This is a genomic window from Azospirillum thermophilum, assembly GCF_003130795.1.
Lineage (GTDB): Bacteria > Pseudomonadota > Alphaproteobacteria > Azospirillales > Azospirillaceae > Azospirillum > Azospirillum thermophilum.
In genome coordinates, this window is sequence record NZ_CP029354.1 from 512,353 (window position 1) to 570,023 (window position 57,671).

General features: G+C 70.6%; 47 protein-coding genes (2 of these 47 only partly in view). 15 read left to right on the forward strand and 32 right to left on the reverse strand.

Annotated elements, in window-relative coordinates; translation table 11 throughout:
• From DEW08_RS20515 to DEW08_RS20565, 11 genes are all read right to left on the reverse strand, one after another.
• On the reverse strand, nt 1-394 hold the 5' end (the start) of the coding sequence (locus tag DEW08_RS20515; protein ID WP_109330746.1) for a carbohydrate ABC transporter permease. Its footprint begins 530 nt before the window's first position; only the first 394 of its 924 coding nucleotides appear in the window; it begins with the start codon at nt 392-394; the stop codon falls past the left edge of the window.
• Nucleotides 391-1,614, reverse strand: coding sequence for an ABC transporter substrate-binding protein (locus DEW08_RS20520; protein ID WP_245986726.1), 1,224 nt, complete (start codon nt 1,612-1,614; stop codon nt 391-393). Before DEW08_RS20520 ends, DEW08_RS20515 begins: the two co-directional genes overlap by 4 nt.
• A 260-nt stretch (nt 1,615-1,874) precedes the next feature.
• Nucleotides 1,875-2,606, reverse strand: coding sequence for a 6-phosphogluconolactonase (gene pgl / locus DEW08_RS20525; protein WP_211107250.1), 732 nt, complete (start codon nt 2,604-2,606; stop codon nt 1,875-1,877).
• Nucleotides 2,606-4,069 (reverse strand): glucose-6-phosphate dehydrogenase, encoded by a 1,464-nt coding sequence (gene zwf / locus DEW08_RS20530; protein WP_109330748.1) that lies wholly within the window; start codon nt 4,067-4,069, stop codon nt 2,606-2,608. Before zwf ends, pgl begins: the two co-directional genes overlap by 1 nt.
• A gap of 63 nt (nt 4,070-4,132) precedes the next feature.
• A complete protein-coding gene (locus DEW08_RS20535) occupies nt 4,133-5,218 on the reverse strand; it encodes an ATP-dependent 6-phosphofructokinase (protein WP_109330750.1) in 1,086 nt (361 codons plus the stop codon).
• Nucleotides 5,219-5,317: 99 nt separating this feature from the next.
• A complete protein-coding gene (locus tag DEW08_RS20540) occupies nt 5,318-5,683 on the reverse strand; it encodes a PTS sugar transporter subunit IIB (RefSeq protein WP_109330752.1) in 366 nt (121 codons plus the stop codon).
• Between the two features lie 25 nt (nt 5,684-5,708).
• Entirely contained in the window at nt 5,709-7,205 is a 1,497-nt protein-coding gene (gene ptsG, locus DEW08_RS20545; RefSeq protein WP_109330754.1) for a PTS glucose transporter subunit IIBC, read from the reverse strand.
• Nucleotides 7,206-7,309: 104 nt separating this feature from the next.
• A complete protein-coding gene (ptsP, locus tag DEW08_RS20550; protein ID WP_109330756.1) occupies nt 7,310-9,889 on the reverse strand; it encodes a phosphoenolpyruvate--protein phosphotransferase in 2,580 nt (859 codons plus the stop codon).
• 551 nt (nt 9,890-10,440) lie between these two features.
• Nucleotides 10,441-11,892, reverse strand: coding sequence for an ATP-binding response regulator (locus DEW08_RS20555; RefSeq protein ID WP_168220447.1), 1,452 nt, complete (start codon nt 11,890-11,892; stop codon nt 10,441-10,443).
• Nucleotides 11,889-13,037, reverse strand: a complete 1,149-nt coding sequence (locus DEW08_RS20560; RefSeq protein ID WP_146214740.1) for a cache domain-containing protein — start codon at nt 13,035-13,037, stop codon at nt 11,889-11,891. Before DEW08_RS20560 ends, DEW08_RS20555 begins: the two co-directional genes overlap by 4 nt.
• Before the next feature lie 299 nt (nt 13,038-13,336).
• A complete protein-coding gene (locus DEW08_RS20565) occupies nt 13,337-14,785 on the reverse strand; it encodes a catalase (RefSeq protein ID WP_109330761.1) in 1,449 nt (482 codons plus the stop codon).
• A 110-nt stretch (nt 14,786-14,895) separates the two neighbouring features.
• Here DEW08_RS20565 and DEW08_RS20570 point away from each other — a divergent pair, with 110 nt between their 5' ends.
• The 3 genes from DEW08_RS20570 (at nt 14,896) to DEW08_RS20580 (ending at nt 18,312) form a co-directional block, all read left to right on the forward strand.
• A complete protein-coding gene (locus tag DEW08_RS20570) occupies nt 14,896-15,873 on the forward strand; it encodes a LysR substrate-binding domain-containing protein (RefSeq protein ID WP_109330763.1) in 978 nt (325 codons plus the stop codon).
• Nucleotides 15,874-15,982: 109 nt separating this feature from the next.
• On the forward strand, nt 15,983-16,969 hold the full coding sequence (locus DEW08_RS20575) for an aldo/keto reductase (RefSeq protein WP_109330765.1): 987 nt from the start codon (nt 15,983-15,985) through the stop codon (nt 16,967-16,969).
• A 425-nt stretch (nt 16,970-17,394) separates the two neighbouring features.
• Nucleotides 17,395-18,312, forward strand: coding sequence for a LysR family transcriptional regulator (locus DEW08_RS20580; protein WP_109330767.1), 918 nt, complete (start codon nt 17,395-17,397; stop codon nt 18,310-18,312).
• Nucleotides 18,313-18,322: 10 nt separating this feature from the next.
• Here DEW08_RS20580 and DEW08_RS20585 read toward each other — a convergent pair whose 3' ends face one another.
• The 8 genes from DEW08_RS20585 to DEW08_RS20620 form a co-directional block, all read right to left on the reverse strand.
• Nucleotides 18,323-19,669: an O-antigen ligase family protein gene (locus DEW08_RS20585; protein ID WP_168220448.1), complete on the reverse strand. Its 1,347-nt coding sequence runs from the start codon at nt 19,667-19,669 to the stop codon at nt 18,323-18,325.
• Nucleotides 19,670-19,686: 17 nt separating this feature from the next.
• Nucleotides 19,687-21,888 carry a nucleotide-binding protein gene (locus DEW08_RS20590; RefSeq protein WP_146214741.1) on the reverse strand — a complete coding sequence of 734 codons (2,202 nt, stop codon included), beginning with the start codon at nt 21,886-21,888 and terminating at the stop codon, nt 19,687-19,689.
• A 65-nt stretch (nt 21,889-21,953) separates the two neighbouring features.
• A complete protein-coding gene (locus tag DEW08_RS20595; RefSeq protein ID WP_109330773.1) occupies nt 21,954-22,160 on the reverse strand; it encodes a hypothetical protein in 207 nt (68 codons plus the stop codon).
• A gap of 38 nt (nt 22,161-22,198) precedes the next feature.
• Complete coding sequence (locus tag DEW08_RS20600) at nt 22,199-22,600, reverse strand: hypothetical protein (RefSeq protein WP_109330775.1); 402 nt, start codon at nt 22,598-22,600, stop codon at nt 22,199-22,201.
• Between the two features lie 175 nt (nt 22,601-22,775).
• Complete coding sequence (locus DEW08_RS20605) at nt 22,776-23,954, reverse strand: outer membrane beta-barrel protein (RefSeq protein ID WP_168220449.1); 1,179 nt, start codon at nt 23,952-23,954, stop codon at nt 22,776-22,778.
• A 55-nt stretch (nt 23,955-24,009) separates the two neighbouring features.
• Nucleotides 24,010-24,495 (reverse strand): polysaccharide biosynthesis/export family protein, encoded by a 486-nt coding sequence (locus DEW08_RS20610; RefSeq protein WP_109330780.1) that lies wholly within the window; start codon nt 24,493-24,495, stop codon nt 24,010-24,012.
• A gap of 132 nt (nt 24,496-24,627) precedes the next feature.
• Nucleotides 24,628-25,899, reverse strand: a complete 1,272-nt coding sequence (locus tag DEW08_RS20615) for a right-handed parallel beta-helix repeat-containing protein (RefSeq protein WP_109330782.1) — start codon at nt 25,897-25,899, stop codon at nt 24,628-24,630.
• 44 nt (nt 25,900-25,943) lie between these two features.
• Nucleotides 25,944-26,591 (reverse strand): FkbM family methyltransferase, encoded by a 648-nt coding sequence (locus DEW08_RS20620; protein ID WP_168220451.1) that lies wholly within the window; start codon nt 26,589-26,591, stop codon nt 25,944-25,946.
• Nucleotides 26,592-26,951: 360 nt separating this feature from the next.
• On the opposite strand from DEW08_RS20620, the gene DEW08_RS20625 reads away from it, so the two are divergent.
• The 6 genes from DEW08_RS20625 to DEW08_RS20650 all read left to right on the forward strand — a co-directional run bounded on the left by DEW08_RS20625 (nt 26,952) and on the right by DEW08_RS20650 (nt 33,605).
• Nucleotides 26,952-28,238: a lipopolysaccharide biosynthesis protein gene (locus tag DEW08_RS20625; RefSeq protein ID WP_109330786.1), complete on the forward strand. Its 1,287-nt coding sequence runs from the start codon at nt 26,952-26,954 to the stop codon at nt 28,236-28,238.
• A gap of 5 nt (nt 28,239-28,243) precedes the next feature.
• Nucleotides 28,244-28,867 carry a phosphatase PAP2 family protein gene (locus DEW08_RS20630; RefSeq protein ID WP_109330788.1) on the forward strand — a complete coding sequence of 208 codons (624 nt, stop codon included), beginning with the start codon at nt 28,244-28,246 and terminating at the stop codon, nt 28,865-28,867.
• Complete coding sequence (locus DEW08_RS20635) at nt 28,864-30,006, forward strand: FG-GAP repeat domain-containing protein (RefSeq protein ID WP_109330790.1); 1,143 nt, start codon at nt 28,864-28,866, stop codon at nt 30,004-30,006. The genes DEW08_RS20630 and DEW08_RS20635 overlap by 4 nt, the downstream gene beginning before the upstream one ends.
• 17 nt (nt 30,007-30,023) lie before the next feature.
• On the forward strand, nt 30,024-30,869 hold the full coding sequence (locus tag DEW08_RS20640) for a PIG-L deacetylase family protein (protein WP_109330792.1): 846 nt from the start codon (nt 30,024-30,026) through the stop codon (nt 30,867-30,869).
• Nucleotides 30,860-32,101, forward strand: coding sequence for a glycosyltransferase (locus DEW08_RS20645; RefSeq protein WP_109330794.1), 1,242 nt, complete (start codon nt 30,860-30,862; stop codon nt 32,099-32,101). Before DEW08_RS20640 ends, DEW08_RS20645 begins: the two co-directional genes overlap by 10 nt.
• A 205-nt stretch (nt 32,102-32,306) precedes the next feature.
• Nucleotides 32,307-33,605, forward strand: coding sequence for a sugar phosphate nucleotidyltransferase (locus DEW08_RS20650; RefSeq protein WP_109330796.1), 1,299 nt, complete (start codon nt 32,307-32,309; stop codon nt 33,603-33,605).
• 75 nt (nt 33,606-33,680) lie between these two features.
• On the opposite strand, the gene DEW08_RS20655 is transcribed toward DEW08_RS20650, so the two are convergent.
• From DEW08_RS20655 to DEW08_RS20665, 3 genes are all read right to left on the reverse strand, one after another.
• Entirely contained in the window at nt 33,681-34,940 is a 1,260-nt protein-coding gene (locus DEW08_RS20655) for a glycosyltransferase family 4 protein (protein WP_109330798.1), read from the reverse strand.
• Between the two features lie 84 nt (nt 34,941-35,024).
• Nucleotides 35,025-36,038 carry a class I SAM-dependent methyltransferase gene (locus tag DEW08_RS20660; protein WP_109330800.1) on the reverse strand — a complete coding sequence of 338 codons (1,014 nt, stop codon included), beginning with the start codon at nt 36,036-36,038 and terminating at the stop codon, nt 35,025-35,027.
• A 42-nt stretch (nt 36,039-36,080) separates the two neighbouring features.
• Nucleotides 36,081-37,109, reverse strand: a complete 1,029-nt coding sequence (locus tag DEW08_RS20665) for an NAD-dependent epimerase/dehydratase family protein (RefSeq protein ID WP_109330803.1) — start codon at nt 37,107-37,109, stop codon at nt 36,081-36,083.
• A gap of 326 nt (nt 37,110-37,435) precedes the next feature.
• Between DEW08_RS20665 and DEW08_RS20670 the strand changes: the two genes are divergently transcribed.
• Nucleotides 37,436-38,395, forward strand: coding sequence for a glycosyltransferase family 2 protein (locus tag DEW08_RS20670; RefSeq protein WP_168220452.1), 960 nt, complete (start codon nt 37,436-37,438; stop codon nt 38,393-38,395).
• A 34-nt stretch (nt 38,396-38,429) separates the two neighbouring features.
• Here the strand turns inward: DEW08_RS20670 and DEW08_RS20675 are convergent, their stop codons facing one another.
• The 7 genes from DEW08_RS20675 to DEW08_RS20705 are packed head-to-tail and all read right to left on the reverse strand — an operon-like array spanning nt 38,430 to nt 46,050.
• The gene (locus DEW08_RS20675; protein ID WP_109330969.1) at nt 38,430-39,215 is read right to left on the reverse strand and encodes a WecB/TagA/CpsF family glycosyltransferase; all 786 of its coding nucleotides are present in this window, start codon (nt 39,213-39,215) and stop codon (nt 38,430-38,432) included.
• An 8-nt stretch (nt 39,216-39,223) separates the two neighbouring features.
• A complete protein-coding gene (locus tag DEW08_RS20680) occupies nt 39,224-40,408 on the reverse strand; it encodes a glycosyltransferase (protein ID WP_109330807.1) in 1,185 nt (394 codons plus the stop codon).
• Nucleotides 40,409-40,436: 28 nt separating this feature from the next.
• Entirely contained in the window at nt 40,437-41,246 is an 810-nt protein-coding gene (locus tag DEW08_RS20685) for a class I SAM-dependent methyltransferase (protein ID WP_168220453.1), read from the reverse strand.
• Nucleotides 41,182-42,516: a glycosyltransferase family 4 protein gene (locus DEW08_RS20690; RefSeq protein ID WP_146214742.1), complete on the reverse strand. Its 1,335-nt coding sequence runs from the start codon at nt 42,514-42,516 to the stop codon at nt 41,182-41,184. The genes DEW08_RS20685 and DEW08_RS20690 overlap by 65 nt, the downstream gene beginning before the upstream one ends.
• Nucleotides 42,517-42,542: 26 nt before the next feature.
• A complete protein-coding gene (locus tag DEW08_RS20695; protein ID WP_109330814.1) occupies nt 42,543-43,748 on the reverse strand; it encodes a class I SAM-dependent methyltransferase in 1,206 nt (401 codons plus the stop codon).
• Entirely contained in the window at nt 43,748-44,971 is a 1,224-nt protein-coding gene (locus DEW08_RS20700) for a class I SAM-dependent methyltransferase (RefSeq protein WP_109330816.1), read from the reverse strand. Before DEW08_RS20700 ends, DEW08_RS20695 begins: the two co-directional genes overlap by 1 nt.
• 14 nt (nt 44,972-44,985) lie before the next feature.
• Nucleotides 44,986-46,050: an NAD-dependent epimerase/dehydratase family protein gene (locus DEW08_RS20705; protein ID WP_109330971.1), complete on the reverse strand. Its 1,065-nt coding sequence runs from the start codon at nt 46,048-46,050 to the stop codon at nt 44,986-44,988.
• A gap of 842 nt (nt 46,051-46,892) precedes the next feature.
• On the opposite strand from DEW08_RS20705, the gene DEW08_RS20710 reads away from it, so the two are divergent.
• From DEW08_RS20710 to DEW08_RS20730, 5 genes are all read left to right on the forward strand, one after another.
• On the forward strand, nt 46,893-48,368 hold the full coding sequence (locus DEW08_RS20710) for an undecaprenyl-phosphate glucose phosphotransferase (RefSeq protein WP_109330818.1): 1,476 nt from the start codon (nt 46,893-46,895) through the stop codon (nt 48,366-48,368).
• Nucleotides 48,369-48,414: 46 nt separating this feature from the next.
• The gene (gene rfbF, locus DEW08_RS20715) at nt 48,415-49,185 is read left to right on the forward strand and encodes a glucose-1-phosphate cytidylyltransferase (protein ID WP_109330820.1); all 771 of its coding nucleotides are present in this window, start codon (nt 48,415-48,417) and stop codon (nt 49,183-49,185) included.
• Nucleotides 49,182-50,405: a class I SAM-dependent methyltransferase gene (locus DEW08_RS20720; protein WP_168220454.1), complete on the forward strand. Its 1,224-nt coding sequence runs from the start codon at nt 49,182-49,184 to the stop codon at nt 50,403-50,405. Before rfbF ends, DEW08_RS20720 begins: the two co-directional genes overlap by 4 nt.
• Nucleotides 50,395-52,710 (forward strand): GumC family protein, encoded by a 2,316-nt coding sequence (locus DEW08_RS20725; RefSeq protein ID WP_109330824.1) that lies wholly within the window; start codon nt 50,395-50,397, stop codon nt 52,708-52,710. Before DEW08_RS20720 ends, DEW08_RS20725 begins: the two co-directional genes overlap by 11 nt.
• Before the next feature lie 65 nt (nt 52,711-52,775).
• Nucleotides 52,776-53,819: a jacalin family lectin gene (locus tag DEW08_RS20730; protein ID WP_109330826.1), complete on the forward strand. Its 1,044-nt coding sequence runs from the start codon at nt 52,776-52,778 to the stop codon at nt 53,817-53,819.
• A 55-nt stretch (nt 53,820-53,874) separates the two neighbouring features.
• Here DEW08_RS20730 and DEW08_RS20735 read toward each other — a convergent pair whose 3' ends face one another.
• The 3 genes from DEW08_RS20735 to DEW08_RS20745 all read right to left on the reverse strand — a co-directional run.
• Nucleotides 53,875-56,115: a xanthine dehydrogenase family protein molybdopterin-binding subunit gene (locus DEW08_RS20735; RefSeq protein ID WP_245986728.1), complete on the reverse strand. Its 2,241-nt coding sequence runs from the start codon at nt 56,113-56,115 to the stop codon at nt 53,875-53,877.
• 3 nt (nt 56,116-56,118) lie between these two features.
• Complete coding sequence (locus tag DEW08_RS20740) at nt 56,119-56,580, reverse strand: (2Fe-2S)-binding protein (RefSeq protein WP_109330828.1); 462 nt, start codon at nt 56,578-56,580, stop codon at nt 56,119-56,121.
• Between the two features lie 313 nt (nt 56,581-56,893).
• Nucleotides 56,894-57,671, reverse strand: partial view of a pirin family protein gene (locus DEW08_RS20745; RefSeq protein ID WP_342760782.1) — the 3' portion only. Its footprint extends 137 nt past the window's final position; only the last 778 of its 915 coding nucleotides appear in the window; its start codon lies beyond the right edge, outside the window; the stop codon is at nt 56,894-56,896.

A 57,671-nucleotide genomic window follows, 5' to 3' on the forward strand; every position in this document is an offset into this window, starting at 1 on the left:
CGATGAAGCTGAGCGCCATGGGATAGAGGTAGATGGTGCGCAGCAGCCCCTCCGCCCGGATGCGCTGGTCGATCAGCGCCGCCAGCAGCACCCCCACCGCCAGCGAGACCAGCACGAACAGCCCGCCGAACAGGATCAGGTTGGTCATGGCGATGTGCCAGCGCCCCATCTGCCACAGCCGCACATAGGCGTCGAAGCCGGCGAACTCGTAGACCGGCAGCAGACGCGAGGGCGTGACGCTGATCCAGGTCGTCCACAGCACGAATCCGTAGACGAACAGAAGGATGGCGGCGCAGGACGGCGCCAGCACGATCTTCGACATGTGCCGCTGCAGCAGCATCCGCCAGCGGGTCCGCCGGACGTCCGGCGCCGGGTCTGCCGTCGGCCCCGTCATCGCGCCAGCCCGATCGTCGCGACGAGGCGGTCCACCGCCTGGGCCGAGGTCATGCCGGTGTTGAAGTGCTCCGTCACCACGTCCAGGATCGCGCCGCGCACCGCGCCGGGCACGGCGATCTCGTGGGCCATGCTCGGCACCAGCGACCGGTCCTCCATGCTGCTCTTCAGATCCTCCATGGCCTGCTGCGCGCAGACGTCGAAGCGGTCGCGCGGCGTGTCCAGCCGGGCGGGGATCGACCCCTTGTAGAGGTTGAAGGTCTCCTGGAACTTCGGCCCGAAGACCAGCCGCGCCAGCAGCGTCTGCCCCGCCGCCTGGTCCGGCGTCCTGCCCTTGAACATCACGAAGCTGTCGCTGTTCAGGATGAAGCCCGGCGCCCCCGGCGCATGGGCGCACAGGAAGTCGCGGCCCGGCTGCCTGCCGGCCGCCAGGAACTCCCCCTTCGCCCAGTCGCCCATGATCTGCATCGCCGCCTCGCCGTTCATCACCATGGCGGTGGCGAGGTTCCAGTCGCGGCCGGAAAAGCCGGGATCGACATAGCCGCGCAGCCGCCGCATCTGGTCGAACACCCGGATCATGGTGTCGGAGCGCAGCGCCGCCTCGTCCAGCCCGACCAGCGCCCGGCGGAAGAAGTCGGCGCCGCCAATCCCCAGCACCACCGTCTCGAACAGGGTGGCGTCCTGCCAGGGCTGGCCGCCGTGGGCGAGCGGGACGATGCCCGCCGCCTTCAGCCGGTCGGCGGTGGCGTTGAACTCCTCCCAGCTCTGCGGCACGCGGGCGCCGACCCTGGCGAGCACCGCCGGGTTCGCCCAGATCCAGTTGACCTTGTGGATGTTCACCGGCACCGCGACGTAGTGCCCCTGGTACTTCACCACCTCCTGCAGGGCGGCCGGCTGCAGCGCGTCCCAGTGCTCCGCCGCGGCGACGTCGTCCAGCGTCACCAGCACCCCTTCGGAAGCCCAGTCCTTGATGTTCGGCCCCTTGAGCTGCACCACGGTCGGCGGCACCCCGGCCAGCGCGCGCGAGCGCAGCACCGTCGCCGCCGCGTCGCCGCCGCCGCCCGCCACCGGGGCGTCCTTCCAGGTGCCGCCCGCCGCCTCGAAATCCTGCTTCAGCACGGCGACCGCCCGCGATTCCCCGCCCGAGGTCCAGTAATGCAGCACCTCGACCCGCGGCTCGGCGGCGGCCGGCCCCGCCGACAGGGCGGCGGCGGACATCATGGCCGCGGACATCATTGCCGCGGACAGGGCGGCGGAGGCGGACATCATGGCCGCCCGCGGGCGGGATCGGTGGGACCGGTGCATGGCTTTCCTTCCGTCCACCGCCCGGCGGCCGGGCGTCTGGAGATGGGGAAAGGTGACCGCTTGCTCTGCCATGCGCCTTGATCTGCCACAGTGCCCCGGACGACGTCCCGCCCTTTTACCAGACCGCCCCCGAAGTACCAGCCTCCTTGCGCCCGCGCGCCCGCGGCCCGGACCGCTCAGTCCGCGTACCACACCGTCGTGCGGCCCGGACGGTCGAGCACGACGCGCACCGGCGCCTCCGCGACGCTGCGGCTGGCGAGCGCGCGGTCCAGCGCCTCGCGCTTGGCCGTCCCCTGGATCAGCAGATGGACATGCCCGGCGGCGCGCAGGCAGGGGGCGGTCAGGGTGATGCGCCGCTCGCCGTCCGCCGGCGCCCGGACCGGCAGCAGCGGATGCTCGCCCGCCGGGTCCAGCGCCGCCGCCAGCCCGGCGGCCCCGGGGAACAGCGAGGCGGTGTGCAGGTCGTCCCCCATGCCGAGCACGCAGACGTCGAGCGGCAGCACCGCCCGCGCCAGCTCCGCCGACCAGACGGCCAGCGACTCCTCCGGCGGCAGCGCCGGGTCGTAGAGCGGCACGAGGCGCGCGGCCCGCGCCGGCCCCGCCAGCAGCGTGGCGGCGACCAGCCGGTAGTTGGAGCGCGGATGGTCGGCGGGCACGCAGCGCTCGTCGCTGAGCGTCACCGTCACCCGCTCCCACGGCAGGGGTTCGGCACCCAGCCGTTCCAGGAAGGGGCCGGGCGTGGTGCCGCCGGGCACCGCGAGCGAGGCCCGCCCGTGGGTGTCCAGGGCGTGGCGCAGCTCCCCGGCGACCTCGGCCGCCAGCCGGGCGGCCAGCGCCCCGCGGCTCTCGGCGACGATCATGTCCATCGGCATCACCTGGGTCATCACGTGCGGCATGAGGTTCGGCATCACTCGATCTCCCTCCAGCGGCGGCGGTCGCGATGCAGCAGCATCAGCGCGTCCTCCGGCCCCGAGGAGCCGGGATCATAGGGGTGCGGCCGGTCCTTGCGGTCCTCCCAGTCGGCGATGATGGGATCGACCCAGGCCCAGGCGGCCTCCACCTCGTCACCGCGCATGAACAGCGTCTGGTCGCCGCGCATCACGTCCATCACCAGCCGCTCGTAGGCGTCGGGCATGCGCAGGCCGTGCTCGCGCAGCGTGGCGTCGAAGGTCATGTCCAGCTCGGCCGGGGCCAGCCGCATGCCGCCGGGACCCGGATCCTTGATCGTCAGCCCCAGCTTGATGCCCTCGTTGGGCTGCAGGCGGATGCACAGCACGTTGGGGCCGGGATGGCGGCTGCGGCTGCGGAAGATCGAATGCGGCGCCTCCTTGAACTGGACGACGATCTCCGACATGCGGCTGCGCAGCCGCTTGCCGGTGCGCAGGTAGAAGGGAACGCCGGCCCAGCGCCAGTTCGACACCTCGGCGCGCAGCGCGACGAAGCTCTCGGTCCGGCTGTCCGGCCGCTCCGCCTCGTCGTGGTAGGACGGGGTGCGGCTGCCGCAGCGGTACTGGCCGCGCACGACGTGCAGCGGATCGGTGACGGGCGCGAGCGAGCGCAGCACCTTCAGCTTCTCGTCGCGCACCGCGTCGGGGTCGAAGCGGGCCGGCGGCTCCATCGCCACCAGGCAGAGGAGCTGCAGCAGGTGGTTCTGCACCATGTCCCGCATGGCGCCGACGCCGTCGTAATACTGGCCGCGCCCGGTGATGCCCACCGTCTCGGCGACGGTGATCTGCACATGGTCGATGTGATGGCCGTTCCACAGCGGCTCGAACAGCGTGTTGGCGAAGCGCAGCGCCATCAGGTTCTGGACCGTCTCCTTCCCGAGATAATGGTCGATCCGGTAGATCTGCGTCTCGGGGAAGCGGGCCGACAGGCTGCGGTTCAGCGCGCGGGCGGTGGCGAGGTCGTGGCCGAAGGGCTTCTCCACCACCAGCCGGAACCGCTCGTCGGCGATGCCCAGCGCATGGGTGCGGGCGGCGATCGGCTCGAACAGGTGCGGCGCCACCGACAGGTAGAAGGCGCGCACCGGCCGGTCGGAGGCGTCGAGCCGCGTCTTCAGCATCTCCCAGCCCAGCTCGCCGCCGGCATCGATCTGCTGGTAGCCCATGCAGGAGAGGAAGCGGCGGCGCGTCTCGGGGTCGAGCCGCTCGGGCTCGACGAACTCCGTCAGGGCGGAGTCCACCGTGCGCAGATACTCCTCCTCGCCCATGTCGGAGCGGGCGACGCCGACCACCCGCGCCCCGTCCGGCATCTGGCCGTCGCGGAAGCGGTGGTAGAGCGCCGGGATCAGCTTGCGCCGCGCAAGGTCTCCGGTGGCGCCGAAGACGATCAGGTCGAAGGGATCAACGGGAACGACATGGGCCACCATCGGCACTCTCCTGTCGGTATGGGTCTCTGGTCGGATGGGGACGGGGGATGCCGCCGGTGGGGGTCAGTCGCCGAGGCTGATGCCCAGGCCGCGGGCCGTGGTGATCAGCGGGTCGTCGGGCAGCACGCGCGCGTTGCGGGCGATGGCCTCGGCCAGCGGCACGCTGTGGACGCCGCGGTTGGACCAGGCGACCATGCGGTCGAACTGCCCCTCGGCGATCAGGTCCACGGCATGGACGCCGAAGGCCGAGGCGATCAGCCGGTCGCGCGGGCTGGGCGGGCTGCCGCGCTGGACGTGGCCCAGCACGGTGACGCGCGTCTCGGCCCCCGTCGCCTCGCTGATGCGGTCGCCGATGTAGCTGCCGATCCCGCCATAGCGGGTCTCGCCGCCATGGTAGGCGCGGGTGACGCCGGATCCGTCGAGCGTCTTCACCGCCTCCGACACCACGACCAGCGCGAAGTTGCGGCCGGTGGAGCGGACTTGGCGGATCTTGGCGGCGACCGCCTCGATGGAATAGGCGATCTCCGGGATCAGGATGACGTCGGCGCCGCCGGCGATGCCGGCCGCCAGCGCGATGTGCCCGGCGTCGCGGCCCATCACCTCCAGCACCATCACGCGCTGGTGGCTGGCCGCGGTGGGCTGCAGCCGGTCCAGCGCCTCGACCGCCACGCCGACCGCCGTGTCGAAGCCGACCGACACCTCGGTCAGGCCGAGGTCGTTGTCGATGGTCTTGGGCACGCCGACGAAGGGGATCTCCGCCTTCTGCGCCAGCCGGCGCAGGATGGCGAAGCTGCCGTCGCCGCCGATGCCGATCAGCGCGTCGAGGCCGAGCTCGCGGAAGCCGCCGATGACCTCGTCGGAGCGGTCGCGGACCGTGCCGTCGCCCATGGGATAGGCGAAGGGCTCGCCGCGGTTGGTGGTGCCGAGGACGGTGCCGCCGAGCCGCAGCATGGCGCCGTCCACCATGCCCAGCGACATGACCTGGTAATCGACGGGCCGCCGCAGCAGGCCCTGGGTGCCTTCCCGCAGCCCGATCACCGACCAGCCGTAGGTCAGCTCCGCCCGGTGGACCGCGGCGCGGATGACCGCGTTCAATCCGGCGCAGTCGCCGCCGCTGGTGAGGATGCCGATACGCTTCTGAGTGCTCATAACCGCCTCTTCGACGCCGTCCCGCTGAGGGGAGCGGGGGCCCGCCCCTTCCCCCGGCTTCCTGCCGGGGTCGGGGGCGGGAGTGGGACGTGGATCCGGTCAGGCCGCCTGCCGCTGCTCGGCCGGCAACCCGACGATCAGGTGCAGGGTTCCGGCAGCCAGGGTCGCGACGGCGAGGACGCCGGCACGGCCGAGGGCCTCCTGATCGACCAGCCCGCCGTCCAGCAGCTCGACGCGCAGCCGGGTCAGGGCGATCGGCTCGATCGCCTTGATGTTGGCCTCGCCGCCGAGCGCCTTGCGGAGCGCCGGCGAACCGGCGGCCCGCCGCAGGGCGGCACCATCGTCGTCCGTCGCCGGGGCTGCGGCCTCGGGCTGGGCCGCAGCCGGGGCCGCAGCCGGGGCCGGAGCGGACTCCGGAGCCGCCAGGGAGAGGCCGATCTTCTTCAGGAACGAGAATGCGGACATGTGCGGATCTCCTGCTCGGGTGCCGTCAGCCTGCCGTCACGGCCGCCTGGGACCGCGTCCCGTCGGCCGAGCCGGCGGTGGCCTTCAGGTACTCCTGCATTTCGGTCTTCAGGTTCTCCGACAGCGGGCCGAAGATCGCCTGGATGCCGCTGCCGACCACGAGGACGCCGGCAGCACCCATCGCCTTCAGCTTGGCCTGGTCGACCTGCTTCGGGTCACGCACCGCGACGCGCAGCCGGGTGATGCAGGCGTCGAGGCTGGCGATGTTGGCCCGGCCGCCGAAGGCGCGCACCAGGTCGCCGGCCCGGCCGCCGGCCTCGTCGCCGGACACCGCAAGGGCGGCGGTCTCGGCGGCCTCCACCTCGCGGCCCGGGGTCTTCAGGTCGAACATGCGGATGGCGGCCCGGAACACGGTGTAGTAGATGCCGGCATAGATCGGGCCGAGGATCAGCACCAGCCACCAGCGCTGCGCGTTCACGCCGAGCGCGTTGAACAGCACGAAGTCGATGCCGCCCTGCGAGAAGGTGAAGCCCATGTGCATGTCCAGCGTGTTGGCCAGGAACTGCGTCGTGGCGGCCAGCACGGCATGGATCAGGTAGAGGACCGGGGCGACGAACAGGAAGGAGAACTCGATCGGCTCGGTGATGCCGGTGAGGAAGGAGGCCAGCGCCGCCGACAGCATCATGCCGCCGACCTTGACGCGCTGCTCGGGACGGGCCTCGTGCCAGATGGCGATGGCCGCGGCCGGCAGGCCGAACATCTTGAACAGGAAGGCACCGGCCAGGATGCCGGCGGTGCGGTCACCCGCGAAGAAGCGGTTGATGTCGCCGTGGACCACCTTGCCGGCGGCGTCGGTGAAGCTGCCGATCTCGAAGAAGAAGGGCACGTTCCAGATGTGGTGCAGGCCGAAGGGGATCAGCAGACGCTCGACGAAGCCGTAGACGGTCGCCGCCAGACGCGGGTCGCTCTCGGCGGCCCAGTGCGAGAAGACGTCGATGCCCGACTGGACCGGCGGCCACACCACCGACAGGGCGGCGCCCAGCAGGATCGCCGACAGGCCGGTGATGATCGGAACGAAGCGCTTGCCGGCGAAGAAGCCGAGATAGGCCGGCAATGCGATCTTGTAATAGCGGTTGAACATGAAGGCGGCGAGCGCGCCGGCCAGGATGCCGCCGAACACGCCCGTCTCCATGGACGGGATGCCCATGATGACCTTGGGCGTCAGGCCCCAGACGCCGGCCATCACGCCGAGTGTCGCGAGCATCACCATGTAGCCGATGGCCGCCGCGATGGCCGCGACGCCGTCATTCTCGGTGAAGCCCAGCGCCACGCCGATGGCGAAGATCAGCGGCAGGTTGCCGAAGATCACGTCGCCGGAATGCTTCATCAGGCTCGACATCAGTTCGGGCATCCACCCGAAGTCCGCCGCGCCGATACCCAGAAGCAGGCCCGCCACCGGCAGAACCGCGACCGGCAGCATCAGCGATTTGCCGATTTTCTGCAGAAATGCGAATGGAGACATTTCCACCCTCCAGTTGGGCAAAGGTCTTGCGCATCCCGACCGGGCGGATTGCCCGGCCGGGTCCCTCATTCAAAAAACTCGGTCCTGGGAGGCGCCCCGGCCGGTCAGCCGCCGTAGGGGGCCAGCCTCGCCCGCACCTCGGCGGCCGTCGCCATGCCCAGCACCTCGCGCGCCAGTTCCTGGCACTCGGCGCGGGTGACGCGGCCGATGATGGCCTTGACCGCCCCGATGGCCGGCACGCCCACCGACAGCTCGTCGACGCCGAGACCGATCAGCACCGGCACCGCCATGACGTCCGACGCGATGCCGCCGCACACGCCGACCCACTTGCCGTGGGCGTGCGCCCCCTCGACGGTCATGGCGATCATGCGCAGCACCGCCGGGTGCAGGCCGTCCGCCTGCTTGGCGAGCTGCGGGTGCCCGCGGTCCATCGCCAGCGTGTACTGGGTCAGGTCGTTGGTGCCGATCGAGAAGAAGTCGACCTCGCGGGCCAGCACCTCGGAGAGCACCGCCGCCGACGGCACCTCCACCATGATGCCGACCTTGGCGGTGACGCCCAGCGCGGCCTGCTCCTCCTCCAGGATGGCGCGGGCGCGCCGCAGCTCGTCGATGCCGGCGACCATCGGGAACATGATGTGCAGGTTGGCGAGCGGTGCCGCCCGCAGGATCGCCCGGAGCTGGACGCGCAGCAGATCCTGCCGGTCCAGGCTGACGCGGATCCCGCGCATGCCGAGGAAGGGGTTGTCCTCGCGCGGCAGCGGCATGTAGGCGAGCGGCTTGTCGCCGCCGGCATCCAGCGTGCGGATCACCAGCGGCCGTTCGCGGCCCAGCGCCTCGGCGACCTCGCGGTAGGCGGCGGCCTGCTCCTCCTCGCTCGGCGCATCGGGCCGCTCGTCGAACAGGAACTCGGACCGCAGCAGCCCGACCCCCTCGGCGCCGCCGGCGACCGCGGCGCGGGCGTCCTCGCCGCCGCTGACGTTGGCGACCACCTCGACGCGGTGGCCGTCGCGGGTCACCGCCGGGGCGTGGGCGGCCTGCTGCTCCAGCCGGTGGCGCTCCACCTGCTCGGCCAGCCGGCGCTTCGCCTCGGCCAGCTCCGCCTCGTCCAGATCGCGCTTCAGCGTGCCGCGGCTGCCGTCGAGCAGGACCGGGGTACCGTCGGCGAGGTCGAGGACCCGGTCGTCGGCGCCGACCACCGCCGGCAGTCCGAAGGAGCGCGCGATGATCGCCAGATGGCTGGTGGCGCCGCCGCCGACGGTGCAGATGCCGCGCACGCGGCTGCGGTCGAGCCCGGCGAGTTCCGAGGGCGACAGCTCCTCCGCCACCAGGACGGCGTCCTCCGGCAGGACGACCTCGTTGCTGCGGGCGCCGACGAGCTGGACCAGCACCCGGCGGCCGACGTCGCGGACGTCGGCGGCGCGCTCGCGCAGCAGCGGGTTGTCCAGCATCTCCAGCCTGGCGGCGCAGCCGGCGAAGGCCTGCTGCCAGGCATAGGCGGCGCTGTTGCCCTCGCCGATGCGCCGGCGCACCTCGTCCAGCAGGTCGGGGTCCTGCAGCAGCTCCTTGTGGGCGTCGAGGATGCGCGCCTTGTGCGGCGTCGCCATGTGGATCTTCAGCCCGTCGAGCTGCTCGGCCGCGATGGCGAGCGCCGCCTCGAAGGCTGCGAGCTCCTCGGCGGCCGGGCCGCCGGTCTGCTCCACGGTCAGCCCGTCCTGGCGAACCTGGAAGATGCGCCCCAGCGCCAGGCCGGGCGAGGCGGACACGCCGGTGAAGGTGCGCCCGTCGCCGGCCGCGACGCGCGGCCTGGCGGCCTGCGGTGCGGCGGCGGCGGGGGAAGAAACGGGTGCGGCAGGCGCCTGCCCCGGCGCCTCGCCGCACCCCTCGGCGAGCAGCATGGCGAGGGCTTGCACGGCCGCTTCGGCGTCCGGCCCGCTTGCCCTCACCCGCAGCCGGTCGCCGAACCGGGTGGCGAGCCCCATGATGGCGACGACCGACTTGCCGTTGACGGCGGTGTCGTCGCGCAGCAGGGCGATGTCGGATGCGAAGCTCTTGGCCTTCGCGGCGAAGACGGCGGCCGGGCGGGCGTGCAGCCCGGAGGGATTGGGCAGAGCCACCTCCGGCGACAGCAGCGGCTCCGCGCCCGCGGCGGCCGGACCCTGCCCCGCCCCGCCCTGATTGGCAGGGGCCGCGTCGCTTCCCGCGAGGCGCAGGCGCAGGATCGGGGTCTTGCCCGCCTCCACCAGCCCGCTGGCCGGCGCCATCTCCAGCACGCGCTCGCCTTCGGTGATGACGATCTGGGTCAGCAGGCTGCGCGCGCTGCGGCCGACCTGGTCGAGGTCGAAGACGATCAGCGGCTGCCCGGCATGGACGCGGTCGCCCTCCTGCACCAGTGGGGCGAAGCCCTCGCCGCGCAGCATCACGGTGTCGATGCCGATGTGCAGCAGCACGTCGAGCCCGTCGTCCGTGTGGATGGTCACGGCGTGGTGGGCCTTGTGGAGCTGGGTGACGACGCCGTCGACCGGGGCGAGCAGGTTGTCGGAGGTGGGATCGAGCGACACGCCGTCGCCGACCATCTTGTTGGCGAAGACGGGGTCGGGAACGGTTTCCAGCGGGACCAGGATGCCGGAAAGCGGTGCGGTGATCTCGCGCACGGTGTGCTCGCGCAGGGACGACGCAGACGTCATGGGTGCTGTCCTATGGGCAGGCGGGACTGGCCGGGGTCCGGGCGGAGGCACGCACCTGCCCGCCGCCGGAACGATCATGGTCCCGGCGTGGAGGCCGTGCCGGGCGCACCGCGGCGCGCCGGCCTCTTCATGTCCCGTGAGGGGTGTCGCTCGATTGGGTGCCGGTGATGCGGCGCCGCCGGAGAGGCCGAGGGAGGAAGCGGGCCGCCCGATCGTAGCGCTGCGAAGGCCGGCCCGGCTTAAGGCGCGGGGACGGCCGCCGGCAAGGGCGGTCGCAGGCGCTTCTTCGGGCTCGCACTGCCGGTGATCCGGCGTGCCGGACCTGCCCCGTCAAGGGAACGCAGGAGCCCCGGTCGCGAGTCTTCCATGGTGTTCCTCCAGCTCTCGGAGCCGGCCCAGGACCGGCACCCTTTCTTGATTTCCCTTATATCTGCCGGAGTTTACCCACGGCCGGCCGTTGGCGGGCGAACAATGTTGTATCAGTCGGGTAACAAGCCCGGCGGGCTGATACAAAAAGTTACAAAGCCGCCCGCCACGCGGCGGCGGGCCCGTCAGGCGACGCCGAAGTGCCGTTCCATTTCACGGCGCAGCACGCCGGGCGGCACCGGCTTGTGCAGCACGGGCAGCCGCTGCGCCGCCGCGTCGTGCAGCGCCTCGCCGCCGGTCTCCCCGGTGATGATCAGCGCCGGAACGTCGGCGCCGACGATCTCGCGGATCGAGCGGACGGCCTCGGTCCCGACCCTGCCCTCGCGCAGCCGGTAGTCGCACAGGATCAGATCCGGCTGCCGGCCGAGGCGCCGCAGCCCGTCCACGGCGTCCGCCGAGGACTGGGCCGCCAGCACCTCCAGCCCCCAGGAGCGCAGCATGGCCTCCAGCGCCCTCAGCACGACGACGTCGTCATCCACCAGGACGACGAAGCGGCCGGACGGGCCCGCCGGCACCTCCTCGCCGGCCGCTCCGCCGGCCGCCCCGTGGTTGTCGTTGGCCCGCACGGAGTCGAAGGCGATGGGCAGCAGGATGACGAACTCGGTGCCGATGCCGGGCTGCGAGCGGACCTCGACCGGATGATCGAGCAGGATGGACAGGCGGCGGACGATCGCCAGCCCGAGGCCCAGGCCCTTGGTCCGGTCGCGCTCGGGATTGTCGACCTGATGGAACTCCTCGAAAACCAGTCCCAGATGGTCTTCCGGAATGCCGATCCCGGTGTCGCGCACGGTGATCCGGACGCGGTCCCCCGCTTCCTGGCAGTCGATGGAGATCTCGCCGCTGCGGGTGTATTTGACCGCGTTGTCGATGAGGTTGCGCAGCATCTGCGACAGCAGCACGGGGTCCGTCCGGACGGGAAGGGGGCAGCCCGCCGCCCGCCATCCGATCCCCTTGGCCGCCGCCGCCGCGGCATAGCCGGCCTCGATGTCGGCCAGCACGTCGTTGAGGACGGTCGGCTGCATCAGGGGATGCACGGCCCCGGCGTCCAGCCGCGACACGTCGAGCAGGCGGTTGAGCAGCTCGGTCAGGACGTTCAGGCCCTGCTGGACATGGTCCAGCGCGTCGAGGCCGTCGTTCGACACGTGGCGGCGCAGGATTTCCATGAACAGGTACGTCGCCTGGAGCGGCTGGCGCAGGTCGTGGCTGGCCGCCGCCAGGAACTTCGATTTCGACAGGTTCGCGCGCTCGGCCTCGGACTTCGCGCGGTGGAGGCTGTCCTCGGCCTGGCGGCGGCTGGTGATGTCCCGCATGATGCCGGTGAAGCGGCGCTCGCCCGCGACCGTCCATTCGGCGATCGAGAGTTCCAGCGGGAACACCGATCCGTCCTTGCGCCGGCCCAGGACCTCCCGCCCGATGCCGATGATCCGCCGCTCGCCCGTCCTCAGGTAATGGCCGAGATACTCGTCGTGCCGGGACCGGTCCGGGTCCGGCATCAGCATGCGGACGTTGCGGCCGGCCATCTCCTCGACGGTATAGCCGAACAGCCGCTCCGCCGCCGGATTGACCGCCTGGATCACCCCCGGTCGTTGATGATCACGAAGGCGTCCACCGCGGTATCGACGATGGAGCGCAGGCGCGCCTCGCTCAGCCGCAGGGCGGTCTCGGCCTCCTTGCGGATGCGCGCCTCGGTCTCCAGATCCTCGGCCAGGGCGTCGAAGGCCTGGCCGACGGCGATCATCTCCGTGCTGCCGCCGGTCAGGCCGGCCCGCGCCGAATGGTCGCCGCGGCGCCATCTTGCGGTCGCGGCCACCAGGGCGGCCACCGGTTCGGCGATCTGGCGCTGCATGTCCCGCCAGACCAGCAGGAGGCCGGCGACGGCCAAGATGGCCGTCAGCACCGCAAAGCGGATGGCGGCCTCGTCGACCGGAGCCAGCACCGCCTCCTCGTCGAGGCCGACGGCCACGAACAGCCCCTCCGCGCCACTGGCCAGCGGGACGTATCCGAACAGCCGCCTCACCCCGTCGAGGCCGGCCAGCTCCGTGGTCCCGGCCTCCGCCGCGCGGATCATCGCGATGTAGTGGTCGGGAAGGCGGGTTCCGACCAGCCCCGGGCTCTCCGGCAGGCGGGCGAGCAGGACCCCGTCGCCGTCCGCGATGTCGACCACCGCGTCGTTGGGCAGGGGACGGGTTCTCAGGAACTCGGACAGCCACCCCAGCGAGAGATAGGCGGTCACCAGCCCCGGGCGCCCGTCCGTTCCCTCATAGCGGATGGCGAACGGCAGGGCGGGCTCTCCGGTCGTCCGCACCCGGATGTAGGCCCCGACCGTGAAGTCGCCCGACTGCAGGGCCGCCCGCACATGAGGACGGTCCGCGATGCTGATCCCCACCGAAGCGGCGTCCGTCGCGCACCGGATGACGCCGTCAGCGTCGGTCGCCTGGATCTGCAGATAGCCGGGGAATCCCCGCTTGGCCTGCGTCAGGACCGTCTGGCATGCCGCGAAGTTGCCGCTGCGGATGATCGGCAGGGTCCTCAGGATGCCGAGCGCCTGCTCGGCTCCCTGGATGATCTGATCCTGCGCGGCGTCGATCAGAGTGGCCAGGTTCAGGACCTGCTGCCGCACCTCCTTCACCCGGATCTGGCGGATGGAAACCTGGTTGTAGGTTTCCATGGCGGCGATCGGCACCATGGCCAGGATCACGAACAGCATAAGACGCCGCGTCAAGCTCATGCCGCCCACCGCCATTCTCCCGCACCGAAAGGGGGAGCTTCCAAGCCAACAATGGTGTCCTCTTACTAGGCTTTAGTCTAGAGAGATGAGCAGCACCATACAAAATAGTTGCGCCGATGGAGACGATTTCAAAGATCTAGGCCCGCTCCGCTTCATGCCCGCGGCTATGGACTTTCCCGGAAAGGCGGACGGCTCTGCCGCCGGGGGCAAATGCGGAGGGCGGGAGCGTCCTCCGTCCGCTCCCGCCCCCGCTTCCGTCTCCCGTGCCTTTTCCGGCCGCCCCGCGGCCGCCGCTACCCGGCGGCGACCGCCGCCACGCCCAGCCGCCGGGCGACGCCGGCGCCGTAGCGCTCGTCGGCCGCATGGAAATGCGCGAGCTGGCGCTGCCGGATGGCCGCCGGCGCGTTGCGCAGGGAGCCTGCGATGTTGTCCATCAGCCGCTCCTGCGCCTCGGTCCCGATCAGGCGGAACAGGGCGCCGGCCTGGGCATAGTCGTCGTTGCCCGCGCGGTGGTCGTAGCGGGCGGCGTCGCCGCCGATGCGCAGCGGGGGTTCCGCCGCCGCCGGGGTCTCGGTCGGCCCGCCGAAGCTGTTGGGCTCGTAGTTCGGCCCGCCGCCGCCGTTGCCGTCGAAGCGCATCGCCCCGTCGCGCTGGTAGGTGTGGACCGGGCAGCCGTGCGGCCGGTTGACCGGCAGCAGGCCGTAGTTGCCGCCCAGCCGGTAGCGGTGCGCGTCGGCATAGGCGAACAGGCGGCCCTGCAGCATCTTGTCCGGGCTGAAGGAGATGCCGGGCACCACGCTGGCCGGGCTGAAGGCGGCCTGCTCCACCTCGGCGAAGAAGTTCTCCGGGTTGCGGTTCAGCATCATCTCGCCGATCTCGATCAGCGGATAGTCGCCGTGCGGCCACACCTTGGTCAGGTCGAAAGGGTTCAGGTGGTAGGCGTCGGCCTCCAGCTCCGGCATGATCTGGACGGAGACGGTCCAGGCCGGGAAATCGCCGTCGGCGATCGCGGCGTAGAGGTCGCGGGTGGCGTGGTCCGGGTCGATGCCGGCCATCCGCACCGCCTGCTCCGCCGTGAAGTTCCCGATCCCCTGGCGGGTCTTGAAGTGGTACTTGACCCAGAAGCGCTCGCCGGCCGCGTTGATCCACGAGAAGGTGTGGCTGCCGAACCCGTCCATGTGGCGGTAGCTGCGCGGCGTGCCGCGGTCGCTGAACAGGATGGTCAGCTGGTGCATCGTCTCCGGCGACAGCGAGAAGAAGTCCCACATGGCGGTGGGGTCCTTCAGGTTGGTCGCGGGATTGCGCTTCTGCGTGTGGATGAAGTCGGGGAACTTCAGCGGGTCGCGCAGGAAGAACACCGGCGTGTTGTTGCCGACGAGGTCGTAGTTGCCCTCCTCCGTGTAGAACTTGACGGCGAAGCCGCGCGGGTCGCGCTCGGCGTCGGCCGAGCCCTTCTCGCCGCCGACGGTGGAGAAGCGGACGAACACCTCGGTCTCCTTGCCGACCGCCGACAGGAAGGCGGCGCGGGTGTAGGGCGTGACGTCGCGGGTGACGCGGAACACGCCGTAGGCCCCGGCCCCCTTGGCATGGACCACCCGCTCCGGGATCCGCTCGCGGTTGAAGTGGGCCAGCTTCTCGATCAGATGGAAGTCCTGCAGGAGGACGGGGCCGCGCGGCCCGGCGGTCAGGGAGTTCTGGTTGTCGGCGACGGGCTGGCCGAAACTGGTCGTCAGGCCGGTCATGGGGCTCTCCTTGTCTTCGATCTGCTGTCGTTGTTCGCTGCCCCTGGTTATCCGCCGGCGATGGCGATATATCAAAGACATGGTTCCACATGATCCGATAGACGATCCCTATGAATCTGGCCGGCCTTTCCCTGCGTGACCTGGACTATGTCGTGGCGGTGGCGGATCTGCGCCATTTCGGCAAGGCGGCGGAGCGCTGCGCCGTCAGCCAGCCCTCGCTCAGCGCCCAGGTGCGCAAGCTGGAGGACCAGCTCGGCCTCACCCTGTTCGAGCGGACGAGCCGCCGCGTCCTGCTGACGGCGGAGGGGGAACCGGTGATCCGTCAGGCCCGCGTGGTGCTGGAGGAGGCGCGGCGCCTGCTGACGCTCGCCCGCGGCGGCGGCTGTCCGCTCGGCGGGCGGCTGACGCTGGCGGCCATCCAGACCCTCGGCCCCTACCTGTTCCCGCATTCCCTGCCGCCGCTGCGCGCCGCCTATCCCGACCTCGCCCTCACCCTGGCGGAGGGGCGCACCGAAGGGCTGCTGGAGGAGCTGCGGGAGGGCCGGGTGGATGCGGTGCTGCTCTCCCTGCCGGTCGTCGGGGACGGTCTGGCGGCCGAGCCGCTGTTCACCGAGCCCTTCCTGCTCGCCCACCCCGCCGGCCACCGGCTGGCGGCGGTGCCGTCGCTGGGGGTGGAGGACCTCGACCCGGCCGACCTGATCCTGCTGGAGGAAGGCCACTGCCTGCGCGATCAGGCGCTCGCCGCCTGCGGCCTGCAGGCCCGCGGCGGGCGTCACGCCACCGGGCTGGAGACGCTGCGCCACATGGTGGCGGCGGGGGCCGGCTGCACGCTGATGCCGCTGCTGGCGACCGGCGACGCCCAGCGCTTCGGCGGCCTGCTCGGCTACCGCCCCTTCGACCGCGGCGAGCCCGGCCGCGTCGTCGGCCTCGTCTGGCGGGCGAGCGACCCGCGCTCGGACGAGTTGCGCCGGATGGCGGCGCTGCTCCGCCGGCATGCGCCTCCCGGAACACGGATGGCCACAGCGGAAGCGGCCGAAGCGGAGATGACCGAAGCGGAGATGACCGGCCCCCGTCCGGCCGGCGCCTGATGGCCGGGTTTTCCATTTCTGGAAAACCCTCTTGCGGGGTTCTCGCTTTTTGCCGCCATTTCCGGGGGATAGATCTGGCGCCACGGAATTCGGCAAACGGAGGACCATCATGGCGCGGAAACGGCAACTCGGCCCGTCGCTCGGCGTATCGCCCATCGGGTTCGGCTGCATGGGCATGTCCGACTTCTACGGCAACCACGACGACGGCCAGTCGGCCGCGGTGCTGGAGATGGCGGTGGAACATGGGGTGGACCTGTTCGACACCGCCGACACCTACGGCTTCGGCCACAACGAGACCCTGCTCGCCCCGCTGCTCGCCCGGCACCGCGGCCTCAAGGTCTCGACCAAGTTCGGCATCGTCCGGCAGCCGGGCGCCTACGAGCGGCGGATCGACAACAGCCCGGCCTATATCCGGCAGGCCTGCGAGGCGTCGCTGCGCCGGCTGGGCGTCGAGGCCATCGACCTCTACCTCGTCCACCGGCTGGAGGCGGAGCGCCCGGTGGAGGAGACGGTCGGCACGCTCGCCGAACTGGTGCGCGAGGGGAAGATCCGGACCATCGGCCTGTGCGAAGCCTCTGCCGCCACCATCCGGCGCGCCCATGCCGTGCATCCGCTGGCGGCGGTGCAGAGCGAATATTCGCTGTGGACCCGCGATCCGGAGGCCGACGGCGTGCTCGACGCCTGCCGGGAGCTCGGCATCGGCTTCATGGCCTATTCGCCGATCGGCCGCGGCTTCCTGTCCGGCGCGCTGACCGACGGCGGCCAACTGGAGGAAGGCGACATGCGCCGCGCCCTGCCCCGCTTCTCCGGCGACAATCTGGCGCGCAACCGGGCGCTGGTCGAGCGGCTCGCCGCCTTCGCCGCGCGCAAGGGCTGCACGCCGGCCCAGCTCTCGCTGGCCTGGCTGCTGCACCGCGAGCCCTTCGTCGTGCCGATCCCCGGCATGCGCCGCGCCCCGCACCTCGTCGAGAATCTGGCGGCGGCCGGGGTCACCCTGACGGCGGCGGACATGGCGTGGCTGGACGAGACGCTGCCCGTGGGGGCGGCGGCCGGCGAGCGCTACACGGCGGAGGGCATGAAGGGCGTCGGCATCTGACGGCGGCGGCGGGGGTCGAAGGGAGCGGAGGGGGCCGGCGGGGCTGTTGGATTTTTCCAACGCTGTTGCCGTGGCCCCGCCCCGCGGTTAGGCTGGAACGGTCGCCGGCCGAACCATGCCTGCCGCCGGTCGATCGCCTCCCTGCCCTTCACCCTCCCAGCCCTTCATTGTGCATCCCCCGCACAACGGCAGCCTGCGAACGGTCGCGGCAACCCGTTGAACCGAAAGGACAAATCGCAGACTCACCCATTGTGCGGCGGAAACACGCTGCACAACGCGCACAAGGATGCCCGGAAGAACGCCCGGCAGCAGGTCCCGGCGGGCAGGTCCCGATCCCGGGTCCGGCGCGGCGCAGGCTTCCCTGGCGCCGGGGAAAGCAGGATGATGGACGCGGAGTCCCCGAACGGAAGACGGCGCCGCCCGGCATGCTCGACTGGAACGATCTGCGCTATTTCCTCAGCATCGCCCGGACCGGCAGCCTGACCGCCGCGGCGGCGGAGCTGCGGGTCAGCCCCTCCACCGCCGGCCGGCGGATCGAAAGCCTGGAGCAGGCGCTGGCCGTCACCCTCTTCGCCCGCCACCAGACCGGCTACTTCCTGACCGACGCCGGCCGGGCGCTGCTGACGCGGGCGGAGGCGGTGGCGGACGGGGTGGCGGCCCTGCAGCGCAGCGCCACCGGGCTCGACGGCGACCTCGCCGGGACGGTGCGGCTGGCGACCGCCGAGACGCTGGCCAACAGCATCCTCGTTCCCGCCCTGCCCGCCTTCCGGGCGGAGCACCCGCGGCTGGCCCTGGAGCTGGTGACGGGGATCACGACCATCGGGCTGTCGCGGCGCGAGGCCGACCTCGCCCTGCGGCTCGTCCGGCCGGAGGAGCAGACCCTGCACCTGCGCCGGCTCTGCCGGCAGGGCTACGGGCTCTACGGGGCGGCCGGCTATCTGGAGGCGCGGCCCTGGCGCGGCGTCGAGCGGCTGGCCGACCATGCGCTGGTCGGCTGGGAGGAGCGCTTCTCCCACCTGCCGGCCGCCCGCTGGCTGGCCGGCGCGATGGCGGGCGGAATGGCGGGCGGACCGCAGGACGGGGCACCCTGGCTGCGCACCACCAGCCTGTCGGCGCAGGCCGCCGCCGCGGCGGCCGGGCTGGGGCTGGCGGTGCTGCCCTGCTTCCTCGGCGACGGGGAGCCGGGGCTGCGCCGCCTCCTGGGACCGCGGGAGGTCTTCGCCGAGGATCTCTGGCTCGTCCTGCATGGCGACCTCGCCCACTCCGCCCGCGTGCGGACGGTGGCGGAGTTCGTCGCCGACACGGTGCTGTCCCGGCGCGCCCTGCTGGAAGGCGACGGCTGACCGGCGGGCGTCAGCGGCGGCGGCCGGCCCCGGCGATGCGGCCGGGCGGCGGCGCGGCCTCCTGCCGATTCTGGGATGGCCGATCCGGCACGGGCCGCTCCGGCAGGGACCGGCCCGGCAGAGGTCCCAGCACCGGGGCCATCGCCATCCCCATCACCAGATAGAAGGGGATGGACTGGAAGGGCGTCTCGAAATAGTTGCTGAAGAAGGAGATCGCGATCCCCGCCACCCAGTACAGCATCCCGAAGGGCTGGCCCGACCGCCGGTAGGACCGCCATTGCAGGGCGAGGATGGAGAGCTGGAAGAAGGCGAACAGCAGGACGCCGACCCAGCCGGTATAGCCGAGCGCGTAATAGAAGACGTTGTGCGGCGTTCGGACATTCTCATGCTCCTGCCCGGCCCGCACGCTGGGCGGGGCGAGGCTGAACAGGTCGAAGCCGTAGCCGTGGCCGAACAGCTCGAGCTGCGGGTCGGAGTTGGCGGCGGCCCAGATCGTCTCCCACCAGGCCTGGCGCCACTTCAGCGTCCCGCCGTCCTCGGCGGCATAGGGGCTGAACTCGGAGGCCAGCTTCTCGTCGAAGGGGGCGACGGCCCGGCTGATGATGCTGGAGACCGAGACCTCGCCGCGGCCGGCGATCTGGACGCCCGACAGCTCGACGAGGCCGAGCAGCGCCAGCCCCGCCGCCCCCAGTCCCAGCACCCGGCCGATCCGGCCGGTCAGCAGCGCCCACAGCAGGATCGCCAGCCCCAGCCCCAGCCACTCCGCCCGGACCGAGTTGCCGAGCAAAACGACGATGTTGAGGAGCAGCAGATGCCAGACGCGCTCCAGCCGCGGTTCGAAGCAGACCAGGCCGAGCACCGCGGCGGCCGAGGCGTTGGCCTGGCTGAAGACGCGGACGTTCTCCGTCCCCGGCAGGAAGATCCCGACGTCCTTCAGCGCCACCAGATAGAGCAGCCCGTACACCCCGTTGACCCAGGCGATGGCGCGCAGCGTGCGGGACAGCAGGGTCGGGTCGTCCCGCCCCGCCCACAGGCCGAAATAGAGATAGAAGCTGTAGTAGTTGAAGACGAAATACTTGATGACGTCGAAGCCCGAGCCGGCGAACAGCCCGCGCACCGCCTGCAGCACGCCGCAGATCAGGAACAGGTACTGCGCCAGCGACAGCATGGCCAGCGGCGACGGGCGCAGCAGCGAGGCCGCCCACACGCCGATCGCCGCCTGCGGCTTCGCCAGGATGAAGGCGCCGAGCGCCAGTTCGCCGATGAACAGCTTGGCCTGCGGGATGCCGAGATAGGCGAAGGTCCGCCCCAGGCAGAAATAGCCGACGGTCAGGAAGCCGACGAACCGCCCCCACATCGCTCCCCCCGCATCGCTCAGGTCCGGCCGGAACCCGCGGCATCCCGCGTGCCGGCGGTGAAGGAGAGGAAGCGGCTGCCGGTGTCGTGGCCCCATTCCCAGTTGGCGAGGATGCCGACCCGGCGGATGGTCAGGCCGGGGAAGCCGGGATAGATGTCCGACAGCCGGCGGTACAGCACGGCGCGCCCGTCGACATGGACGCGGTAGCGGTCGCCGTCGCTGACCACCCGCAGGGTGACCGGCCGGCCCGGCCGGATGCCGTCGCCGACATTCGTCCAGGCGGCGTCGTAGATGTCCTCGAAGCCGTTGAGATGGAAGAAGGAGGACACGGCACCGCAGTGCTTGAAGCCGCCGCTGTGGCTGTTGTCCAGCCAGCTGTTGACCATCAGGTAGTTGTCGGGGTCCTGCCAGAAGATCAGCCCGGCCCGGCCGCGGCACTCCTCGTCGCCTTCCGCCTCGGGGGGCCGGATGACCGCGCTGAGGTCGGCCAGCTCCGGATGCGCCCAGTCGATCCCGTAGGCGAGGCGCCGGCGCACCGGTCGGTCCGGGCCCGCCATCACCCGGGCTCCGCCGGTCCCGTCGAGCGCGATGCGGTCGATGCCCGTCAGCTTGCGCCACACCAACCTGCCGCCCGCCCCGCCGCCCGCCCCGCCGCCCGCCCCGCCGGAGTCATACCCGTCGAGGTCGTCGCGCGGCGGGCCGGTGAACAGCTCCTCCACCACCTTGCGGCTGCCGGCGTCGGACCAGGGGGCGGTCAGCCGCAGGGCGGCCGGGATCGGCACGGCGCGCGGGTGGGCCTCGAACTGGCGGACGAGCGGCGGATCCCGCCCCTCCACCGCCGGCCCCTCCGCGGCCAGCCCGACGCCGCAGCCCTCGGCCAGCAGCGTCCCGTCCGTGGCAAGCTCGGACAGCTCCTCGCCGTCCAGCACGACCTGGATGCGGCAGCCGTCGTCCATCACCTGGACGTCGACCGCCCGGCCCGGCGTCAGGCCGCGGCCCTGCACCGCGCACAGCATGCGGACCGTTCCGGCGCTGCGCACCTCCAGGCTGCAGCGGCCCTCCTCCAGGCGAAGCTGCCAGCAGTTGCCGGCATCCACCGCGCGCCAGACCAGCGTCACGGCGCCGGACCGCCCGGCCGCCTCGACGACGGCGCGGATCAGGCCGGAGGGGACGAAGGGCGTCAGCAGCACCGGCCCGGTGCCGGAGGGGACGCAACCCCGGGCGGTCCGCCGGAAGGCGCCGGGGCTGCCGGTCCACAGTCCCCCGGTCTCGGCCAGCGTCCCGGCGAGGTCGCCGGCGCCGGTCAGGCCGTCGGCCGCCTGGGCGGTGCCGTACCAGACCGCGAGGTCGGCCACGTCGGCGACCCGCACGCCATGGACCTGGGTGTCGCCGCTGAAGCCGATCTCGCAGACCGCGCTCTGGTGCAGCCCGGCCCACAGTTCCTCCGCGTGGCCGGACGGATCGATGGCGACCGGCCGCATCATCGGGAAGGGGGCCGCCCCCGCGACGTCCCTGGCGGAGGACAGGTAGTAGGCCGCCCCCTGCTCCCGCAGCACGACGATGTACTGCATGGGCATGTTGGGAAAGCGGCTGTCCACCGGCACCGGCCGGCCGGCACAGCGGCACAGCAGGTGGGCGTTGTCGGGGCCGGCGCCGCGCACCACCCAGGCCCCGCCCTCCTCCGCCGGGTTGGCCGGACGCTCGGCCGCGAACCAGCCGACCGCGAGGTTGCCGCCGAGCTGCTCGGCCGTCACCGTCGTCTTCAGCGCACGGACCCAGCGCAGCAGCCGGCGCGGCAGCGGCTCGCACCGCCAGCGCCGCGGCAGCAGCGCGATCCGCCTGAGGACCGGAGTCTCGCCGCTGCCGAGCAGCCAGCGGCCGACGCGGCGGTGGAAGCTGCCGAGCCTGTAGGGGGCGGAACCGTTGTCGGCGTTGAGGACATGCACCGCCATGGCAAGGCCGGCCCGCCGCCGGAAGGGACCATAGGCGAGCGACGCCCGCCCCCAGCCGGGCTCGGCCAGCGGCCGGATGCGCAGCACGCCGTCACGCACCGTCAGCACGCCCTCGGGGTCGGCGCCCCCGCGGCGATGGCCGTCCGGGGTGGTCGTGCCGATCACGGTGCCGGGCTCGAGGTCCCGGACGAAGTCGTCCTGCAGCGCCACCGGCGCGGCGGGGACGGCCCCGGCGTCGGTGACCGGGCGGGTGAACTGGTCGGGCACGGTGCCTCCCACGGGTGGGGCCATGGATCGGGCCACGGAACGGATCGAGAAGGGGGCCGGCCGCCTCAGACGGCGCGGAACAGGTCGTAGACGTGCCGGATGTGGTCGGAGAAGGCCTTGCGCGCCGGCAGCGGCGGCACAGCCTGGTGGCGGAACAGCGCCTGCATGCGCGGCAGGCCGCAGGGATCGGCGATCAGGCCGCGGTTCCAGCCGACCAGCAGGATGCCGCCGGGCGCCAGCACCTGGTGCAGGGCGTCCAGCGTCTCGTTCATCGGCTCCTCGGCATCCACGCCGAAGCCGAAGACGCCGTTCAGCAGGACGAGGTCGAAATGGCCGGCCGGATAATGGAAATGGATGTTGCGGACGTCGCCGGTGACATGGCGGCCCCGCTCCCCCAGCGGCGGGCCGCCGGGTCGATGTCGGTGGTGTGGTACGCGCTGCCGACCGCCGTGAAGCGTTGCCCGTAATGGCGGGTGTAGCGGCGGCAGCCGACGAAGAGGACGCGCGCCGGGCGGGTCGCCGCGAGCGCCGGAAGAATCTCCGTCTCAAGATAGACACGGTCGGGCTGGGCGGGCACGGCCCGTTCCGCAAGGTAGGTACCGACCCGCCCGAGCCCGGCATACTCGGCCGCCTGTCTCAGGAAAGGCAGCCGCGCGGCAATACCACGAGACATGTCGTAGATCGGCTTCCAGGGATTGACATGCTCTTCCATTCCGCTGACCCGTTATTGGAGAAAGGCAGTATCGGTTCTTCGATATCGCGTGGATTTTAGTTACATTACCAGGAAGCCAATGCACTCGATCCCCTGCAACCGCTCTTCCGGACAGGCCGGGGGCAGGGCGACTGATCCGAAGGATTCCCCGCCTACCCCCACCGTGTAGGCAAAGTTAGAGCTGCAGGCGCAGGCCGACGGTCACCACCGTCTGGTCGAAGCCCGCGTTGGCCGCGGTGGAGGTCCGGTGCAGCGTCCCGACCTCGGTGTAGGCCGCCATGGTGCGGTTGATCAGGTAGCGCAGCCCCACCCCGGCGCCCCAGGTCTTGTCGGTGCGCGGCGTGCCGGCGAACTCGTCCTCCCGGAAGGAGACCTGCGAGCCCACCAGGACGTTGCGGTACAGCTCGTAATCGACCGCGAGCTGGACCGTGGTGTTGAGCCGGGTGGAGGCGAGCGTCTGCTGCGTCGCCTGGGTCGAGCGGCGGGCGGAGGCGGTGACCGTCAGCCGCTCGGTCGGGAACCACCGGGCGCTGCCGTTGATCGCCACGCCGGTCAGGTCCGAATAGGCCGGATCGTCGAAGGTGGCGTAGAGGCCGCCGACCGAGAGGTTGACGATCAGCAGCGAGGCGACCTCGAAGTTGACCCCGACCAGCAGGTTGTACTCCTCGCTGTCGCGGCTGACGCCGTTGCCGCCCGGCTCCTCGTAATGGCGGTCGCGGTAGACCGGGCGCAGGAACAGCGCGATGCGCGGCGAGAGCTGGTAGCCGAGCTGGACCGCCGCCGACATCTCCGTACGGTCGAGCATGCGGTCGGCCGCGTTCTCGAAGCCGTAGCGGTCGTACTCGATCTCCGCCCGCGTCAGCAGGCGGTTGAACGCCTTGTCGTAGCTGAGCTGGAGATACTGGCGGTCGAACAACGAGGGGCGCGAGTTGGCCGGCGCCTCCGGGTCGGTGCGGGCCTGCGCCCCCCGTCCGTAGGAGGCGAAGCCGCTCGCCGTCCCCATCGACGCCAGATCCAGGCTGCCGTTGAGCGAGGCGCCATACTCGTCGGTGTCGGCGACCTCGTTCTCCCAGTAGCGGGTGAAGCGCCCATAGGCGGTGGCGCCGAGGCTGTGCCGCGACCAGTTGCTGGACAGAAGAAGCTGCGGCTGCAGCACCGTGACGAAGTCGCCGCGCGTGTTCCTCTCCGTCGCGAAGACGTTGTCGTTGTAGGACTGGCTCAGCGTCACGGAGGGATAGAGCCGGAACCCGCCGAGCGGCACGCCGGTGGCGTCATAGTCGGGACGCTGCCGGTCCAGCACGCCGGCCGTCCGCCCGACGCTCTGCGCATGGCCCGGTGCCGACGCGGCAAGCACGAGGCCGACCGTCAGCAGGACGAGGCGGAGGCGGGAGCACGGACGGGAGCGGGAATCAGATGATGCGCTCGAAGACATAGATCACGTCCCCCGGCTCGATCCTGGCGCTTCGGCCGGCGCGGCGCTCCACCTTCTCGTTGTCGATCTTGCGGGTGACGGAGACATAGTCGCCCTGCGCACGATAGGTGAAGCCGCCGGCGATCGCGACGGCGGTCAGGACCGACATGTCGGGCACATAGGGATAGGCGCCGGGGCGGGCGACCTCGCCCAGGATGAAGAAGGGCCGCGCCGTGACCACCTCCACCGACACTTCCGGCGAACGGAGCTGCCCCTGCTTCAGCGCCGCCCGCAGGTCCTGTTCGAGCTGCGCGGTGGTCTTGCCGCGCGCCTCCAGCCGCTGGACGGTCGGGATGGAGATGGCGCCGGTGCCGTCCACCTTGAACTGGCCGGAAAGCTGCGGATCGTCCAGCACGATCACCCGAAGCTCGTCCCCGGAATCGAGCTGGTAGGGATGCGCCTGGCTCTCCTGAAGATCCGGCAGGGATCCGCCGGGATTGACCGCGCAGCCCCGAGCGCCAGGGCCGGCAGCAGCAACACCATCACACCGAACAGCCTCTTCATTATGAGCCCCCTTGAAATGAGCGCGCGGAGCCGCGCGGGGTTTATCCTTCGGTCACTGCGCCAGGCCTTGCGCTTCGAATCCGAATTTCCTCGTGGCCTCCGCAAGCGAGCCGGCCGTCTCGCCGATCCAGGAGAAGAGCGGACCGGCCTGCCCGCCCGCCCGCGGAACGAGGTAGCGGTTGCGGTCGATGGCGATGCCGTGCTTGGTCGCGTCGAACCCGTCCCACAGGCCGGGGCCGGTGGCGACCGCCGCGGTGGTCCACCCTCCGCACAGGTTGCCGTGGATCCGCAGATCGCCGAGAAGGGTGGCCGGCGGCTCCCCCCGCGGCATGTTGCGGAAGGCGACGCAGGCGGGATTGTCGAGCAGGACGTTGTTCTCGATCACGACGCCGCTGCTCTCCAGCAGTTCGATCCCGGCGCTGCTGTTGGCCATCACGACATTGTCGTGGACGCGGCCGCGGGCGTCCCGGTTGTACTCGATCCAGATGCCGGGTCCCTCCCAGCCCTCCGCGTTGCCCGTGTTGCGGCGGATCACGCTGTTGCGGATGACGAAGTTGCGGTTGGCGGTGTCGAGCCACAGGCCGGGGCCGACATTGTCCTCGCTGACCAGCCGCTCCACCACCAGCCCGTCGGTGCCGAGGAACTTGGTGACCGCGGAGTTGGCGACGGAGGCGATCAGCCGCTTCGTATTGATCCGGCGGATGGTGACGTCCGCGATGCGCAGGTTGCGCCCGCCCGCCCCGACGATGGCGTGGGCCGTCGGTGAATCGATGTCCTGGAACAGGCTGGCGCTGACCGTCACGTCGTTGCCGCGGATGTTGACGCCGAAGCCCACCTGTTCGAACAGGCAGGACTCGATGCGCCAGCCGGTGGCGGCCCGCACCGCCGGCCGCTCGCCGATCTGCCGGAAGACGAGGCCCTTCAGCGTGACCCAGGGATTGCCGCTGCGGGTTTCCGGGTCATGGTCGCCGACCCATTGCTGCGGCTGGAACCCGCCGGTCTCGCCGCTGATGACGACGGTTCCCGGCTCCTCCGCCTCGAACAGGATGGGCGCGTCGGGCCGGCCGTCATGCACGATCTCCACCGACTCCCGGTAGACGCCCGGACGGATCAGCACGCGGTCCCCCGCCCGCGCCCGGCGGGCCGCCTCCCCCAGGCTGCGCAGCGGAGCCGACATGCTGCCGCGGCTGCGGTCGTCGCCGTCCGGCGCCACGACATGGGTGGCGGAGGCCAGGGCCGCCGACGGCCGGACGGACGGCATGCCCAGAACCGCGAGCGCCAGCAGAGCGCCGGACAGCCGGAGAGGGAGGAGTGCGGCAATCACCGTCGCATCCTTGGGCTAGGGGCAGGGAGTGTCGGCGAAGGCGATCAGGCGGCCCCGTCATGCAGGGCGAGGCCGTGGATCACCGACCAGGGGATGCCCTGGTAGGAGCGCCCGAGACGCTCCACCCGGTAACCATGCTGTTCCAGCCGGCCGGCCAGGGCGGCATATTTGTCCTCGGCCACCGCCGGCTGTTCGTCGTCGACCTCGAAGACGACCATCGGGCGGTGGATGTCGAGCGTCCGGCGCATGCCGTCGAGCACCGCCATCTCCGTTCCTTCCACGTCGATCTTCACCATGGCCGGTACTTCGATGCGGCCGCTTTCGATCAGGTAGTCGATCGACAGGACCGACACCTCCATCGCCCGCGTCAGGTCCGGCGGCAGGTCGGCCGATGACAGGGTCGCCCCGCCGGAATGGGCGGCGAGATAGAGGATCCCGGTGCTGTCCGATGCCCCCGCCGCCAGCGGCACCACCTTGACGTTGCCGAGCCCGTTGACCCGCGCGTTGTCGTGGATGCAGGAGACGTTGCCGGGGACCGGCTCGATGGCGAAGACGTGGCCCCGCGGCCCCACCAGCCGGGCCGCGATGATCGAGAAGAAGCCGATGTTGGCGCCGATGTCGAGGAACACGTCGCCGGGCTTCAGCCGGTCGGCCAGGCACTGCTGCACCGGCAATTCACAGCTGCCGTTCATGTGCTCCCGCGTGGCATTGAGCAAGTGAATCCGCAGTCCCTGACCAACACCGGAGCGGACCGGGACGGTAATGGACACGCCACCACGATTAGCTGTCCTGATAATAAACTGGGCTATTTTCTTAGTAATGGCCATGTCATTACCCCTAAACCAATGGCGTCTTAGTATCAATTCGGCCAACACCACTGTCATGCGCCAAAAAGTAGTCTTGCACTCCTGATCACCGGATATTCCCTTTCGAGGAGCCGACCGACACGAAGGAATAGCCGGCGCTATGCGATTGCGCATAGGAACCCGGTCGATTGCCGCGTCTATCCTGGCCGGACCCGACGCGGTTCCCCAGGAAGCAGAGCAGGTGCCATGCGGTTTATCGTCCGTGCGCGGTCCCTCTCGCGCCACCCGTTGAGCTGGGCGCTCGCCGACCAGGCCGTCGCCAGCGGCGCCAACTTCCTGACCATCGTGATCCTGGCCCGCCAGCTTGGCGTGGAGGGCTTCGGGCTGTTCATGCTGGCCTGGCTGGTGCTGCTGTTCTTCCGGAGCCTGCAGGGCGGCCTGATCATCGCCCCGATGATGAGCATCGGCCCGAAACAGGAGCCGGAGCGCCGCGACGCCTATTACGGCGCTGTCCTGGCCTGCCAGCTCGCCCTGGTGGCCGGGGCTGGCGCGCTGGTGCTGGGCGGCGCATGGCTGCTGGCGCTGCTGGTCCCCGGCAGCGTGCCGGCGGGGCTGGCGCCGCCGCTCGCCGCCGCCTGCGCCGGCGACCAGATGCAGGAGTTCGCCCGCCGCCTGTTCTTCTCGCAGGACCGGCCGCGGCGCGCCTTCCTCGTCGACGTCACGACCTACGGCAGCCGTACCGTGCTGCTGCTGGCCCTCGGCGGCGATGCGGCGCAGGCGTTGTGGTTCGTCTTCCTGTCCTCTCTGCTGGGCATGGGGCTGACGGTCCATGGGCTGGCCGGGCTGCGCTTCACCCGGGCCGGCCTGCTCGAGATCCTGCCGCGGCAATGGCGCTTCGCCCGCTGGACCGTCGGATCCGCCCTGCTGGAATGGGGGTCCGGGCACCTGATCGTCCTGGCGGCCGGCGGCGTCCTGGGCACCGCGGCGGTCGGCGCCATCCGCGCCACGACCAACATCTTCGCCCCGGTCCAGGTGCTGATCCAGGCGCTGAACAACATCGTTCCGGTGCGCGCCGCCGCCCTGCTGGCCCAGGCCGGGGAGGTGGCGCTGGTCCGCTACCTGACCCGTACGACGGCGCTGGCCGGAGCGGTCGGCCTGACGGTTCTGGCGGCCGGCACCGCCTTTCCCGCGCGGATCCTGCTGCTGCTCTACGGGCCGGGCTACGAGCCCTACGCCCATCTCGTCTACTGGTGGGTCGCGATCTATGCCGCGGGCTTCCTGCAATTCCCGCTGGCCGCCGCGCTGTCGGCCATCGAGCTGACGCGCCCCTTCTTCGTCAGCATCCTGTGCGAGGCGGTCTTCGGCATCGTCAGCGCCTGGATCCTGCCGCGCTGGTTCGGCCTGGACGGCACGATGTTCGGCATCCTCGTCACGCGGGCGGCCCCGGTGCTCGTCCTCGGCCTGTTCCTGGCCGGCTGGTGGCGCCGCACCGCGCTTCCCGCGCATCCCGCGCGCATCGAAGAGGGAGCCTGAGGAAAATGGATCTGCTGCTCTCGAAAGCCGTGGACGGCGTGACCAACCTCGGCGATTCCGCAATCCTGCTGCCGCTGTCGGCCGGCATCTTCCTGTGGCTGCTGGCTTTCTGTTCGCGGCAGGCGGCCGGCGCCTGGGCGCTTGCCATGCTGGCGGCGGTGGTGCCGATCGCGCTCCTGAAGTTCGCGCTGCAGACCTGCGACCCGCTGAGCCGGCTGCGGCTGGTGACGCCGAGCGGTCATGCCGCCTTCGGCACCGCCGTCTACGGCGGGCTCGCCATGCTGGCCGCCCGGCAGAGGCCCGGCTGGGCGGTGCCGGCCTTCGCGGCTGCCGCCATCCTCGTCGCCGGCATCTGCGCCACCCGCCTGATGATCGGCGTCCATTCCGAGGGAGAGGTGCTGATCGGGCTGGCGGTAGGCGCGGCATCCCTGCCGGTGCTGTACAACCGCATCCGGCGCCTGCCCCCCTTCGCCATCGACGTCCGGCGCGTCGCGCTGGTCCTGGGACCGCTCTCGGCCGTCATCCTGGCCTGGATGCTCTATCACGACTGGGGGCTCTCGCCGAACGGCGTGATCCGGGAAGCCGCCCTCAGGCTTGGCGCCGCAACCATGCACTGCGAGGTACGATGACGACCGGGCGACAGCTCGTCCTGGCTGGCCTGCTGCTGACCGCCTTTCCGGCAGCCGCGGCCGACTTCAACCTCCGTATGGAGATCGTCGACCCGGGAACAGCCGGCGACGTCAAGATGGTCGGGGACATCGACGGCGACGGACGTCCCGACCTCGTCGTCGGCGGGTCCAGGAACGACAAGCTGAACTGGTACCGCAATCCGACCTGGCGTAAGACCGTCATCCTGGCCCCGATGACCGAATTCACCACCGACGGCGCGCTCGGCGACATGGACGGCGACGGCGACCTCGACATCGTGATCTTCGACGGCGAAGGCTCGAAGAACCTGCACTGGTACGAGAACCCCCGGCCGAACAACAATCCCATGGCCGGCTTCCGCTGGCGCCGTCACATCGTCGGCGGGACGGGAAGCTGGGGCAAGGACGTGGAACTCGGCGATTTCGACCGTGACGGACGGCTGGACATCGCGGTGCGCAACGCCGACGCGCTGTCCGTCTTCTTTCAGGACGCCGACGACCAATGGACCCGGCGCACCCTGCCGGCCCGCCGGCTGGGGTCGGAGGGGCTGGCATCGGGCGACATCGACGGCGACGGCGCCGTCGACCTCGTGCTGGACGGTGCCTGGCTGCGCAACCCCGGCGGGGGCGAGGCGCGCGACCCGCGGGCCTGGAGCGAGCAGGAGATCGGGCCCGCCTACGGCACCTTCAAGGCGGTCGTCGCCGACTTCGACGGCGACGGCCGGCCGGACGTCGCCTACTCCTCCTCGGAAGGGACGGCGGACGTCGCCTGGTACGGCCAGGGGGCGGACGGACGCTGGGCGCGCCACGTTGTCCTGGCGGCGGTCGAGCGCGGCCATACGCTGCAGGCCGCCGACATGGACGGCGACGGCGACATCGACCTCGTCATCGGGCAGATGCACAGCAGCGACGCGAAGAAGATCCTTCTGGCGGAGAACCAGGATGGTCGCGGAGCCGACTGGACGATCCACGTCATCGGCACCGGCGGCCTCCACAACGGGGTGGTGGCGGATCTGAGCGGCGACGGGCGGCCGGACCTGTTCGGCGCCAACTACACCGGCACGCCGCCGGTGCGCGTCTGGCTGAACCTGCCGCCCGACGAACGGCAACCGCAAGAGTGAGCGGAGGAACGACGTCCATGGACGTGGCGCGCGGCCTCTATCGCACGAGCCTGTTCAAGAGCGGCTATGCCGCGGGCATGTCGCTGTACCGCCGGCTGCTGCTGGCGCGCGGGCTGGACGACACCGCCCGGTTCGAGCGCAGCTCCGCCCTCGTCCTCGCCCCGCACGCCGATGACGAGACGCTGGGCTGCGGCGCCACCATCCTGCGCAAGCGGGCCACCGGCACGGCGGTCCATGTCGCGATCGTCACCGACGGCGGCGCCTCCCACCGATCCGCCCTGCTCAGCCGCGAGGCTCTCATCGCGCTGCGGCGGGAGGAGGCGCTGGAGGCCACCCGCATCCTCGGGCTGCCGGCGGAGGCTGTCCGCTTCCTCGGCTACCCCGACGGCGGGCTTGCCGACGCCGGGCAGCGCCTGGACGAGGACCTCCGCCGCCTGATCGTCGAGCTCGCCCCGCAGGAGCTCCTGATCCCGTCGGCCATCGACGGACATGCCGACCACCGGGCGCTGAACCGCGCGGCGCACCGGGCCGCCGCCGCGGCCGGGCGGCCGGTCGCCATCTTCGAATATCCCGTGTGGTTCTGGGACGCCCGGTCCTGGATCGACATGGAGGCCCCGGCCGCCGCGAAGGCCTGGCAACTGCTGCACCGGCCGGCGCTGTCGCTGCGGCGGCTGAAGCCCCTGCTGGTCGCCACCGGCCCCTTCCTCGGCCGCAAGGGCATGGCGGTCTCCGCCTACCGCAGCCAGATGACCAACCTCACCGGCGAGCCCGACTGGCCGGTGCTCGACCCGCGCTTCCTCGAACAGTTCCTGCAGGACCACGAGATCTTCTTCGCGGCCCCGGAGGCCATGCCATGGACATGACCATGGCCCTGCCCCACAACCGGGGATCGGGCGACGCGGTACCGGACAGGCGGCCGACGATCCTCCATATGCTGCCGGATCTGGCGCTCGGCGGCGGGCAGGCCCTTCTGCTGCGCAACCTCGTGCGGATGCAGGATGGACCCTTGCGCCATGTCGTCGCGTCGATGGGCGGCGGCCCGATGGAACCGGAGTACCACGCCGCCGGCCTGCCGGTCTTCCGGCTGCCGCTGGAGCGCTGGAGCGCGCTGCCCACCGTGGTCCGCCGGTTGACGGAGATCGTGCGCGACCAGCGGGTCAGCCTGATCCACACCAACAACACGCCGCGCGACCGCATCCCGGGACAGCTCGCCGGCCTCCTCCGCGGCCTCCCGGTGGTCAACAGCTTCCATGCGCTGGCCCCGACTCCCCTGCCCGTCCCGGACCGCCCGCAGGCTCTGCCGCGCTTCCTGCGCCAGCGGGCGACGCGGCTTGTCAACCGGGCGCTGATCGGCCTCAACCTCACCGGGCTGGTGGCCGTGTCGGAGACGGTGCGGACCAGCCAGTCCGCCTGGCTGTCGCTTCCCCCCGACCGCATCCGTGTCATCCACAACGGCCTGCCGCTCGGCGAGCCGCTGGACGACCATCGCGACCGGATGCGCACCGAGCTGGGGGTCGCCGGACGCCATCCGGTGATCCTGACGGTCGGCCGGCTGGTCGAGGGCAAGGGCCAGCGGCTTCTGGTGCCGATGATGGCGGAGCTGGTACGCCGCCGGCCGGACGCCTGCCTGCTGCTGGCCGGCGAGGGGGAGGACCGCCCGCTGCTCGAAGCGATGATCGCGCAAGCCGGGCTGGAGCGGCATGTCCGCCTGCTCGGGCAGCGCTTCGACGTGCCGATGCTGCTGGCCGCCTGCGATCTCTTCGTCAGCTCCTCCCACTATGAAGGGTTCGGTCTGGCGGTTCTGGAGGCGATGGCGGCGCGGCGCCCGGTGGTGGCGTTGTTCACTCCGGCGCTGCTGGAATTCATGGTCGATGGCCGGTCCGGCCTGCTCGTCCGCCACCCCGATCCCTTGGCCCTGGCGCACGCCGTGGACCGCGTCGCGGCGGATCCCGGCTTCGCCGCCGGGCTGGGAGCGGAGGGGCATCGGCTGGCGCAGTCCTTCAGCGTCGATGCCACCGTCAAAAACATGCTGGACCTTTATACGGAAATCCTCTCCAGGCACCCGATAATCACAAAATGTAATGCCACATTTTGACAGATAATCTTGGCAAAGACTGTCATTATCCCTGAGCATTACTTTAGAACTGCGGCAGTGGTTAAGTCTATTGCGGTACCTCTCCACTCTTATTGATGGGAAATATTCGCCGTGATACGACGACCAACCTAGAATTCTCGTTCACGAATCCCCCTACAATTTGACCAGTCACGGGAGCGTCGGGCTTGTTCCGGCGATGAAAGCGATGGAGATCAAGCGCCCTCAGCCGCAGATTCACCCGGTCCTGCTGTGCGGGGAGAATGACCACGGCCTGTGGCCCCTGTCGCGGGAGCTGTTCCCGAAGGAGTTCCTGCCGCTGCTGGCCGGCCGCTCTTTGCTGCAGGAAGCGGCGGAGCGGGTGTCGGCCAGCGGTCCGGTCGCCGCTCCGATCATCGCCTGCAACGAGGAACACCGCTTCATGGCGGCGGAGCAGCTTCGCCGGGCCGGGGTTTCGCCGGCGGTGATCCTGCTGGAGCCCGTCTGGCGCGGCGCCGCGGTCACCGCGGCCGCAGCCGCGCTGATGGTGGCCGGCGATGATCCGGACGGTCTGCTGCTGCTGGTTCCGGTCGCCGGCGCCCAGTCGATCGGACCGGCCTTCGCCGACGCCCTCGCCACGGCCCATCAGCAGGCGGCGGAGGGCAAGCTGGTGTCGATCGGCGACCCGGCCGGAGGATGCTGGCTGTTCCGCGCCGCCCGCTACCTGGAGGAGCTGGCGCGCCATGCGCCGGAGACGCTCGCTGCCGCACGCCAGGCGCTCGACGGCCGGACGGCCGGCGGCGGCTTCCTGCAGATGGGTGCGGCGCCGGCATCCGCCCCGGCCCTGTCGGTCGCGGCCGCCATCGACGGCAAGACCGACCATGCCGCCGCCGTCCCCTGCGAGATCGACTGGAGCGGCACCGGCAGCTGGTCGACCCTGTGGAACGCCGGCGGCAAGGACGAGGACGGCAATGTGCGGGTCGGCGACGTGGTGACCTCCGGGACGCGCAACTGCTACATCCAGTCGGACGGCCACCTCGCCGCCGTCGTCGGTCTGGAGGATGCCGTCGTCGTGGTCACCGACGATGCCGTGCTGGTCGCCCGCAAGGACCAGGAGGAGACTGCCAAAGCCCTGCTGCGCACGCTGAAGGACCAGGGCCGGTCGGAGGTGCTGAACCACCGCAAGGTCCACCGCCCCTGGGGCACCTTCCAGTCGCTGCATATGGGCAAGCGCTTCCAGGTCAAGTGCCTGACCGTCGAGCCGGGTTGCCGCCTGTCGCTGCAGCGCCATCATCACCGGGCGGAGCATTGGGTCGTGGTCCAGGGCACCGCGCTGGTGACCTGCGGGACCGAAGTGCGCCTCGTCTCCGAGAACGAGTCGGTCTACATCCCCATCGGCACGAACCACCGGCTGGAGAATCCCGGCAAGGTGCCGCTCAGCATCATCGAGGTGCAGTCGGGCTCCTATCTCGGCGAGGACGACATCGTCCGCATCGAGGACGTCTACGGCCGGGTGGAGTGCGCCTGACGCAGCGCGTGCCGACACAGGAAACCCCCCGGCCGACGGACCGTCGGCCGGGGGGTTTTCCGTTCGGCGCAGCCGTCAGCCCGGCGCAGGGCGCATCCGCTGCCAGTCCTTCAGGAGCTCGCGCCACAGCAGGTCGAGACCGGCCATGTCGAACGACGCGGCGATCATCTGCGCCATGGCCGACATCGCCCGCCGCTCCTCCGCCGTCAGGGCCAGGAACCGGCGGATGCCTCCGGAGACGCTGGCCGGCGTCTGCTCCACCGCGAATCCGTCGACGCCGTCCACCAGATACTCGTCGATGCCGTGCAGCCGCGGGGCGATCACCGGCAGACCGGACGCCGCCGCCTCCAGGCTGACCAGCGAGAAGGACTCGTAGAAGGAGGGGAAGACGAAGGCGTCCGCCGCCCAGAGATAGGGGCGGACGTCGCTGCTGCTGCCGGTGAACAGGACGCGCCCCGCTCCCGGCTCGGCGGCCATGGCCCGGTAGGGCCGCAGACCCTGGTCCGACCCGCCGACCACCAGCACGACGGTCCGCGGGTCGGCGAGCTGCCTCTGCGCCGCCAGCAGGACGGGCAGCCCCTTGCGGTCGAAATGGCCATGGGCGACGAACAGCAGGACGGTGTCCCGGTCGTCCAGCCCGAGCCCGGCACGGAAGGCGGCCCGGTCGAAGCTGTCCGGCCGCCGCAGGCGGCCGACGTCGATGCGGTTGTGGATGACCCTGGTCTTGCCGCCGGTTCCCGGAAACGCGTCGTCGAGCTCCCTCGCCAGCCCTTGCGACACGGCGATCATCGAGGAGGCGCGGCGGAAGACGAACGGCTCGACCGCCGCCTGCAGCGCGTGGTTCGCCCAGTGGAGGATCCCCATCAGGCTGTCGCGCCGGATCGGGCAGGACGTCATCCTCAGGAACGCCCGATTGCAGAAGTGGATGTAGTAGATGTCGGCGAACAGCACGATGGCGTCCGCGCTCAGGACGAAGTCGAAGGGCCGCCCGCGCCGCAGCCGCTCCACCGCGTAGCGCAGCGCCGCAACGGCATGGAAGCAGCCATACTGGACGACCAGCGGCCGTCGCGTCACCGGCACGGCCACATGGCGGATCCGGTCCGGCCGCGGGTTGTCGAAGGAGATGGCGAAGACGGTGAAGTCGCACTCATCCGCCAGCGCCGACAGCAGGGCCAGCGTCCGGCTGCCGACCGGATTGGTCGGGACGACATGGTGGTCGAACACGGCGATGCTGGGCCGGCCGCCGCCGGCGGTGGTGCCGTCCAGCCTGGACAGCCGCGCACGCAGCCGCCGCGCCACCGCACCGCCGGCGGCGCTTTCGCTCTCGTGGATCATGTCCGTCCTTCGTCGGCGGAGCCGACATCGTTGTCCTTCGTCGGCAGAGCCGACATGGTTGTCTTTCGTCGGCGGAGCCGGCCCCTAGGCGCCGCCGGCCACGCCGGTCCGTTCCTTCCCGGCAGCGCCGGCGTGGTGCAGGCCCGGGCGTTTCGGCAGCGGGCCGGCCTTCGCGCTCACGATGACCGTGTGCCCGAAGGCGATCTTGCGGTCGGTCTCCAGGGCCGGGGCGAAGAGCAGCCCGAGGAGGTGGGAAACCGCATGGAGCAGGGTGAAGAGGAGCCCCCGCTCCACCGGCCGCGGCGCCCGGCGCAGGAGACGCCAGTAGAGGGCCCGCAGGAAGAACTGCCGCGAGAACCACAGCCGGTGGTACGGCTGCAGCGGCTCGTAATGGATCGCAGCGTTGACGAAGCCGGTCTCCGCCAGCAGCCCGACCAGCGCCTGTTCCGACCAGCGCGAGAGGTGGTGCGGCGGCATGTTCAGCACGTCGTTGACGCACACCCCTTCGAAGCCGTCGTCGTTCGGCACGCTGACGACCAGCAGCCCGCCGGGACGCAGCGCCCGCCGGCACCCCATGAGGAAGTCGACCGGCCGGGTGGTGTGTTCCAGGACCTGGAAGCTGACCACCACGTCGTAATGGCCGGGCAGGCGCCGGGAATGCCACTCGATGGTCTCGTCATGGACCGTCAGCAGGTTGGCCCTGGCCTCCGCGATGGCGTTCTGCGACAGTTCCAGCCCGGTATAGTCGGCTTCGGGCACCGATTCGGCGAAGTTGCCGACCCCGCACCCGATGTCCAGCACCCGGTCCCCCGCGCCGATCAGAGCGGAGGCATGGCGGAACTCGTACTTCTCCCGGTCGTAGTACCGCTCGTGCAGGCGGATCGATTCGTAGAAGCCCTGGCTGCCGGCGACGAGGGGGTGGAAGAACTTCACCCCGCTCTTGCTGCACCGGTAGAGCCCGACCCGCTCGATGCCCTCGAACTCGCGGGTCACGTCGATCGACTTGCGGCGGTAGAGGCGGATGATGTCCTTCACCCTGATGTCGAAGATCAGATGTGCCGGGGCTCCCGGCACAATGATCGACTCCACGGAGGCCATAGGCCCTCTCCCTCACCGGTTGGCGAACGACCGCGTCCGCGGTCAGGCGGCAGCGACCGGGATCGCGATCCGCCCGCCGATACCGGTGTCCGGAACCGGGCCGTACACGTCGCGGCCCTCCGCGGCGAGCTGGCGCCAGATCCAGCCGTAGGTCGGGGCCAGGCCCTGCTCCAGGCTGACGGCCGGCTCCCAGCCCAACACCCGCCGCAGCAGCGTGTTGTCGCTGTTGCGGCCGCGCACGCCCTGCGGCTTGGTCAGGTCATGGCGCAGTTCCACCCGCTTGCAGGCGATGCCGGAGATGACGGCGACAAGTTCGTTGATTGTCACCATGGTATCGGTGCCGAGGTTCAGCGGCTCGGGAAAGTCCGACCGCATCAGGCGGAAGATGCCCTCGACGCAATCGTCGACATACATGAAGGAGCGGGTCTGCAGCCCGTCGCCCCAGACTTCCAGCGTGCCGCCGTCGGGACAGAGCGCGACCTTGCGGGAGATCGCCGCCGGCGCCTTCTCCTTGCCGCCCTCGTAGGTGCCGAGCGGGCCGTAGACGTTGTGGAAACGCACCACCCGCGTCTCGAACCCCCAGTCCTGCCGGTAATACTGGCAGAGCTTCTCCATGTAGAGCTTCTCCAGCCCGTACCCCTCCTCCGGATCGGCCGGCCAGGCGTCGGCCTCCTTCAGCGGCATCACGTCGGCGTCGGTCTGCAGATGCTGCGGATAGACACAGGCCGAGGAGGAGAAGAGGAAGCGGTCACAGCCCTGCAGCCGCGCGGCCTCCAGCATGTGGATGTTGATCATCGTGTCGTTGCGCGCGATCTGCGCATGCTGGGCGGTGATGTAGCCGATTCCGCCCATGTCGGCCGCGAGGTGATACACCTCGTCGATGCCGGTCGCCGCGATCAGGCAGTTGTCGAAGCGGCGCAAGTCGAGCATCAGGAACTCGTGCGCCTCCGTCGCCTCGAACTCCGGCTCCTTCACGTCCACGGCACGAACCCAGAAGCCTCTCCTTTTCAGGGAGGACACCAGGTGATGCCCGATGAATCCGCCAGCCCCCGTGACCAATGCGCGACGCATCGTCCTCTCCTTTTTCAAGATGTCTCATTTGATAATGTTAATAAATAATACAGCACATATTTCCGCTTATGTCGGTACCATTTGGTATTTCCGAAAAGAGCATTCGATATATATAGCGATTTCTGCAGCGCTAATTCTTTAGCTTAAATTCGGGGTTATCGATTTTGTTCGCGGTTGCGATAACATTTATTGTCAAAAGTGGTGGTTTTATCTTTGTATTTATTGACTTTGATGCTGCGGACACCACCAAATTCCATCCGGCAACATGCCCTGTCCTGGTTAGGATGACTTGGCGCGGCGAAGGGCCGCCGGCATGGAGCAGGACGATGACGAAGACCGATGCTGAACCGCCCGCCGTTTCGATCGGCGTGCCCGTCTACAACGGCGAGCGCCTGCTGGCGCGGGCCCTCGACTCCCTCTGCGCCCAGACGTACGCGGATGTGGAGATCATCATTTCCGACAACGCGTCGACCGACGGGACGGAGGCGATCTGCCGTGCCTATGCGGCGCGCCATCCCCACATCCGCTACCACCGGCAGCCGCGCAACCTCGGGGCGGCCGGCAACTTCAACTTCGTCTTCCGGCAGGCGCGCGGCCGCTTCTTCAAATGGGCGGCGCATGACGACGTGCTGGCGCCGGGCTATCTGGCCGCCTGCGTCGAGGCGCTGGAGGCGCACCCCGATGCGGTGCTGGCCGGCACCGACGCCGGGCTGATCAACGACGACGGTTCGCCCCTGGCCTACGACGCCGAGCGCAGGACCTTCATCGACCGCTACGGCAAGTCCTGGTACTGGGCGCCGGAGCCGGACAGCGGCACCAGCTCCGCCGATCCGGTCCGCCGCTTCGCCACGCTGGTGCTGCGCGACAGCTGGTGCCTGGAGGTGTTCGGGCTGATCCGGACCGAAGCTCTGCGCCGCTCCTCGCTGATCGGGTCCTACTACGGGTCGGACAAGATCCTGCTGGCCGAACTCGCCACCATCGGCCGCTTCCACAAGGTGCCGGAGCCGCTGTTCCTGCGCGGCTGCCAGCCGGCACAGTCGAGCTACCTGACGCCGCAGCAGCAGGCGGCCTGGATCCGCGGCAGGCAGACCCGCAGCTTCGACCAGGGCTGGATGGCCTGGCACCTGCTGCGGGCGAGCCTGCGGCCGGAGCTGTCGCTGCCGCAGAAGCTCGCCTGCGCCGGCTGCGTCGTGCGCCATGCGATCAAGCCGGAGAAGCTGAAGCGGCTGGTGGTGCCCGGCCCCAACAACTACTTCGGCATCGGTGCCCGGACGGCCAGGAACTGACCCCCGGGCGGCCGGGTACGAGCGTACCGTCATCTCACCAGTCCCCCGGATAGCGGCGCCAGCCCATCCGCTGCACGAACACCCGCAGCACGAAGCGCGGGTTGTTGGTCAGGTAGCGGCCGGCGAGGCGCCGCGGCTCGGTCGCCATGCGGAAGGCCCACTCCAGCCCGCTGCGCTGCATCCACAGCGGCGCCTGCTTCTTCAGCCCGGCATGGAAGTCGAAGGCGGCGCCGACCCCGATCAGGACCGGCGCCTGCAACCGCCCGACGAAGCGGGCCATCCAGCGCTCCTGCTTGGGCGTGCTGAGCCCGACCCAGACGATGTCGGCGCCGCTGGCGTCGATGCGGCGGACGAGGGCCTCCTCCTCCTCGGCGGTCAGGGGCCGGAAGGGCGGCGTGCAGGTGCCGACCACCTGCAGCCCGGGAAAACGACGGGTCATCCGCGACTTCAGCAGCGCCGCGACGTCCGGCCCGCCGCCGTAATAGAAATGGCGCCAGCCGGTCGCCAGCGAGCGCGCCGCCACCTCCAGAAACAGGTCCGGCCCGTAGACGCGCGAGACATGGTCGAAACCGGCGAGGCGCGACAGCCAGACCAGCGGCATGCCATCCGGCGTCACCAGCCCGGCGCCGTTGTGGATGTCCTTCAGCACCGGATCGCGCTGGCTCTCCATCACGCCATGCACGCCGGTGACGCAGACATAGTGCGGGCTGCGATCGGCGATCCAGGCTTCGATGGTGTTGAGCGCCATGCCCATGTTGATGGCGCTGACGCCGACCCCCAGGACGTTCACCCTGGGAATGGCGGCGCGAGGAGTGTTCATCCGGTCGATCATGCCGCGGCCCGTCCCTGCAGGCGGCTCCCTGCGGCCCGGTAGATGGCCAGGAGCCGGTCGTGGTTGGCGTCTTCGGTGTAGTGGTCCTCGAACTCCCGCCGGGCGGCGGCGCCCAGGGCGGCGCGCCGGGCGGGATCGGCCGCCAGCGCATCCAGTGCTGCGGCGAGGTCGTCCGGGTCGCCGGGCCGGAACCGCAGCCCGGTGCGCCCGTGCGCGACGATCGCCCGCATGCTGCCGAGGTCCGACGCCACCACCGGGGTGGCGCGGGCGAAGGCCTCGACGATGGTGCGGTTGAACCCCTCGTACCAGACCGACGGCAGCACCAGGCAGGTCGCCCGCCCCATCAGGTCCAGCACCTCGGCCTGCGGCCGCCAGCCCAGCCATTCGATGCGCGGGTCGGCGGCCGCCGCGCGGCGCACGCGGTCCGCCTCCGGCCCCTCGCCGAGGATCTTCAGCCGCAGGCCGCCGGTGACGCGCCCCCACGCCTCCAGCAGCGTCGCCACCCCCTTCTCGGGCGTCAGCCGGCCGGCGAACAGGGCAAAGCCGCCGTCCCCCGGTCCGGGATCGAGTTTCGCCGGCAGGAAGTTGGGGCTGACGTGCAGCCGGTCCGCCGGCAGGCCGGCGGCGACGTATTTTTCCAGCGCGAAACCGTTCAGCACGATGTAGGCGTCGACCGCCCGGTTCCAGGTCCCGGCCGCCCGGTGCGCCGCCATGACGGAGGCGACGACGGCGCTGCCGGCCCGGCTGTCGCGGTAGCAGCCCCGCCGCACCCCGGGCAGGGCGAAGCGGCGGCCCAGGCAATCCTCGCACACGGCACCGTCGCGATAGAGGATGGCCGACGGGCAGGCGATGCGGAAATTGTGCAGCGTCTGCACCACCGGCACCCCCTCGGCATGGGCGGCGTAGTAGGCGGCGGGGGAGACCAGCGGGAAGGTGTTCTCGAAATGCGCGACGTCCGGCCGCGTCTGGCGGATCAGCCAGCGCAGGTCGCGGTAGACGTCGCCGTTCCAGAAGGACTTCGCCGCCGTCGCCAGCGCGCCGATCCGCTCCACCGCGTCGTTGTGCAGGGCGAAGGAGACGACCTCGTGCCCGCGCCGGGTCAACATGGCGCGGTTGACGGCGAAGCACTGATCCTCGCCGCCCGCCTGCTGGTAGAAGTTGTGGATCTGAAGGACGCGCATCGGCCTTCCCCCGGCAGTCGTAAGCCCGTTACTGCACCAAGCCGACCGTCGCCGGCTTGCGCACGGCGGTCAGGCGCTGGACGTTGCTGAACATCCGCTGCGACAGGCCGAACTCGCGGCAGAAGTCGATCCAGCCGATGTTGGCGTCGTCGGCCGCCAGCACGCCGCCCGGCGCGATGCGCGGCCAGACCAGACGGAACTGCCAGCGCATCTGGGCCGGCGTGTGCAGGTCGTCGTGGAAGAACAGGTCGACCGGGCCGACCTGGTCGAGCAGCCGCGGCAGGGCGATCCGCACGTCCTCCAGGATCAGGCGGTGACGCTTGCCAAGGCCGGCCTTGACCTGCTCCGGAATCGCCCAGCCGACGCCACCCCTGGGCCAGGCGAATTCACCGCCGTCATCGTGCCGCTTGCGGTCGGGGTTGACGTCGGCCGGCGGCAGCTCGATGGAATAGTGCATGCCGCTGCCGTTCTCGGCCATCGCCGCCCCGATGAAGGAGGTGGAGATGCCGGCGGCCACCCCCGTCTCGATCACCACCCGCGGCTTCAGCGCCCGGCACAGACCGTAGAGGATCATGCCGTCCTCGATGCTGCAGGCGCCCTGGTGGCCCTCGGCCGCCTTCACCCGGCGGATGGCGTCTTCCAGGATGGGGCGCCAGCCCTGGAAGCCGGAGAAGGCGGCGGCCGGATCGATGTCCAGCTCGGCCAGGAACTCCGCCGGATCCTCGATGCGGTGCCGCTTGAACTGAAAGGCCGCCGGCACCTCGCGCAGGGCGTCATGCCAGTTCGTGCGGTAGTAGGGCGCCTGGGCGATCGTCTTCAGGAATGGCGGAATGGCCATGTTGCTGCTCCACACACAGGTGATAGATGTCGGCCATGCGCCGTGCGCGCTCCGGCCAGGATTCGGTCGCCGCATGGGCGCGCGCCGCGGCCCCCATGCGGCGCAGCAGGTCGTGATCCGCCAGAAGCCGGCGCATCCCCTGCTCCAGCCCGGCGATGGCGGCCGCCGGCGAAGTGACGGGTGCCTTGAGGGCGGCCTGATCCGGGATCATCGCCCCCACCCCCTGGTGGTCGAGGCCGAGGACGGGAAGGCCGGCGGCCATCGCCTCCAGCACCACCGACCCGAAGGCGTCCTGCAGGCTGGTGAAGAGCAGGGCGCTCGACCCGGCGAACAGCGCATCCATCCGCTCCCGCGGGACCATGCCGAGGAAGCGGACGCTGTCCTGCAGCCCGAGCGACGCCGCCAGCGCCTGGCAGCGCTGCCGCTCCGCCCCGTCGCCCGCCACGGTCAGCCGCACCGGCAGGGTCCGCATCCGCGCCATGGCGTGCAGCGCCAGGGGCAGGGCCTTGCGCGTCTCGATCCGGCCCGCCCACAGCAGCTCCAGCCGGTCCGCCGGCGGCGCCCAGCCGGCCTGCAAGGCGTCCGGCGTCACCCCGTTGTCGAGGAAGAGATGGACGACGGGACAGCCGGCCCGCTCCAGCAGGCGTGCCGTCTCGCGGTTGGTCGCCAGGACGGCGGCGCTGCGCCGGGCGGCGGCGCGCAGGGAGGGCTGCAGCGGCAGCAGGGCGAGGCGCGTTGCGCGGAGCGCCTCCTTCGCCACGCCGGGACCGAGATAGCGGCGGAAGCGCAGCGGCGCCGACTGGCCACCGCCGATCGGCCCCCAGACGAAGGGCACGTCGAGCTGCCAGAGGCGCGGCGGCGCGTTGATCGTGCCCCAGCTCACATGGTGTGTGACGTCGAAGCGCACCCGCCCGTGCAGCCGGGCGCTCTCGCGGAAGGCGGCATGCTGCCACAGCAGGTAATGGAGGTGGATGCCCCGCTCCCCGCGGCTGCGGTCCCAGGGGTCCCAGGACGGCCCCAGTTCCACCCAGTGGACCGAAAGGCCCGGCACCGGACGGTCCGCCAGGGCGGCCTCCACCCGGTCGCGATGGGCCGGGTGGGCCACCAGCCAGACGTCGTGATGCTCGGCGAGCGACGTCGCCCAGTTCCAGGTCAGTCCGGGTTCGGACCCGACGCCCGGACAGCAGGCATGTCCGACGATCAGCACCTTCAGCCGGCGCCGGAGCACCGGACGCGGCGCCGGGCCGCCGGGCAGAGAGGATCCGGTCAAGGCGCGGCTTTCCTCGGACATGTCCGTCACAGCGTCAGGATCTGCGGATGGCAATGCAGCGCGGCGAGGTCGCGGGCGACCTCCTCGCGGTACTGCGGGTTGACCACGATCACCACGTCGGGCGAGGCGAGCGCCAGCTCCGCCGGCGAGACGATCGGGTGGCCGGAGGTCGGCAGCCAGTAGCCGTGCCGGTTCGGGTTGATGTCGGTCACCATCGCGACCTCTTCCCGGATGCCGAGCGTGGTCAGGAAGGAGACCGCCTTCGACCCCGAGCCCCACAGCGCCACCGTCTTGCCCGCCCTGTGCAGCGCGGCCAGCCGGTCCTTCCAGCCGTTCCGGACCTCGGCCGCCTTCGCGGCGAAGCTCCGGGCCCGCCGGCGCAGTGCCTCGCGGTCGATGCGTGCGGGGATGCCGGAACCGGAGACCGGCCGGGCGGCGATCATCAGATACTGGCCGCCGTAGCCGGTCCACACCTCCTGCGGCTCGAAGCCGGTGCGGACGAACAGCCCGGCCAGCGCGTCGGCGGTGAAGTAGGAGACATGCTCGTAATACACGTCCCAGAAGGCGGCATCGTCCAGAATGCGGTCAGCGTCCGGGACCATGAAGAAGACCGCGCTGCCGCGGTCCCCGATCACGCTGCGCACATGGCGCAGGAAGCGTCCGACGTCGTAGACATGCTCCAGTGTCATCTTGCAGCAGACGAGCGCGCCGGGATCGACCAGGGTCCCCTCGTGGAAATACTCGGGCACCACCTGCAGCTTGCCGGCGACATGCCCGCCGAAACGGCCCGGCTCGAATCCGGGGTCGTACCCGATGCCTTCCGCGGCCCCCTCCTCCACCAGCAGAGCGAGGAACTCGCCCTTGCCGCAGCCGATCTCCAGCACGCGGGCGCCCTGCAGTCCGAAGCGCGCCATCACGTCCTGTGCCAGCGCGCGGTGGAAGGCGTTGAAGGTGGGGGAGTAGCCCTGCGTCTCCTCATAGCCGGCGGCGTAGACGGTCTTGCCCTCCTCCCACCGCGCATTGACGATGAAGCCGCAGTCGCCGCACAGGCACAGCTCCAGGTCGCCGCTCGGGAAGGCGAGCGCCTCGCGGCGGCTGCGGATCAGCATGCAGCTGTTGGTCGGCACGCCGGCCACGCTGTAGAAGGGCTCCATGCCTGCCGCGCCGCAGCTCGGGCAGCGCCGGCCGGCCGGCCCATCCGCCGCCACGCGATCCTCGACAGTCAGCGTCATCAGACGATCCTCACTTCGGGAATGGGGACGAGGAAGCGGCCGCCGGCATCGCGGTAGGCCTGCTGCTGAGCCAGGATCTCGTCGGCGAAGTTCCAGGACAGCAGCAGCACGCAGTCCGGCCGGTCCTCCGACAGCGTCTCCACCGGCAGGATCGGCAGCCGCTGACCGGTCATGTATCTGCCGTGCTTGTGGTGGTTCCGGTCGACCACATAGTCGATGAGGTCGCGGCCGATCCCGACATAGTTGATCAACGTGGCACCCTTCGCCGCCGCCCCGTAGGCGGCGAGCCGCAGCCCCTGGTCGCGCAGCGCGGCCAGGGTAGCCCGCAGGGTCTCGCGCAGCCGCTCCACCCGGACGCCGAAGTCGAGGTAGTAGCCGATGCGGTCGATGCCGAGCGTCCGCTCCTCCGCCAGCAGCGCGGTGACCGCCTCGCCGGGCTCCTCGCGGTGGCCGACATGGATGCGCAGGGAACCGCCATGGATCGGCAGCCGCCGCACGTCGTTGACCCACAGCCCGTGCCGTCCCATCAGCGCGGTCAGTGCCGTCAGCGAGAAGTAGCAGAGGTGCTGGTGGTAGATGGTGTCGAACTCGCAGTGGTCGACCAGATCGCGGACATAGGGCATCTCGATGGAGGCCACCCCGTCCTCGGCCAGCAGGATCGCGATCGCCTCGACGAAGTCGTTCAGGCCGGCGACATGGGCCAGCACGTTGTTGGCGATGATGACGTCCGCCCGGCCCCGCTCGTCGCGGATGCGGCGGGCCAGCGCGCTGTCGAAGAAGGCGACCTCGGTCGGCACGCCGCGGTCGCGCGCCGCCGCAGCCGGTCCCGCCGCCGGGTCGATGCCCAGCACCGGGATGCCGGCCTCGACGAAGTTGCGCAGCAGGTAGCCGTCGTTGCTCGCCAGTTCCACCACGAAGCTGTCGGGACCGAGCCCGCGGCTGCCCATCAGCTCCAGCGCGTTCTCCCGCGAGTGGCGCAGCAGTTCCGGGGAGAAGGAGGAATAATAGGGATAGTCGCGGCAGAACAGGTCTTCCGGCGGCACCGTGTAGTCGATCTGCACCAGGCCGCAGTGCGGGCAGAACACCACGTTCAGCGGGAAGGCCTGCTCCGGCCTGCCGAGATCGGCCTCGGCGACGAGCCGGTCGGCGACGGGGATGGAGCCGAGATCCAGCACCGGAAGGAGATCGGGCGCGGAGCAGGACCGGCAGCGGTCGATCTTCATGGCTGCCGCCTCCGTCAGATCAGCGGACCGGCGGGGAAGACGGGCGCCACGGGCGGAGCCCAGCGCAGCCGCTCGTCCACCAGCCCTTCGGACATCAGGGTCTTGAGATGGGCGAGGCGCTGGTACTTCGGCCCCTCGAAATCCTCCACGGTCAGCCCGACGTTGGAGAAGCTCTCATAGAGCTCCAGGATGCCGCGCGGAACGCTCCACTGCGGACGGAAGCGCGGCAGCTTCGAGGCGATCTTCGAGCAGTCGACGCGGTAGCTGCGGCGGTCGGCGTCGGACTTGTCCATATAGGCGATGCGGGCGCCGGGAACCGCCTCCTCCACCAGCTCGGCGATCTCGCGGACCAGATAGTTCTCGGTGGTGACGCCGACGTTGAAGACCTCGCAATGCACGGTGTCGCGCGGCGCCTCCAGAGCGGCGACGAAGGCGCGGCTGATGTCCTCGATATGGACCAGCGGGCGCCAGGCCATGCCGTTGCTCTTCAGCAGCACCTGCCCCTTGGCCACGGCATAGGCGGTCAGGTTGTTGACCACCAGATCGAAGCGGATGCGCGGCGACAGGCCGTAGGCGGTGGCCGAACGCAGGAAGACCGGCGAGAAGTCGTCGGTCGCCAGACGCCGCAGATCCTCCTCCGCCCGCAGCTTCGACACGGCGTAGGGAGTGACCGGACGGGGCTGGGACTCCTCGCTCACCCAGTCCTCGCCGGCCGCACCGTAGACGCTGCAGGTCGAGGAGAAGATGAAGCGCGTCACGCCGGCCTGCCGGGCCAGCCGGGCCAGCCGGGTCGTCGCCTCGTGGTTGATCTCCAGCGTCACCTCCGGCATCAGGTCGCCGAGGGGATCGTTGCACAGGCCGGCCAGATGCATCACCGCGTCGAAGCCCGCGAGGTCGGAGGCCTCCAGTTCGCGGATGTCCTTGCGGATGCCGGTCACCAGCGGCGCGTCGGGCGCCCCGTAGGTGCAGTCGTCATAGAGATACATGTCGGCGCCGGCCACCTCATGCCCTGCCCGGCGGAGCAGACGGACGAGGGCGGCACCGATATAGCCATGGTGACCCGAGACGAAAACGCGCATCTGCCTGCCCCTCCAATCCACATCGTTGCCGAATTGTCCGATGGTCTTCACGCGACACCCGCGCCGCCCCGGTTTTCCCTGCCGGAGCACGCACAACCGCAAGAGGACGGGCCTGATGCCGCCCGTACCGTGATGATCATCCAGTCATGACCAGGATAAAGCTGCCGGAAACCGCTCAACCATCATTGAGATGGTTATGTATCGACAGCGCCTCTCCTTAAGAAGACTCGTTCGCAACTCCGAGGTTCGGCAAGCAACCAGACTTTTTGCAGGTCAATAAAGAGTAGCCACACTTCCGGCTATGACATTCCTCATGTGGACGTCGGCCAGCCGGGGCTATACCTTCCGAGAGTTCCTTGTTTTTCATATCCTTGATTAGAGCCAACCGGTACTATTAAGTATCGTAACAATATAAACGCTATTTTATTTGCTAGATTCTATTGTCGTTCCAGTAACGCCGGTTACCGTCTTAAAATGCGGAGTCCGAGGGCGGGATTGCGATTTCGGAGCGGAATGGAGAGCATCCCACCCGAAATTGCGGCCCCCGCCCGCTCCGATGTGATTCCGGAGCCTCTTTCGGGTCGTACTGCGGACGACGCCAAGACCAAAAGGGGCTAGTATCCTTTCTGGGGCATGAAGTGCCATCCCGTTCTTCGGATAATGAAATCGGGATTTGAGGCAGGCTTTTACCGAACGCTGCTTTTTCAAATTCCCCGTCTACTTCCAAGTCCGGCGCAATTCCGCCGCCCGTAATCGTTATCTCTGGAAATAACCAGCGGATCACTTCTTCCGTCGGCTCGGCATGGTCCTGGCCCAGACCCTTCATTGGGGGGATTGCGAGCATGAACTCGACCATAAAGCTCTATGTGCGGGATCTTGCGAAACGCGGATCGACGCGGAGCCTTTCGCCCGATCTCGCCTCGGGAGTCGTCGCCATCTGCGATGCCGCGGTGCTGTTGCTGGTGGCGCTCGTTCCCGTGGCGCTCAATGTCGGGGGACAGCTCGGCCAGGACCGTTCGACGATCTACCTGCCGCCCAGCCTGATGGGTACCGGGCTGATGATCGCCATCCTGCTGAATGTCGGGCTCTACCGGATCGACTGGGTGGTGGACGTCTACCGGCAGCTCCCCCGGCTGGCCACCGCCTGGGCGGCGTCGGTGCTGACGGTGCTGTTCTTCGGGTTCCTGCTGCAGGTGCTCGACCAGTATTCCCGGCTGTGGGCGCTGATCTGGGTGTTCGGCAGCTTCGCCGGCCTGGTCGGCGGACGCGCTGCCGCCTGCCAGCTCGTCCGTCACTGGATCGCGGCGGGTCTGCTGGCGCGCCGCGCCGTGATCGTCGGCGATCCGCAGGAGATGCGGCGGCTGCTCGACCATCTGCGGCCGCGCGACGGGCAGGATTTCCAGATCCTCGGCCTGTTCACGACAGAGCCGGATACCGGCCAGGGACAGCCCCAGGGCAAGCCGGTGCTGGGATATCCGGTGATCGGCACGGCGGAAAGCCTGCCCGACTTCCTGCGTACCGACCGGGTGGACGATGTCTTCGTCGCCCTGCCCTGGACCGATGGCGAACGGATCAATTCGCTGATCTCGCGGCTGCGCATGCTGCCGGTCGACGTCCGGCTGGTGTCGGACGCGCTGGTCTTCTGCAAGCCGAAGCTGACGGCGACCCGCTTCGGCACCGTGACCGTGCTGGAGGTGGCGCGCCGCCCCCTGCGCGACTGGGACGCGCTCGCCAAGCGGGCGATGGACATCGGAATCGCCGGGACGGCCCTGTTCATCCTGGCGCCGCTGATGGCGCTGATCGTGCTGGCGATCAAGCTGGACAGCCCCGGACCGGTGATCTTCCGGCAGAAGCGGTTCGGCTTCAACAACAGCGTCATCGAGGCGCTGAAGTTCCGCACCATGTACCACGACCGCGGCGACCCGTCGGGCGCCGCGCGCACCGTGCGGCAGGATCCGCGGGTGACGCGCGTCGGCCGCTTCCTGCGCGCCTCCAGCCTCGACGAGCTGCCGCAGCTCGTCAACGTGCTGCGCGGCGAGATGTCGGTCATCGGCCCGCGCGCCCATCCCATCGCCATGAAGGCGGGCGACCAGCTCTACCACGAGGCGGTCGCCGAATACGCCGCCCGCCACCGGGTGCGGCCCGGCCTGACCGGCTGGGCGCAGGTCAACGGCCTGAGGGGCGAGATCGACTCCATCGAGAAGGCCAACCGCCGTGTCGAATACGACCTCTACTACATCGAGAACTGGTCCATCTGGTTCGACATCCGAATCCTGATCCGCACCCTGATCACCGTGCTGCGGCACGGCGCTTACTGAGACGCGGGATTCCAGGCCCCAGACTTCAGGCAACAGAGGCAATCCGATGAAAGTCGCAATCCTGGCCGGCGGCAAGGGCACCCGGCTCGCCGAGGAAACGGTCTACCGCCCCAAGCCGCTGGTGGAGGTCGGGGGACGGCCGATCCTGTGGCACGTCATGCGCTATTTCGGCCATTACGGCTTCAAGGAGTTCCTGATCGCGACCGGCTACAAGAAGGAGATGATCGCCCGCTATTTCGCCGACTACCACATGGCGAGCCGGAACCTGTCGGTCGACCTCTCCACCGGCAACATCTCGGCCCATGGCGGCGAGGTGCTGGACTGGCTCGTGCACCTGATCGACACCGGCGACGAGACGATGACCGGCGGCCGCATCAAGCGCCTCGCCCCCTATATCGGGAACGAGACCTTCCTGCTGACCTGGTGCGACGGCGTCGCCGACATCGACCTGGACGAGCTGATCGCCTTCCACCGCGCCCATGGCAGGCTCGCCACCGTCACGGCCGTCCGGCCGCCGTCGCGCTTCGGCAAGCTGCAGATCGACGGGCGCGCGGTGACCGAGTTCACCGAGAAGCCGGCCGACGGCGAGAGCTGGATCAACGGCGCCTTCTTCGTGCTGGAGCCCGGCGTCTTCGACTATATCGACGGCGACGAGACCATGTGGGAGCAGGAGCCGATGCGCCGGCTGGCCGCCGACGGGCAGGTGATGGCCTACCAGCACGGCGCCTTCTGGCAATGCATGGACACGGTGCGCGACCGCGACACGCTGCAGTCCCTGTGGGACGCCGGCAAGGCGCCCTGGAAGGTCTGGGCATGAGCGCCGCCGCTCCCCTCACGCGCTGTCCCGTCTGCCGCGGCACCGATCTGCAGGCGCTGGTCCGGCTGCCGGGCGTCCCGCTGTTCTGCCACATGCTGGTGCGGTCGGCGGAGGAGGCGCTGGCCGTGCCGCGCGGCGACATCGACCTCGCCGGCTGCCGGACCTGCGGCCATGTCTTCAACCGGGCCTTCGATGCGGAGCTGCTTCGCTATGGCGGCGCCTATGAGAACTCGCTGCATTTCTCCCGCCACTACCAGAGCTATGCCGAGGAGACGGCCGACCGGCTGATCGCGCGCTACGGCCTCGCCGGCCGGACGGTGCTGGAGATCGGCTGCGGGCGCGGCGACTTCCTGCGGCTGCTGTGCGGGCGCGGCGGCAACCGCGGCCTCGGCTTCGACCCCAGCCATGTCCCGGCCCCCGGCAACGCGGAGCCGGGCGACCCGACGATCCTCGCCCGCCCCTTCACGGCGGCCGACCTGCGTCCGGCCCATCTGGTGGCCTCGCGCCATGTGCTGGAGCATCTGTCGGACCCGACGGAGCTGCTGGCGCTGATCCGCGAGGCGGCCGCCATGGCGGAGGGCGGCGCGGTCTTCATCGAGGTGCCGAACGGCCTCTACACCCTCGACCAGGGGGGCATCTGGGACCTGATCTACGAGCATGTGTCCTACTTCACGCCGGCCTCGCTGGCTGCCGCGATGAGCGACGCCGGCCTCGCGGTCCGCCAGATGGACAGCGCCTTCGGCGGCCAGTTCCTCTGGGTCGAGGCGGTGCCGGCGGAGGAGGCGCCGATCCCCGCCGCCGGGACGGAGATGGCCGGGCGCTTCGCCGCGTTCCCCCGCCGCTTCGCCGCCACGCTCGGCCACTGGCGCTCCGTCGTCGCAGAGGCGGTGGCGCGCGGCGAACGGCTGGCCCTGTGGGGCGGCGGCTCGAAAGGAGTGACCTTCCTCAACCTGCTCGGCCTCCGCGCGGGCGAGGGGGTGGACTGGGTGGTGGACATCAACCCGCGCAAGGCGGGCGCCTTCGTCCCCGGCACCGGCCAGCCCATCGTCCCGCCGGAGCGGCTGCGCGCGCTGAAGCCGGACCATGTGGTGATCATGAACCCGGAATACCGGCGGGAGATCGCGGCGCAGCTCGCCGCCCTCGGGCTCGACTGCCCGGTGCTGGTGGTGGCCGACCTGGACATGGAACCGGAAACTGCGGTGTTCGACGATGCGGTCTAACCTGATCCTGCGCGACGACGCCGTCCCCGCCCAGCCGAGGGTTGGCCAGACCCGCAAGGGCGGCGCCACGGCCGAGCCGGGGGACATCGACGTGCGCAGCTTCCTGCGCGCGATCCTCCGGCACAAGCTGATGTTCCTCGGCGTGGTGGTGGTCGGCATCGCGCTCTGCCTGTGGTGGATCAACACGGCGACGCGCCGCTACACGGCCGACGCCGTGATCATGATCGAGAGCCGGCCGTCCAGCATCGTCGTGGTGGACGAGGGCCGGCAGGAGCTGGCAACCGAACTGGTTGCGGTGAACACCCAGATCGCGGTCCTGAAGTCGCGCAGCCTCGCCGCCAAGGTGATCGACGAGCTGGAGCTGGAGGACGATCCGGAATTCGCCTCCGGTGACAGCGGCGAGGCGAAGCCCCTGCCCCAGCGGGTCACCGCCAAGCTGGAGGAGCTGATCAGCCGCTTCGATTCCCCGAAGACCGCGGCGCGGTCGCAGGACGCCGCCCAGCTCGCCGGCGCCAGCCAGACCGGCGCGGGCCAGGGCGACGGCAGCAGCGGTGCCGCCGGCGACGGGGGCGAGATCGACCGGCGCAAGCGGCCGGTGGTGATCAACAATTTCCTCGGCCGGCTGGTCGCCAGTTCGGAGGGCCAGTCGCGCCTGATCACCATCAGCTTCGAATCCGGCGACCCGGTGAAGGCGGCCAAGATCGTCAACAAGCTGCTGGAGGTCTACATCCAGAGCCAGCTCGCCGCCAAGACGGAGGGCGTGCGGCTGGCCGCCAAGTGGCTGGAGACCCGGCTTGCCGAGCTGGGCGAAACCGTCCGCCAGCTCGAGACCAAGGTGCTGGAGCAGCGCGCCCAGGTCGGCCTCGTCCAGGACGGCGGCGGCGACGTCGCCACGCTGCGCCTCAACCAGCTCAACGCCGAGGTGGTGAGGATCGAGGCGCTGCGCACGGCGACCGAGGCGCGCTACCGCCGCGTCCGCCAGATCCTGGAGAGCGGCGCCGACACCGCCGCCCTGCCGGAGGTGATCGCCTCGCCCACCGTGCAGACGGAACGCGGCAAGCTGGCGGCGCTGGAGGCGCGGCTGTCCGACCTGTCCACCCAGTTCGGCGACGGCCACCGCAAGATCATTGCGCTCCGCTCCGAGATCGCCGAGACGCGCCAGCACCTGTTCCAGGAGGTGCGCATCGTCCTCACCAGCATCGGCAACGAACTGGGCCGCATCGTCGAGCAGGAGAAGGCGCTCAAGACGCAGCTCGACGAGGCGGCGAAGGACGTGGCGCACCTCAATACGGCGAGCCTCGCCATCAGCCAGCTCAGCACGCAGCTCCAGGCCAACCGCAGCCTCTACGAGACCCTGCTGAAACGCTACACCGAGACGGTGGCGCTGCGCGACAACCAGCAGCCGGACGCCCGCGTCATCTCCGACGCCCAGGTGCCGCTGTCGCCCTCCTTCCCGAAGGAGGCGCGGACGCTGGCGCTCGCCTCCATCGGGTCGGTCGGCTTCGGCCTGTTCCTGGTCTTCATGGCCGAGCGCTTCCGCAACCGGCTGACCACCGCCGAGGACGCCGAGCGGCATCTCGGCACCTATGTCCTGGCGATCCCCGAGGTTCCGCGCCTGCGCCGCATGATGAGCCTGGCGGCCCAGGCGGAGGACATGGAGGTGCCGCCGCTGTCGGAGGCCGGCAGCGTCTTCCAGCGGCTGCGCGCCATCATGGCGCTCGACAACGGGCGGCGCATGCCGCAGGTGATCCTGGTGACCTCGCCCGCGGCGGGCGAAGGCAAGACGACCGTCGCGGTCTGCATGACGGTCGCCAGCGTCTCCTCCGGCCAGCGCACGCTGCTGATCGACTGCGACTTCCGCCAGCCGCAGATCCACCGCATCGCCGGCATCCGCAACGACCTGGGGCTGAGCGAGCTGCTGGCCGGCATGGCGGCGCTGGAGGAGGTGGTGGTCCCGCTGTCGCCGACCCTGTCGGTCCTGCCGAACGGCACCATGCAGAGGGGAAGCCTGGACATGCTGAACTCCGAGCGGATGCGGCAGCTCCTGGGGGCGCTCGGCAAGCAGTACGACCAGATCATCCTCGACTCCGGCTCCGTCCTGCAATGGTCGGAGCCGCTGCTGCTGGGCGGCCTCGCCGAGCGGACGATCCTGGTCACCCGGCGCAATTGGACCAGGCAGGAGGATGCGGCGCTGGCGGCTTCCCAGCTCATGCTCTACGGCGCCGAGCTCGGCCCCGTGGTGTTCAACCGCGCCACCGCGAAGATGACGCAGGGCCAGCGCATCGGCCGCCGCGCCCACGCCTGATCCCGGCGCGAAGACCGGGAAAAGTCGGAAAAAAAGGAATGAGGGGTCCATCCATGGTTCCAGGGGTGAGCAAGCGACGGGCCGCCAGCCTGCCGGGCGGCATGCTGGTGCTCGGCCTGCTGGCAGGCGGCCTGCTGCTGCCGGCCGGCTTCGCCGCGGCGCAGGACGTTCGGCCCGGCCCGGCGAGCGGCGCCGACGGCCGGTTCTCGCTGCAATGCGACTTCGGGCAGACCCTGGTCGGCATCCGCGGGCAGGCCGGCGAGTTCATCGACCGGATCGGCGGCCTGTGCGCCGGCCGCACCGGCACGGTCGCCGAAACGGGAGCCCGCGGCGGCACCGGCGGCGGCGGCTTCGAGATCCGCTGCGCCACCGGGGCGGCGGTCACCGGGCTGGTCGGCACGCGCGGCACCTACGTCGACTCGCTGTCGCTGGAATGCCGGCCGATGCGCAATGCCCAGCCGGCCGGCGAGGCGGCCTTCACCGCGTCGGTCGGCGGACGGGGCGGCCAGCCCTTCGGCCCCCTGCGCTGCCCGGCCGGGCAGGTGGCGATCGGGCTGAAGGGCCGCGCCGGCACCTTCGTCGACGAACTGGAGCCCGACTGCGCGCCGGCGAGGCCGGCGGGCGCCGCCGCGGCGGTCTGGGTGTCGCCGGCGGCCGGCGGGAAGCAGGGCAACGACATCAAGCTGGCCTGCGGCGCCGACGAGGTGCTGGTCGGCACCGCCACCCGCAACGGCAACTGGCTCGACGCCATCGCCGCGCTGTGCGTGCGCGTGACCGACGACGGCAACTGGGCCGGCGAGCCGCGCTCCACCGACCATGCCGGCGGGGCGGGCGGCGTCGCGCTGACCCGGAGCTGCCCGCGCGGCCAAGCCGTCGCCGGCATTTCCGGCCGGTCGAGCAACGTGGTGAACCAGCTCGTCTCCGAGTGCCGGCCGCTGGTGTCGGCCAAGGCGGTGCAGGGTCCGTCCCAGAAGCTGGAATCGGTCGGCGGCACCGGCGGCGATCCCTTCGGCCCCTATCCCTGCCCCGGCAACCTGCCGGCCACCGGCCTGAAGGTCGGGGCCGGCATCTATGTCGACCGCGTCCAGGTGGTGTGCGGGCGGGAGTAGGCGAAAGGGGGAACGGGGAGCCGCCGCGCCCCCGCTCCCCCGGCAGCCCCGGCGCCTACACCGCGCCCGCCTTCGAGAAGGGCAGGTCGTGGAGCGGCCGGCCGGTGATGGCGAAGACGGCGTTGGCGACGGCCGGGGCGGCGGTCGGCACGCCGGGCTCGCCGGCCCCCGTCGGACGTTCCATCGAGGGAACGATGTGCACCTCGACCCGCGGCATGTCGGACATCCGCATCGGATGGTAGCCGTCGAAGTTCGCCTGATCGACCAGACCGCCGGTCAGCGTGATCTCGCCGCGCAGCGCGTGGCCGATGCCCCAGCCGGTACCGCCTTCCATCTGCGCCCTGACGACGTCGGGGTTGACGACCTGTCCGCAGTCGACGGCACAGACGATGCGGTCGATGGTCATGCGCCCCTTGTCGGTCATCGACACCTCGGCGACATGGGCGACGTAGGTGCCGAAGCTCTGGTGGACCGCGACGCCGCGGGCCTTGCCGGCCGGCAGCGGCTTGCCCCAGCCGGCCTTCTCCGCCGCCAGCCTCAGCACGCCGGCCAGCCGCGGATGGTCCTTCAGGAGGGCGAGGCGGAACTCCACCGGATCCTTGCCGGCGGCGCGCGCCAGCTCGTCCATCATCACCTCCTTGGCATAGGCGGTGTGCGTATGGCCGACGGAGCGCCACCACAGCGTGGTGACCGGCGAGGGCGGCGAGTGCAGGTCGACCGCGAGGTTCGGCACGGCATAGGGCAGGTCCGACACGCCCTCCACCGACGTCTCGTCGACGCCGTTCTTCACCATGGCCGATTCGAACGGCGTGCCGGCCAGGAAGCTCTGCCCGACGAGGCGGTGCTGCCAGGCGACGAGGTTGCCCGAGGCATCGAGCCCGGCGCGCACGCGGTGGAGGAACAGCGGGCGGTAGCGGCCGCCGCGGATGTCGTCCTCGCGCGTCCACATCAGGTGCACCGGCGCCTTGCCGTAGGCCTTGGCAATGGCCGCGGCCTCCAGCATGTAGTCGGCGTTCGGCGTGGCGCGCCGGCCGAAGCTGCCGCCCGCCCAGACCGTGTTGATGGTCACCTGGTCCGGCCGGCAGCCGAGCACGCCGGCCACCACCATCTGCTCGACCCCCTGGAACTGGGAGCCGGCCCAGATGGTGCAGCCGCCCTCCGGCTTCAGCTCCACCACCGCGTTCAGCGGCTCCATCGGGGCGTGGGCGAGATAGGGGAAGGTGAACTCCGCCTCCACCACCCGGACCGCCCCCGCCAGCGCCCTGGCGGCGTCGCCGCGGTCGGTGGCGACCGCCCCCGGCCGGTCGGCCAGCTTGCGGTAATCGGCCAGCATCTCGGCGGTGCCGCGGGTCTCGGCCTTGCCATCGTCCCAGACGATCTTCAGCGCCTCGCGGCCCTTCATGGCGGCCCAGCTGTTGCGCGCCACCACCGCGACGCCCATCGGCAGGGTCAGCACCTCCAGCACGCCCGGCACCGCCCGCGCGCCGCCGTCGTCCACGCCCTTCACCGTGCCGCCGAAGCGCGGCGACCGGGCGAGCACGGCGGTCACCTGACCCGGCCGGCGGACGTCCATGGCGAAGACGGCGCTGCCGTCGGTCTTGGACTCGTTGTCCAGCCGGTGCAGCGCCGGGTTGCCGATCAGCGTGTAGTCCCCGGCGTCCTTCAGCGCGACCGACTGCGGCACCGGCAGCGTCGCCGCGTCGGCGGCAAGCTCGCCGAAGCCGGCGGAACGGCCGGAGGCGGCATGGCGCACCACACCCTTGGCGACGCCGATCTCCCGGACCGGGACGCCCCAGCGGGCGGCCGCGGCGGCGACCAGCATGGCGCGGGCGGCGGCCCCGGCCATGCGCAGCTCGTCCCAGCTGTTGGCGACGGCGGTCGAGCCGCCGGTGCCCTGCAGCCCGAAGAAGTGGTTGGCGTAGAGCTTGCTGTCGGCCGGCGCGAAGGCGCTGCGCATCTGCGACCAGTCGGCGTCCAGCTCCTCCGCCACGATGGTGGCGAGGCCGGTGGCGATGCCCTGGCCCATGTCGAGATGCTTGATCAGCACCGTCACCGTGTTGTCCGGGGCGATGACGACGAACAGGTTGGGGCGCGGGTCGGCCGGACCCATCGCCTTCGGCGCGGCGGTTTCGGCGGCGAGGGCGGGAAGCTGCGCGCCCAGCACCAGCGCGCCGCCGGCGCCCGCCGCCACCTTGAGGAAGCCGCGGCGGGAGGGGGCGGCCTGCCGCAGCAGGGCGGCAAGGCCGGACGCCGCCGGGTCGCTGCCGGACATCCGGCGGAAGAGAGGATGCGGCATGGCTCAGGCCCTCATCGTCTGGGCGGCGTCCTTGATCGCCGCGCGGATGCGCTGATAGGTGGCGCAGCGGCAGACGTTGCCGTCCATCGCGGCGTCGATGTCCGCATCGCTGGGGTTCCGGTTGCCGGCGACGAGCGCGATGGCGCTCATGATCTGGCCGGACTGGCAATAGCCGCACTGGACCACGTCCAGCTTGCGCCAGGCGGCCTGCACGGCCTCCGCCGCCTTGCCCGAGATGCCCTCGATCGTCGTCACCCTGCTGCCGGCGGCCAGCGTGCCGACCGGGGTCTGGCAGGCGCGGACCGGCGCGCCGTCAACATGCACGGTGCAGGCGCCGCACTGGCCGACGCCGCAGCCGAACTTGGTCCCGGTCATCCCCAGCTCGTCGCGGACGACCCAGAGCAGGGGCATGTCTTCGGGCACGTCGACGGCCCGCTCCTGCCCGTTGATGGTCAAGCGGATCATGTGTCTCTCCCATTCCCGTGGCGCGTAGGCGGGGAACTGTCGTTTATTTTTAAGGAAGGGGGGCCAGGGCCGCGTTGCGCGCCGTGTTGTACCGAACCAAGGATTGCAGATACCCCCACCCGCCTGTCAAGCGGCACCCGACTACTCCGCTCAGGTATGACCCGGCCTATCCGGATGGGCAGGGGCCGGAGCCCGTGTGTCGGGTGGTGTGCGGGCCGTTGTGGGGGCCGTTGTGCGGATTGTGCAGGCGTTCTCTCCCGCACAATACGGTGGAGGCGAAAACAACGCTGTCATATCAACGGTTTGCCTAAGGTCATTTGCGCACCTCCGTTGTGCGGCGGCTGCCCGGCCGTGACGGTCCCGACGCCAGGGAACGCCGCTCCCGCCGGATCGCGGCCTGTGCCGCACCGGGAGACGCGAGGGCGCCTGTGGACCAAGGCGCCTGTCCGCTGGTGATGGGGTGGTTGATGAACCGAGGATAGCGGGTGGAGGGGAATGAAGCAAGAACGTCGCCGTCGGCGCGCTTGCGGTCAGGCGAGGTCGAAGACCAGCACCTCCGCCCCCTCCCCCGCTCGAACCGGATGGCGTCCTCGTCGCTGAAGGCCGCGCCGTCGCCGGCGGCCAGCGCCGTTCCGTTGACGGCGAGCCGGCCGCGCGCGACCTGCACCCAGGCATGGCGGCCGGGACGCAGCGTCAGCGTGGCGCTTTCGTCGCCGTCCAGCAGGGCGGCGTAGAGGTCGGCATCCTGGTGGATGGTCACGCTGCCCGCGCGCCCGTCCGGCGAGGCGACCAGCCGCAGCCGGCCGCGCTTGTCGGCATCCCCGAAGCTCTTCTGTTCGTAGCCGGCGGGCAGGCCGCGGCGCTCCGGCAGGATCCAGATCTGCAGGAAATGCACCGGCTCCTCCCGGGAGGCGTTGTATTCGCTGTGGCGGATGCCGGTGCCGGCGCTCATCCGCTGCACGTCGCCGGGCCGGATGACCGACCCGTTGCCCAGCGAATCCCGATGCTCCAGCGCGCCGTCCAGCACATAGGACACGATCTCCATGTCGGCATGGGCATGGGTCGGGAAGCCGCCGCCGGGGGCGACGCGA

What these genes read in the sequence shown, in the direction of transcription:
- DEW08_RS20520 (WP_245986726.1), bottom strand. Translation starts at nt 1,614, where the DNA reads ATGATGTCCGCCGCCGCCCTGTCGGCGGGGCCGGCCGCCGCCGAGCCG.
- pgl (WP_211107250.1), bottom strand. Translation starts at nt 2,606, where the DNA reads ATGCCGAACCTCATGCCGCACGTGATGACCCAGGTGATGCCGATGGAC.
- zwf (WP_109330748.1), bottom strand. Translation starts at nt 4,069, where the DNA reads ATGGTGGCCCATGTCGTTCCCGTTGATCCCTTCGACCTGATCGTCTTC.
- DEW08_RS20535 (WP_109330750.1), bottom strand. Translation starts at nt 5,218, where the DNA reads ATGAGCACTCAGAAGCGTATCGGCATCCTCACCAGCGGCGGCGACTGC.
- DEW08_RS20540 (WP_109330752.1), bottom strand. Translation starts at nt 5,683, where the DNA reads ATGTCCGCATTCTCGTTCCTGAAGAAGATCGGCCTCTCCCTGGCGGCT.
- ptsG (WP_109330754.1), bottom strand. Translation starts at nt 7,205, where the DNA reads ATGTCTCCATTCGCATTTCTGCAGAAAATCGGCAAATCGCTGATGCTG.
- ptsP (WP_109330756.1), bottom strand. Translation starts at nt 9,889, where the DNA reads ATGACGTCTGCGTCGTCCCTGCGCGAGCACACCGTGCGCGAGATCACC.
- DEW08_RS20565 (WP_109330761.1), bottom strand. Translation starts at nt 14,785, where the DNA reads ATGACCGGCCTGACGACCAGTTTCGGCCAGCCCGTCGCCGACAACCAG.
- DEW08_RS20570 (WP_109330763.1), top strand. Translation starts at nt 14,896, where the DNA reads ATGAATCTGGCCGGCCTTTCCCTGCGTGACCTGGACTATGTCGTGGCG.
- DEW08_RS20575 (WP_109330765.1), top strand. Translation starts at nt 15,983, where the DNA reads ATGGCGCGGAAACGGCAACTCGGCCCGTCGCTCGGCGTATCGCCCATC.
- DEW08_RS20580 (WP_109330767.1), top strand. Translation starts at nt 17,395, where the DNA reads ATGCTCGACTGGAACGATCTGCGCTATTTCCTCAGCATCGCCCGGACC.
- DEW08_RS20585 (WP_168220448.1), bottom strand. Translation starts at nt 19,669, where the DNA reads ATGTGGGGGCGGTTCGTCGGCTTCCTGACCGTCGGCTATTTCTGCCTG.
- DEW08_RS20595 (WP_109330773.1), bottom strand. Translation starts at nt 22,160, where the DNA reads ATGAACGAGACGCTGGACGCCCTGCACCAGGTGCTGGCGCCCGGCGGC.
- DEW08_RS20600 (WP_109330775.1), bottom strand. Translation starts at nt 22,600, where the DNA reads ATGGAAGAGCATGTCAATCCCTGGAAGCCGATCTACGACATGTCTCGT.
- DEW08_RS20620 (WP_168220451.1), bottom strand. Translation starts at nt 26,591, where the DNA reads ATGAACGGCAGCTGTGAATTGCCGGTGCAGCAGTGCCTGGCCGACCGG.
- DEW08_RS20625 (WP_109330786.1), top strand. Translation starts at nt 26,952, where the DNA reads ATGCGGTTTATCGTCCGTGCGCGGTCCCTCTCGCGCCACCCGTTGAGC.
- DEW08_RS20630 (WP_109330788.1), top strand. Translation starts at nt 28,244, where the DNA reads ATGGATCTGCTGCTCTCGAAAGCCGTGGACGGCGTGACCAACCTCGGC.
- DEW08_RS20635 (WP_109330790.1), top strand. Translation starts at nt 28,864, where the DNA reads ATGACGACCGGGCGACAGCTCGTCCTGGCTGGCCTGCTGCTGACCGCC.
- DEW08_RS20640 (WP_109330792.1), top strand. Translation starts at nt 30,024, where the DNA reads ATGGACGTGGCGCGCGGCCTCTATCGCACGAGCCTGTTCAAGAGCGGC.
- DEW08_RS20645 (WP_109330794.1), top strand. Translation starts at nt 30,860, where the DNA reads ATGGACATGACCATGGCCCTGCCCCACAACCGGGGATCGGGCGACGCG.
- DEW08_RS20650 (WP_109330796.1), top strand. Translation starts at nt 32,307, where the DNA reads ATGGAGATCAAGCGCCCTCAGCCGCAGATTCACCCGGTCCTGCTGTGC.
- DEW08_RS20655 (WP_109330798.1), bottom strand. Translation starts at nt 34,940, where the DNA reads ATGATCCACGAGAGCGAAAGCGCCGCCGGCGGTGCGGTGGCGCGGCGG.
- DEW08_RS20660 (WP_109330800.1), bottom strand. Translation starts at nt 36,038, where the DNA reads ATGGCCTCCGTGGAGTCGATCATTGTGCCGGGAGCCCCGGCACATCTG.
- DEW08_RS20665 (WP_109330803.1), bottom strand. Translation starts at nt 37,109, where the DNA reads ATGCGTCGCGCATTGGTCACGGGGGCTGGCGGATTCATCGGGCATCAC.
- DEW08_RS20670 (WP_168220452.1), top strand. Translation starts at nt 37,436, where the DNA reads ATGACGAAGACCGATGCTGAACCGCCCGCCGTTTCGATCGGCGTGCCC.
- DEW08_RS20675 (WP_109330969.1), bottom strand. Translation starts at nt 39,215, where the DNA reads ATGAACACTCCTCGCGCCGCCATTCCCAGGGTGAACGTCCTGGGGGTC.
- DEW08_RS20680 (WP_109330807.1), bottom strand. Translation starts at nt 40,408, where the DNA reads ATGCGCGTCCTTCAGATCCACAACTTCTACCAGCAGGCGGGCGGCGAG.
- DEW08_RS20685 (WP_168220453.1), bottom strand. Translation starts at nt 41,246, where the DNA reads ATGGCCATTCCGCCATTCCTGAAGACGATCGCCCAGGCGCCCTACTAC.
- DEW08_RS20695 (WP_109330814.1), bottom strand. Translation starts at nt 43,748, where the DNA reads ATGACGCTGACTGTCGAGGATCGCGTGGCGGCGGATGGGCCGGCCGGC.
- DEW08_RS20700 (WP_109330816.1), bottom strand. Translation starts at nt 44,971, where the DNA reads ATGAAGATCGACCGCTGCCGGTCCTGCTCCGCGCCCGATCTCCTTCCG.
- DEW08_RS20705 (WP_109330971.1), bottom strand. Translation starts at nt 46,050, where the DNA reads ATGCGCGTTTTCGTCTCGGGTCACCATGGCTATATCGGTGCCGCCCTC.
- DEW08_RS20710 (WP_109330818.1), top strand. Translation starts at nt 46,893, where the DNA reads ATGAACTCGACCATAAAGCTCTATGTGCGGGATCTTGCGAAACGCGGA.
- rfbF (WP_109330820.1), top strand. Translation starts at nt 48,415, where the DNA reads ATGAAAGTCGCAATCCTGGCCGGCGGCAAGGGCACCCGGCTCGCCGAG.
- DEW08_RS20720 (WP_168220454.1), top strand. Translation starts at nt 49,182, where the DNA reads ATGAGCGCCGCCGCTCCCCTCACGCGCTGTCCCGTCTGCCGCGGCACC.
- DEW08_RS20725 (WP_109330824.1), top strand. Translation starts at nt 50,395, where the DNA reads ATGCGGTCTAACCTGATCCTGCGCGACGACGCCGTCCCCGCCCAGCCG.
- DEW08_RS20735 (WP_245986728.1), bottom strand. Translation starts at nt 56,115, where the DNA reads ATGCCGCATCCTCTCTTCCGCCGGATGTCCGGCAGCGACCCGGCGGCG.
- DEW08_RS20740 (WP_109330828.1), bottom strand. Translation starts at nt 56,580, where the DNA reads ATGATCCGCTTGACCATCAACGGGCAGGAGCGGGCCGTCGACGTGCCC.